General features: G+C 67.4%; 52 protein-coding genes (2 of these 52 running past the window's edge). 34 read left to right on the top strand and 18 right to left on the bottom strand.

The genetic code is table 11. From position 1 onward, the window contains the following. Positions 1-856: the 5' portion of a glutamate--tRNA ligase gene (gene gltX, locus OLX02_RS02495; protein ID WP_264419938.1), read on the bottom strand. Its footprint begins 623 nt before the window's first position; the window shows 856 of its 1,479 coding nt (coding positions 1-856); its start codon is at positions 854-856; its stop codon lies beyond the left edge, outside the window. Between the two features lie 21 nt (positions 857-877). On the opposite strand from gltX, the gene OLX02_RS02500 reads away from it, so the two are divergent. Continuing rightward, on the top strand, positions 878-3,115 hold the full coding sequence (locus OLX02_RS02500; protein ID WP_413630038.1) for a ComEC/Rec2 family competence protein: 2,238 nt from the start codon (positions 878-880) through the stop codon (positions 3,113-3,115). Between the two features lie 54 nt (positions 3,116-3,169). Here OLX02_RS02500 and lexA read toward each other — a convergent pair whose 3' ends face one another. From lexA to moaC, 3 genes are all read right to left on the bottom strand, one after another. Further along, positions 3,170-3,886 carry a transcriptional repressor LexA gene (lexA, locus tag OLX02_RS02505; RefSeq protein WP_264419940.1) on the bottom strand — a complete coding sequence of 239 codons (717 nt, stop codon included), beginning with the start codon at positions 3,884-3,886 and terminating at the stop codon, positions 3,170-3,172. Positions 3,887-3,979: 93 nt separating this feature from the next. Further along, positions 3,980-5,200, bottom strand: coding sequence for a molybdopterin molybdotransferase MoeA (locus tag OLX02_RS02510; protein WP_264419942.1), 1,221 nt, complete (start codon positions 5,198-5,200; stop codon positions 3,980-3,982). Further along, complete coding sequence (moaC, locus tag OLX02_RS02515; protein WP_264419943.1) at positions 5,197-5,670, bottom strand: cyclic pyranopterin monophosphate synthase MoaC; 474 nt, start codon at positions 5,668-5,670, stop codon at positions 5,197-5,199. Before moaC ends, OLX02_RS02510 begins: the two co-directional genes overlap by 4 nt. A 270-nt stretch (positions 5,671-5,940) precedes the next feature. Here moaC and OLX02_RS02520 point away from each other — a divergent pair, with 270 nt between their 5' ends. Beyond that, positions 5,941-6,501: an ADP-ribose pyrophosphatase gene (locus tag OLX02_RS02520; protein WP_264419944.1), complete on the top strand. Its 561-nt coding sequence runs from the start codon at positions 5,941-5,943 to the stop codon at positions 6,499-6,501. A 34-nt stretch (positions 6,502-6,535) separates the two neighbouring features. On the opposite strand, the gene OLX02_RS02525 is transcribed toward OLX02_RS02520, so the two are convergent. Further along, complete coding sequence (locus tag OLX02_RS02525; RefSeq protein WP_264419945.1) at positions 6,536-7,261, bottom strand: hypothetical protein; 726 nt, start codon at positions 7,259-7,261, stop codon at positions 6,536-6,538. Positions 7,262-7,432: 171 nt separating this feature from the next. On the opposite strand from OLX02_RS02525, the gene trxB reads away from it, so the two are divergent. Continuing rightward, positions 7,433-8,407, top strand: a complete 975-nt coding sequence (gene trxB / locus OLX02_RS02530) for a thioredoxin-disulfide reductase (protein WP_264419946.1) — start codon at positions 7,433-7,435, stop codon at positions 8,405-8,407. Positions 8,408-8,429: 22 nt separating this feature from the next. Here the strand turns inward: trxB and OLX02_RS02535 are convergent, their stop codons facing one another. The 4 genes from OLX02_RS02535 to OLX02_RS02550 all read right to left on the bottom strand — a co-directional run bounded on the left by OLX02_RS02535 (position 8,430) and on the right by OLX02_RS02550 (position 11,251). Continuing rightward, entirely contained in the window at positions 8,430-9,215 is a 786-nt protein-coding gene (locus OLX02_RS02535) for a hydrolase 1, exosortase A system-associated (RefSeq protein ID WP_264419948.1), read from the bottom strand. Beyond that, positions 9,212-9,724, bottom strand: coding sequence for a hypothetical protein (locus OLX02_RS02540; RefSeq protein WP_319641223.1), 513 nt, complete (start codon positions 9,722-9,724; stop codon positions 9,212-9,214). Before OLX02_RS02540 ends, OLX02_RS02535 begins: the two co-directional genes overlap by 4 nt. A gap of 201 nt (positions 9,725-9,925) precedes the next feature. Further along, the gene (locus OLX02_RS02545; protein WP_413630040.1) at positions 9,926-10,195 is read right to left on the bottom strand and encodes a phosphopantetheine-binding protein; all 270 of its coding nucleotides are present in this window, start codon (positions 10,193-10,195) and stop codon (positions 9,926-9,928) included. Between the two features lie 36 nt (positions 10,196-10,231). Next, positions 10,232-11,251 carry a GNAT family N-acetyltransferase gene (locus tag OLX02_RS02550; RefSeq protein ID WP_264419952.1) on the bottom strand — a complete coding sequence of 340 codons (1,020 nt, stop codon included), beginning with the start codon at positions 11,249-11,251 and terminating at the stop codon, positions 10,232-10,234. A gap of 34 nt (positions 11,252-11,285) precedes the next feature. Between OLX02_RS02550 and OLX02_RS02555 the strand changes: the two genes are divergently transcribed. From OLX02_RS02555 to OLX02_RS02615, 13 genes are all read left to right on the top strand, one after another. Continuing rightward, positions 11,286-12,818 (top strand): acyl-CoA ligase (AMP-forming), exosortase A system-associated, encoded by a 1,533-nt coding sequence (locus OLX02_RS02555; RefSeq protein WP_264419954.1) that lies wholly within the window; start codon positions 11,286-11,288, stop codon positions 12,816-12,818. After that, the gene (locus OLX02_RS02560) at positions 12,815-14,041 is read left to right on the top strand and encodes a pyridoxal-dependent decarboxylase, exosortase A system-associated (RefSeq protein WP_264419956.1); all 1,227 of its coding nucleotides are present in this window, start codon (positions 12,815-12,817) and stop codon (positions 14,039-14,041) included. Before OLX02_RS02555 ends, OLX02_RS02560 begins: the two co-directional genes overlap by 4 nt. Positions 14,042-14,218: 177 nt before the next feature. Further along, positions 14,219-14,866 (top strand): XrtA/PEP-CTERM system exopolysaccharide export protein, encoded by a 648-nt coding sequence (locus OLX02_RS02565; RefSeq protein ID WP_264419957.1) that lies wholly within the window; start codon positions 14,219-14,221, stop codon positions 14,864-14,866. An 18-nt stretch (positions 14,867-14,884) separates the two neighbouring features. Beyond that, entirely contained in the window at positions 14,885-16,402 is a 1,518-nt protein-coding gene (locus tag OLX02_RS02570) for an XrtA system polysaccharide chain length determinant (RefSeq protein ID WP_264419959.1), read from the top strand. 16 nt (positions 16,403-16,418) lie between these two features. Continuing rightward, a complete protein-coding gene (locus OLX02_RS02575; RefSeq protein WP_264419961.1) occupies positions 16,419-17,480 on the top strand; it encodes an AAA family ATPase in 1,062 nt (353 codons plus the stop codon). After that, on the top strand, positions 17,477-19,195 hold the full coding sequence (locus OLX02_RS02580; RefSeq protein WP_264419963.1) for a preprotein translocase subunit YajC: 1,719 nt from the start codon (positions 17,477-17,479) through the stop codon (positions 19,193-19,195). The genes OLX02_RS02575 and OLX02_RS02580 overlap by 4 nt, the downstream gene beginning before the upstream one ends. Before the next feature lie 18 nt (positions 19,196-19,213). Then, entirely contained in the window at positions 19,214-20,440 is a 1,227-nt protein-coding gene (locus OLX02_RS02585; RefSeq protein ID WP_264419965.1) for an XrtA/PEP-CTERM system-associated ATPase, read from the top strand. 41 nt (positions 20,441-20,481) lie between these two features. Continuing rightward, entirely contained in the window at positions 20,482-21,327 is an 846-nt protein-coding gene (locus OLX02_RS02590; protein ID WP_264420316.1) for an XrtA system polysaccharide deacetylase, read from the top strand. Continuing rightward, on the top strand, positions 21,327-22,385 hold the full coding sequence (locus OLX02_RS02595; protein ID WP_264419966.1) for a FemAB family XrtA/PEP-CTERM system-associated protein: 1,059 nt from the start codon (positions 21,327-21,329) through the stop codon (positions 22,383-22,385). The genes OLX02_RS02590 and OLX02_RS02595 overlap by 1 nt, the downstream gene beginning before the upstream one ends. Beyond that, positions 22,382-23,599 carry a TIGR03087 family PEP-CTERM/XrtA system glycosyltransferase gene (locus OLX02_RS02600; RefSeq protein ID WP_264419968.1) on the top strand — a complete coding sequence of 406 codons (1,218 nt, stop codon included), beginning with the start codon at positions 22,382-22,384 and terminating at the stop codon, positions 23,597-23,599. The genes OLX02_RS02595 and OLX02_RS02600 overlap by 4 nt, the downstream gene beginning before the upstream one ends. Then, positions 23,548-25,152, top strand: coding sequence for an exosortase A (xrtA, locus tag OLX02_RS02605; protein ID WP_319641224.1), 1,605 nt, complete (start codon positions 23,548-23,550; stop codon positions 25,150-25,152). Before OLX02_RS02600 ends, xrtA begins: the two co-directional genes overlap by 52 nt. A gap of 9 nt (positions 25,153-25,161) precedes the next feature. Next, entirely contained in the window at positions 25,162-27,051 is a 1,890-nt protein-coding gene (locus tag OLX02_RS02610; protein ID WP_264419970.1) for an XrtA/PEP-CTERM system amidotransferase, read from the top strand. A gap of 97 nt (positions 27,052-27,148) precedes the next feature. Next, positions 27,149-29,401, top strand: coding sequence for a GGDEF domain-containing phosphodiesterase (locus tag OLX02_RS02615; protein ID WP_264419971.1), 2,253 nt, complete (start codon positions 27,149-27,151; stop codon positions 29,399-29,401). A gap of 227 nt (positions 29,402-29,628) precedes the next feature. Here OLX02_RS02615 and zapE read toward each other — a convergent pair whose 3' ends face one another. From zapE to OLX02_RS02635, 4 genes are all read right to left on the bottom strand, one after another. Beyond that, positions 29,629-30,762, bottom strand: coding sequence for a cell division protein ZapE (gene zapE / locus OLX02_RS02620; protein ID WP_264419972.1), 1,134 nt, complete (start codon positions 30,760-30,762; stop codon positions 29,629-29,631). Continuing rightward, entirely contained in the window at positions 30,762-31,220 is a 459-nt protein-coding gene (locus OLX02_RS02625) for a PaaI family thioesterase (protein ID WP_264419974.1), read from the bottom strand. The genes zapE and OLX02_RS02625 overlap by 1 nt, the downstream gene beginning before the upstream one ends. Before the next feature lie 11 nt (positions 31,221-31,231). Next, complete coding sequence (locus tag OLX02_RS02630) at positions 31,232-32,014, bottom strand: succinate dehydrogenase iron-sulfur subunit (RefSeq protein ID WP_319641225.1); 783 nt, start codon at positions 32,012-32,014, stop codon at positions 31,232-31,234. A 139-nt stretch (positions 32,015-32,153) separates the two neighbouring features. Continuing rightward, complete coding sequence (locus tag OLX02_RS02635) at positions 32,154-32,360, bottom strand: Flp family type IVb pilin (RefSeq protein WP_264419976.1); 207 nt, start codon at positions 32,358-32,360, stop codon at positions 32,154-32,156. Positions 32,361-32,666: 306 nt separating this feature from the next. On the opposite strand from OLX02_RS02635, the gene OLX02_RS02640 reads away from it, so the two are divergent. After that, positions 32,667-33,224 (top strand): class I SAM-dependent methyltransferase, encoded by a 558-nt coding sequence (locus OLX02_RS02640; RefSeq protein ID WP_319641226.1) that lies wholly within the window; start codon positions 32,667-32,669, stop codon positions 33,222-33,224. A 70-nt stretch (positions 33,225-33,294) separates the two neighbouring features. Here the strand turns inward: OLX02_RS02640 and OLX02_RS02645 are convergent, their stop codons facing one another. After that, entirely contained in the window at positions 33,295-36,186 is a 2,892-nt protein-coding gene (locus tag OLX02_RS02645; RefSeq protein ID WP_264419980.1) for an Rne/Rng family ribonuclease, read from the bottom strand. A gap of 625 nt (positions 36,187-36,811) precedes the next feature. On the opposite strand from OLX02_RS02645, the gene OLX02_RS02650 reads away from it, so the two are divergent. The 6 genes from OLX02_RS02650 (at position 36,812) to OLX02_RS02675 (ending at position 44,364) form a co-directional block, all read left to right on the top strand. After that, positions 36,812-37,747, top strand: coding sequence for an N-acetylmuramoyl-L-alanine amidase family protein (locus OLX02_RS02650; protein ID WP_264419982.1), 936 nt, complete (start codon positions 36,812-36,814; stop codon positions 37,745-37,747). A gap of 61 nt (positions 37,748-37,808) precedes the next feature. After that, positions 37,809-40,340, top strand: a complete 2,532-nt coding sequence (locus tag OLX02_RS02655; RefSeq protein WP_264419984.1) for a penicillin-binding protein 1A — start codon at positions 37,809-37,811, stop codon at positions 40,338-40,340. A gap of 71 nt (positions 40,341-40,411) precedes the next feature. Further along, positions 40,412-40,957, top strand: a complete 546-nt coding sequence (locus OLX02_RS02660; protein ID WP_264419986.1) for a peroxiredoxin — start codon at positions 40,412-40,414, stop codon at positions 40,955-40,957. 82 nt (positions 40,958-41,039) lie between these two features. After that, positions 41,040-42,167, top strand: coding sequence for a peptide chain release factor 2 (gene prfB, locus OLX02_RS02665; protein WP_264419987.1), 1,128 nt, complete (start codon positions 41,040-41,042; stop codon positions 42,165-42,167). Next, positions 42,160-42,945, top strand: a complete 786-nt coding sequence (locus tag OLX02_RS02670; RefSeq protein WP_264419989.1) for a class I SAM-dependent methyltransferase — start codon at positions 42,160-42,162, stop codon at positions 42,943-42,945. The genes prfB and OLX02_RS02670 overlap by 8 nt, the downstream gene beginning before the upstream one ends. 9 nt (positions 42,946-42,954) lie before the next feature. After that, on the top strand, positions 42,955-44,364 hold the full coding sequence (locus OLX02_RS02675) for an NAD(P)H-dependent flavin oxidoreductase (protein WP_264419990.1): 1,410 nt from the start codon (positions 42,955-42,957) through the stop codon (positions 44,362-44,364). A 78-nt stretch (positions 44,365-44,442) separates the two neighbouring features. Here the strand turns inward: OLX02_RS02675 and OLX02_RS02680 are convergent, their stop codons facing one another. The 3 genes from OLX02_RS02680 to OLX02_RS02690 all read right to left on the bottom strand — a co-directional run bounded on the left by OLX02_RS02680 (position 44,443) and on the right by OLX02_RS02690 (position 47,354). Continuing rightward, the gene (locus OLX02_RS02680; protein WP_264420320.1) at positions 44,443-44,868 is read right to left on the bottom strand and encodes an ester cyclase; all 426 of its coding nucleotides are present in this window, start codon (positions 44,866-44,868) and stop codon (positions 44,443-44,445) included. A gap of 5 nt (positions 44,869-44,873) precedes the next feature. Further along, positions 44,874-46,184 carry an ammonium transporter gene (locus tag OLX02_RS02685; RefSeq protein WP_264419991.1) on the bottom strand — a complete coding sequence of 437 codons (1,311 nt, stop codon included), beginning with the start codon at positions 46,182-46,184 and terminating at the stop codon, positions 44,874-44,876. Between the two features lie 141 nt (positions 46,185-46,325). After that, positions 46,326-47,354 carry a 2-hydroxyacid dehydrogenase gene (locus OLX02_RS02690; RefSeq protein ID WP_264419992.1) on the bottom strand — a complete coding sequence of 343 codons (1,029 nt, stop codon included), beginning with the start codon at positions 47,352-47,354 and terminating at the stop codon, positions 46,326-46,328. 122 nt (positions 47,355-47,476) lie between these two features. Between OLX02_RS02690 and OLX02_RS02695 the strand changes: the two genes are divergently transcribed. Continuing rightward, the gene (locus tag OLX02_RS02695; RefSeq protein ID WP_264419994.1) at positions 47,477-47,956 is read left to right on the top strand and encodes an SH3 domain-containing protein; all 480 of its coding nucleotides are present in this window, start codon (positions 47,477-47,479) and stop codon (positions 47,954-47,956) included. A gap of 21 nt (positions 47,957-47,977) precedes the next feature. Here OLX02_RS02695 and OLX02_RS02700 read toward each other — a convergent pair whose 3' ends face one another. Then, positions 47,978-49,171: an acetyl-CoA C-acyltransferase gene (locus OLX02_RS02700; RefSeq protein WP_264419995.1), complete on the bottom strand. Its 1,194-nt coding sequence runs from the start codon at positions 49,169-49,171 to the stop codon at positions 47,978-47,980. A gap of 112 nt (positions 49,172-49,283) precedes the next feature. On the opposite strand from OLX02_RS02700, the gene OLX02_RS02705 reads away from it, so the two are divergent. The 10 genes from OLX02_RS02705 to nuoF all read left to right on the top strand — a co-directional run. Continuing rightward, on the top strand, positions 49,284-50,087 hold the full coding sequence (locus OLX02_RS02705; RefSeq protein WP_264419997.1) for a prepilin peptidase: 804 nt from the start codon (positions 49,284-49,286) through the stop codon (positions 50,085-50,087). Positions 50,088-50,127: 40 nt separating this feature from the next. Continuing rightward, complete coding sequence (locus OLX02_RS02710) at positions 50,128-51,558, top strand: coniferyl aldehyde dehydrogenase (protein WP_264419999.1); 1,431 nt, start codon at positions 50,128-50,130, stop codon at positions 51,556-51,558. 186 nt (positions 51,559-51,744) lie between these two features. After that, positions 51,745-52,119 carry an NADH-quinone oxidoreductase subunit A gene (locus OLX02_RS02715; protein ID WP_264420001.1) on the top strand — a complete coding sequence of 125 codons (375 nt, stop codon included), beginning with the start codon at positions 51,745-51,747 and terminating at the stop codon, positions 52,117-52,119. A 5-nt stretch (positions 52,120-52,124) separates the two neighbouring features. Beyond that, positions 52,125-52,682 carry a NuoB/complex I 20 kDa subunit family protein gene (locus OLX02_RS02720; protein WP_264420003.1) on the top strand — a complete coding sequence of 186 codons (558 nt, stop codon included), beginning with the start codon at positions 52,125-52,127 and terminating at the stop codon, positions 52,680-52,682. Positions 52,683-52,695: 13 nt separating this feature from the next. After that, positions 52,696-53,544, top strand: a complete 849-nt coding sequence (locus OLX02_RS02725) for an NADH-quinone oxidoreductase subunit C (protein ID WP_264420005.1) — start codon at positions 52,696-52,698, stop codon at positions 53,542-53,544. Continuing rightward, on the top strand, positions 53,541-54,752 hold the full coding sequence (locus OLX02_RS02730; RefSeq protein ID WP_264420007.1) for an NADH-quinone oxidoreductase subunit D: 1,212 nt from the start codon (positions 53,541-53,543) through the stop codon (positions 54,750-54,752). The genes OLX02_RS02725 and OLX02_RS02730 overlap by 4 nt, the downstream gene beginning before the upstream one ends. After that, positions 54,749-55,099 carry a nuclear transport factor 2 family protein gene (locus tag OLX02_RS02735; protein WP_264420009.1) on the top strand — a complete coding sequence of 117 codons (351 nt, stop codon included), beginning with the start codon at positions 54,749-54,751 and terminating at the stop codon, positions 55,097-55,099. Before OLX02_RS02730 ends, OLX02_RS02735 begins: the two co-directional genes overlap by 4 nt. Continuing rightward, entirely contained in the window at positions 55,096-55,302 is a 207-nt protein-coding gene (locus OLX02_RS02740; RefSeq protein ID WP_264420011.1) for a hypothetical protein, read from the top strand. The genes OLX02_RS02735 and OLX02_RS02740 overlap by 4 nt, the downstream gene beginning before the upstream one ends. 6 nt (positions 55,303-55,308) lie before the next feature. After that, entirely contained in the window at positions 55,309-55,977 is a 669-nt protein-coding gene (locus OLX02_RS02745) for a complex I 24 kDa subunit family protein (protein WP_264420013.1), read from the top strand. A 1-nt stretch (position 55,978) separates the two neighbouring features. Further along, a protein-coding gene (gene nuoF / locus OLX02_RS02750; RefSeq protein ID WP_264420015.1) for an NADH-quinone oxidoreductase subunit NuoF crosses the window boundary here: on the top strand, positions 55,979-56,047 show its start. It continues 1,224 nt past the right edge of the window; the window shows 69 of its 1,293 coding nt (coding positions 1-69); the start codon lies at positions 55,979-55,981; its stop codon lies beyond the right edge, outside the window.

The raw sequence follows: 56,047 nt of genomic DNA on the forward strand, positions 1-56,047 counted from the left end.
CTTCGGGCAGCAGCCCCATCTCGTCGCGATAGGCATCGACGCCCAGTGCGCCGTGGCGCTTGGACAGCTTGGCCCCGTCCGATCCGTGAATCAGCGGAATGTGGGCATAGGCCGGATCGGGCCAGTTGCCCTCAATCGTATGCATGGCGCGGATGAGAACGAGCTGGCGGAAGGCGTTGTTGATGTGATCGTCGCCGCGGATCACGTGGGTCACGCCCATGTCGTGATCGTCGACCACCACCGCCAGCATATAGGTTGGCGTGCCGTCGCTGCGCAGGACGACGTAGTCGTCGATCTCCACGTTCTGGACGGTGATCGTGCCCTGCACCAGATCGTCGATCACGGTTTCGCCGTCGCGCGGAGCCTTGATCCGGACCACATAGGGCTTGTCCGCCGGCCAGGTCGCCGGGTCGGCTTCGCGCCATTCGCTGTCGATGCGGAAGGGGCGGCGCTCGGCCTGCGCCTGTTCGCGGCGAGCGGCGAGTTCTTCCTGCGTCAGGTAGCAGCGATAGGCGTGGCCGGCCTCGACCAGCAGGCGCGCAACTTCGGCATGGCGGTCAGACCGCGCGAACTGGAACACCGCGGGTTCGTCGCCGTCCAGGCCCAGCCAGCGCAGGCCGTCGAAGATCGCGTCGATCGCCGCATCGGTGGAGCGGGCACGGTCGGTGTCTTCGATCCGCAGCAGGTAGGTGCCGCCGTGGTGGCGGGCGAAAAGCCAGTTGAACAGCGCGGTGCGCGCGCCGCCGATGTGAAGGAATCCGGTGGGGGATGGGGCGAAACGCGTAACTACGCGAGAGCGGTCCTGGGCATTCGCCGGGGCCGATCCTGCAATAACGGTGTCAGTGGCGCTTGCCATTTTTGAGAAGCGATCCTTCCAATGCGTCCCATGGCGACCCGAGCCGAAAACCCGTCCGCATTCGAACCGGAGGTGGCCCTGCCGGAACGAACGGCGCGGCCTTGGGCCAATCTTCGCCGCTTGTCCAGTGTGCACCGCACAACCGAACAATTCCTCGCCGACCGTCCGTTTGAACGCGGGCCGTGGCTCGCCGTGGCCTTCGGCCTTGGAATCGCGACATGGTTGGTCTTGCCCGGACCATGGGCGTGGAGCGCGGTTTTGGCGCTGTGCGCTGCGGTGTCGGCGGCTTCGCGGCTGCTCGCGGCGGACGGCGCGCTGGCACATCTGCGGCTGGCCGTGATGGCCGTTGCACTGATGATCGCCGCCGGTCTGGCGGTGGTCTGGACCAAATCGACTTTAGTCGGACAGCCGGGAATCGGCCGCCCCGTCATCGCGTGGGTGCAGGGCAAGGTGATCGACCGGCAGGAACAGGGCGCGCAGGACAAGGTCCGGCTGCTGTTGGCGGCGCGGATCGAGGGACTCGAAGGCGCCCGGCGCGTGCGCATCAACCTGCCGCTCAAGCTCGACCGGCCGGATCTGGTCGACGGCGCACGGGTGCGGCTGCGCGCGCGGCTGATGCCGCCCGCACCTCCGATGCTGCCTGGCGGCTACGACTTCGCGCGCGCTGCCTGGTTCCAGGGTCTTGCCGCCACGGGCAGCGTGCTCGGCCCGGTGCAGGTGCTGTCGCCCGCGCCGGGGGGCACCACGCTCGGCCGCGTGCGGCAATCGCTGGCGGATCATGTTCGCGCCCGCCTGTCGGGATCGCCGGGCGCGATCGCAGCCGCTTTCGCCAGCGGCGATCGGGGCGCCATTGCGCAGGCCGACGAGGACGCGATGCGCGATGCGGGGCTGTCGCACCTCCTGTCGATCAGCGGGCTGCATGTCAGCGCGGTGGTCGCGGCGGTCTATGTGCTGGCGATCCGGCTGCTGGCGCTGGTCCCGTTCATTGCGCTGCGGGTGCGGTTGCCGCTGGTGGCCGCGGGCGCCGGGGCGCTGGCGGGGATCGGCTATACCCTGCTCACCGGATCGGAAGTGCCGACGGTGCGCTCGTGCATCGGGGCCGTGCTGGTGCTGGCCGCGCTGGCGCTGGGGCGCGATCCGCTGTCGCTGCGGATGCTGGCCGTCGCTGCCTTCGTGGTCATGCTGTTCTGGCCAGAGGCGGTGTTCGGTCCCAGCTTTCAGATGAGCTTCGCCTCGGTCATCGCCATCATTGCATTCCACAATGCCGCGCCGGCCAAGCGTTTCCTGGCCCCGCGCGAAGAAGGTAGCGTCGCCCGGCTGGCGCGCCATCTCGCCATGCTGCTGGCGACAGGCGTGGTGATCGAACTGGCCCTGATGCCCATCGGCCTGTTCCACTTCCACCGCGCGGGGGTCTACGGCGCGGCGGCGAACGTTGTCGCGATCCCGCTGACGACGTTCGTGACGATGCCGTTGATCGCCGGAGCGCTGGTGCTGGACCTCGGCGGGTGGGGCGCGCCCGGGTGGTATCTCGCGGGCAAGTCGCTCGATCTCCTGCTGTGGCTGGCACACGTGACCGCCGCGCAGCCGGGGGCGGTCACGATGATGCCGGCGATGGCGGGCTGGACGTTTGGCCTGTTCATCGGCGGGCTGCTGTGGTTCGCGCTGTGGTCCGAGCGGGTGCGCCTGTGGGGTCTGTTGCCGGTGGCCCTCGCGACCGGGGTGGTTCTGCTTTCGCGTGCGCCGGATTTGCTTGTTTCAAGCGACGGGCGCCAGGTTGGCATCACGGGGGAAGGGCCGGGACTGCTGCTCTTGCGGGATGGCCGGAGCGACTTTTCGCGCGATGCGATGCTGGAAGGCGCGGGGATGGACGGGGCGGTGACGTCGCTTGACGCCTGGCCGGGCGCCGCCTGCAATCGCGATTTCTGCCGGATCACGCTGGACCGGGGCGGGCGGCGCTTCACGGTGCTGCTGGCGCGGGGCCGCGATCTGGTCGATCTCGGGGTGCTCGCCGCCGCTTGCGGGGCAAGCGACATCGTGATCGCCGACCGCCGTCTGCCCCGAACCTGCCTGCCCCGTCTGCTCAAGGCAGACCGCGCGCTGCTCGCCCGGACGGGCGGGCTGGCGATCGATCTCACATCAGGCCGGGTAAAGACCGTGGCCGAAACGCAGGGCCATCACGGCTGGTATCGCTGGCCGGAGGAGCGGCGGCGCTGGAGCGCGAAGCCCACGCCGCGCGGCCGCCCTTTGCCGATTGGGTGACCCGTCCGCTCAGTGCTCCACCGCTCGGTGCCCCACCGCTCCGTGCCCTACCATTCAGTGATAGCGCCGCAGAAGGCCGGCCAGCTTGCCCTGCACCTGGACTTCCTCGGGCGCATAATACTGCGGATCATAGGCGGCGTTGGCGGGGTCGAGCCGGACCATGCCCTTTTCGTGGCGCAGGTACTTGAGCGTCGCTTCCTCGCCTCGCACCAGTGCGACCACGATTTCACCGTCGCGCGCGGTTTCGGTCCGGCGCACGAGCGCGAAATCGCCGTCGAGAATGCCGGCGTCGACCATCGAATCGCCCGAGACTTCCAGCGCATAGTGCTCGCCCGCACCAAGCAGCGCGGCGGGAACGGGCAGCGTCGCGGTGCCTTCCAGCGCCTCGATCGGGGTGCCCGCGGCGATACGGCCGTGGAGCGGAAGCTCGATCACGTCGTTGGCCGGTGCGGGAGCCTTCGCCGCGGGACGCAGCGGGGCCAGCGGCGAATTGCTGTTGGCGGGGGGCGGGGTGCTCGCCGGTGCCGCGGCGGTGGTGGCGGGCTTGGCGCCAACGCCGTCCGCCTGGCGGATCACTTCAAGCGCACGGGCGCGGTTGGCCAGCCGGCGGATGAAGCCGCGCTCCTCCAGCGCCGAAATCAGGCGGTGGACGCCCGACTTCGACTTGAGGTCTAGCGCTTCCTTCATTTCCTCGAACGAGGGCGAGATACCGGATTCTTCAAGACGGTTCTGGATGAAGGTCAGCAACTCGTGCTGCTTGCGCGTCAACATGGGCGCTCACTCCCTTTGGCGTTCCGGGTTCGTTGACCCTTTGTCTCTTTGGTCGAACGAATGCGGAACGAATAAGAAACCGATTTCCCTTCGTCAAGCAATTCCGCCAGTTTCGAGCAGATAGACCGGAACATCCGTTCCGGCGGGAGCCGCCGGTGCGCCGGCATCGCGCAAGACCAGTGCATTGGCCCGGGCGAGCGGCGTGAGCGCGCCCGAATCCTGCAGCGGATCGAGCGTCACCGCCGCGCCGTCCCAGCGCGCGCGCAGGAATTCCATGCGGCTGCCCCCGGCCGGCATCGGTTCGGCAAGGCGCGCGGTGATCGGGCGCGGCAGCGGATCGGCCGCCCCGAGCGCGGCGCGCAGCAGCGGCAGCATGAACAGGAAGCCGGTGACGAAAGCCGAGGCCGGATTGCCCGGCAGCCCGAGGATGACCTGCGTGCCGCGCCGGCCCACCAGCAGTGGCTTGCCCGGCTTGATCGCCACGCGCCAGAAGTCGATCTTGGCCCCGGCGGCTTCCAGCGCGGGGCGAACAAGATCGTGATCGCCCACCGAAGCCCCGCCGCTGGTGACGATGATATCTGCCTTGCCGGCCTGGTCGAGTGCCGCGACCACATCCTCCAGCCGGTCGGGCACCGGCCCGATCCGGGTCACCCGCACCGGGCAGAGCGAGGCGAGCGCCGCCAGCATCGGGCCGTTGCTGGCCGGTATCTGGTGCGGTTTGAGCGGTTTGCCGGGGCCGGCCAGTTCGTCGCCGGAATCGATGATGGCCAGGTTCACCGGTCGGCGCACGCGCAGATATTGATGCCCGCCGGCAATCGCGAGCGCGATCTGGGCCGCACCCAGCCGGGTGCCGGGGGCGAGCAGGGGATCGTCCGCGGCAAAATCCATGGCGGCCGGGCGGATGTGTCGGCCGGTGGGCGATGGTGGCGTGCCGGTCAGGGTCAGCCGCTCGCCATCGCGCACGCAGTCTTCCTGGAGCAAAACCATGTCCGCACCATCGGGCACGATCGCGCCGGTGCTGATCCGCACCGCCTCGCCCGCGCCGACCGTGCCGGCGTGGGGGTGGCCCGCCGCGCTTTCCCCGATCACGCGCCACGGTCCCGGCAGGTCCGCCGCCCGCATGGCATAGCCGTCCATGGCCGAGGACGGCGCATCGGGCTGGGTGCGGTGCGCGGTGACCGGATTCGCGAGGAAATAGCCCATGCATTCGCCGGCGGCGCGGTGCTCCACGGGCAGCGCGGGGGCGAGCCACATCAGTCGTTCCTGGGCGGTGCGCAGCGGCAGCGGCGGAACTTTCACGGCGACGTCGTTCATGCGGGAGCCTTCCAGTCGCCCGACTTGCCGCCGCGCTTTTCGATGAGGCGGATGGCGTCGATCACCATCGCCTTGTCCACGGCCTTGGCCATGTCGTAGATCGTCAGCAGCGCGACCGAGACGGCGGTCATCGCTTCCATTTCCACCCCGGTCTTCGCGGTGAGCGATGCGGTTGCGGTCGCCTCCACGCCGGTTTCGGTAAGCGTGAATTCCACCGCCACCGCATCGAGCGCGAGGGGGTGGCACAGCGGGATCAGTTCGCCCGTCTTCTTCGCGGCCATGATCCCGGCGATGCGCGCGGCAGCCAGCACGTCGCCCTTGGGCGCGGTGCCGTCGCGGATCGCATCGCGCGCCTGCGCGGACATCCGGATATGGCCGCGCGCCACGGCCACGCGCTGCGTCGCGGGCTTGGCGCCGACATCGACCATGCGGGCATGGCCCTGCGCATCGAGGTGGGTAAGTGCAGTCATGCCGCGGCGCTCCGGCGGGGGCAGGTTGGCACAGTTCGCGGGAACAAGGGCGGAACCGGATTTCGGGCGCTGGTGCAGAGCGGAACCGGCGGATGGCGGCGCGTAGTCATGCGGCGGTCATGCCAGAGCCCCGCGCGGGAGGACAGGGGGCACGTGCGGCGGAGGAAAGCCTGGCCATCCGGTCCGCGCCATAGGTTCTCGTCATCCTGGCCGGTTTGGGGCATTCCCCGCGGGGGAGCGGATGCCGGGGCGCGGAAGCGGAGGAACGACATGGCCGAGATCGCGGCGCGGCATATGGTATACGATGGATGGTACAAGTTCTGGCGGCTCGACGTGCGGCTGCCCGACGGGATGGTGGTGGAGCGCCACCTGCTCGACAACGGATCGGCGGTGGCGGTGCTGCCCTATGACCCGGCGCGGCGCGTGGCGATGCTGGTCAGCCAGCCCCGCGCGGCGGTGCTGGCGGCGGGCGAGGCGCCGCTGCTGGAAGCCATCGCGGGCAATCTGGATTCCGTGCCGGCAGAGGAACGCATCCGCGAGGAAGCGATGGAGGAAGGCGGGCTGCGGCTGGGCGCGCTGGAACCGGTGGCGAACATCTGGCCGATCCCGCCGGTTTCGACCGAGCGCGTGATGCTGTTCCTCGCCGAATACCATGCAGACGACCGCGTGGCCGAGGGCGGCGGCGCGGACGGTGAGTTCGAGCATATCAGCGTTCACGAATTGCCGTTGGACGACTTGCGCGCGATGGTGCTGGCGGGCGAACTGGTCGATGCCAAGACGCTGGTGCTGGCACAGGCGCTGTTGCTGCGGAAGCCCGACTTGTGGCGGTAAGTCCGGCTTCCGAGCAGCAAAGTCTGCGTTCCCCTCAGAACTCCATTTCGACCATCAGGCGGAACTGGCCCTTGGTATCGTCGCGCGCCTTGTCCACCGCGAACAGATAACCCGCCTCGATGCCGATTTCGGGGCCAAGGCCTTCGATCTCGGTCTTCACGATCGGGCCGACGAAGTGTTCGGCGCTGGGCAGGAAGCGGTGGAACGAGCCGAGGTCGCCGAAGGCGGCCACGCCCACGCGCAGTTCGTCGCCGGCCACCGCATAGTCGGCCGATGCGGCATAGCCGACTTCCACTTTCTGCCCGGTGGCGAGATGCTTCTGGAAGATCAGGTTCAGCCGCGCATCGAGCGGGCCGGCCTTGCGCTGCAACAAGATCTTGCCCTCGACTGCGTCGGGCGTGTCGCGCAGCAGGCCCACCTCGTATTCACCGTAGAGCGCCACGTCGATCCCGGCGACGCGGCCCAGCGTGTAGATCGCCTCGAAGCTGGCTGCCTCGGCCTTGCGCGGGCCGGACGGCTCGCGCTCCAGTTCAAGCTGCGCGCCCAGGCGCAGGCGGTCGGTGGGGGAGTAGGCGGCTTCCAGCTTCAGCGCGTCCTCGCCGTCGTCGGCGCCGCCGGCCAGCGCGCCATAGCGCGCCTCCAGTTCGACCTCGCCCTTCTCGGTCGTCGCGCCATAAACTTCATCGCCCATCCCCGGTGCGGCATGGGCTGCGCACGGCAGGGTGCAGGCGGCCAGCGCGGCCAGAACAACTTTCTTCATCATGATACCCCTCGAGTCCGTGCGGCGTCGCTAATGCGACATACTCGCAATAGCAAGCTAGCAATATTGCGACACAAACATTGATCTCGCGCAAAGCGAGGGAAAAATGTGCCTGTGCGGACTCGCATTCCTCCGCCGCCGCTTCTATTTCCGCGCCGACTGGAGGACCTCATGGCAACGACCCACAAGACCCGAATGCTCATCATCGGATCCGGCCCCGCCGGGCTTTCCGCCGCGATCTATGGCGCGCGCGCGGGGATGCAGCCGATCGTGGTTCAGGGCCTTCAGCCGGGCGGCCAGCTGACGATCACTACCGACGTCGAGAACTATCCCGGCTTCCGCGACGTGATCCAGGGTCCGTGGCTGATGCAGGAAATGCAGGCCCAGGCCGAACACGTCGGCACCCGCATGATGTGGGACACGATCACCGAGGTTACCCTCGATGGCTCGCCGTTCCGCGCCACGGGCGACAGCGGCGACATCTACGAAGGCGACGTGCTGGTGATCGCCACCGGCGCGCAGGCCAAGTGGCTGGGCGTGCAGGGCGAGGTTGAATTCTCGGGCAAGGGCGTTTCCGCCTGCGCCACGTGCGACGGCTTCTTCTATCGCGGCAAGAAGGTGGTGGTGATCGGCGGCGGCAACACTGCGGTCGAGGAAGCGCTCTACCTCACCAACCATTCGCAGGACGTCACCCTGATCCATCGCCGCGATTCGCTGCGCTCGGAAAAGATCCTGCAGGACCGCCTCCTGGCGCACCCCAACGTGAAGGTGCTGTGGAACAAGGCGGTCGAAAGCTTCGCCGGCGATCTGGGGGGCGGCGGCCTCCAGTCGGTGGAACTGGTCGATACCGTGACCGGCGAGAAGTCGAGCATCGCCACCGACGGCGCGTTCGTCGCCATCGGCCACGCGCCCGCGACCGAGCTGTTCAAGGGCAAGCTGGAACTGGATGAAAGCGGCTACATCGTTGTCCAGCCAGGCACGCCCAAGACCGCGTTTCCCGGCGTGTTCGCCTGCGGTGACGTGATGGACCACACCTATCGCCAGGCGGTGACGGCGGCGGGCACCGGCTGCATGGCCGCGCTCGATGCCGAGCGTTTCCTCGCCGAACTCGATTTCGCCGCGGCGCAGGCGCAAGCGGCGGAATAAGGGCCGGCCGGCTGGGTAAGCCTCAGCCGGCAGCTTCGAGCAGGCGCGCGGCCAGCCAGTCGCGCGCCGCATCCCCGGAAAAGGCGTGGGCGGCGCTGTCATGGCGCTGCACCCGCGCATCGCCTCTGGGCCACGCCGCCTCGAACAGCTGGGCGGTGCGGTCGCCTTGCGCCAGCAGGATCGTGACCGGCCCGCCGAACCGGCCGAGGCCGGCCTGCATCTCGCTCGCCAGCGCCGACGCGCCCGGTGCCAGTGCGGCGCCCTGTACGTCGCGCGCCACGCCGCGCAGGTCCACGCCGCCGCTCAGCAGCCGTTTCCATTCGGCAGGGTCCGCCAGCTTCGCAGCATAGCGCCGCCACAGCGCGGCGGCGGGCAGGGGCGCGGCCTGCGGCTCATCGCTGTCCAGCGTCCAAGGGTTGGCCAGCACCAGTGCGTCGAGGGGAAGGTCGGCGCCGAACAGCGCCAGCGCGCTCGCCGCGTCGCAATTGCCGAAGGCGGAGATCCGGCGCAGGTGCGGGGCCGCCGAGCGGAACGCGGCGAGCGCGGCCGCGATGTCGTCCCGGCTTTCGCGAAATCCGCCGTTCGCGCCGTCGCTGTCTCCCACGCCGCGCCGGTCGAAGCGGAAGCAGGGCACGCCCGCGCGCGCCAGATGCGCGGAGAGCCGGGCTTGCCCGGCGAAGGCGCCGCTCCGGATCTCGTTGCCGCCCGACACGATCAGCAAGCCGCTGGTGCCGGTCGCCGCCGCGGTGTCGAGCGTGCCCGCCAGCCGCGCGCCCTCGCAGGCGAATTCGATATGGCGCCGCATCATCCGGCGACGATCCGGGCGAGGGCGGCGGCCTGCGCCGGGTCTTCGCCCGGTTCGGCGCGCAGCCACAGCGCGCCGCCGCCGAGATCGGCCTGGCGGATGTCGCGCTGTCCCTCGATGGCGGGCACCGCCCCTTCCAGCCCGGCGATCAGCGCCGCGCCGCAGCGGTAGCCGGCCAGTTCCAGCCCTTCGACGCGCCCGCGTTCCAGCAGGGCGTCCATCGTCTCACGCTGCCCCATCTCGCGCGCGGCGATGGTGCGGGCGCGCAGCAGCTGGCGCAGGATCGCCATGCCCTTGGCCGGTTCAAGCACGTGGCCGGGCAGGTGCGGCGGGAACACCAGTGCGCCGCCTCGCACCGCCAGCACTTCGGTCGCGGCAAAGTGCGCCGCCACCCGCGCGGTCGCCTGCCGCCAGGAATGGAGGCTCTGCGCGGCGAAGTCCTGCGTGCTTTCGTTGCAGCCGGGAAGATCGGGCAGGATCGAATCGATGCCCGCCGCATCCAGTGCGCGCATGGCGCCCAGCAGCAGGCGGCGGGCGCGGTTGAGTTCGTCGAACAGCGGGGGAACGACCAGAAGGCGGCGGGCGCGGCCACGGTCGAAGGCGACGGCAAGCTCGTCGACGGGGCCTTCGGGTCCGGGGCAGGGCCAGGTCGTGTTCAGAAGCCCCTCGTGGTCCGCCGGGTCGGGTTCATGTGCGGTTAGGTGCCGTTCGGGTCATCCCAGCTTGGCACGGACAAAGTTCAGAAGATTTCCATAGGATTCAAGGATTTCTCCGTCGATTTCATCATCGTCGATGACGATGTCGAACCGGTCCTCGATTTCGGTCAGCAGTCCTGCGACCGCCATCGAATCCAGTTCGGGCAGCGCGCCGAACAGGCCGGTGTCCGCCTCCAGCCCGGCGACGGTTTCGTCGCTCAGGCCCAGCACGTCGCGCAGAATGCCGCGCAGCCGGTCGTCGGTATCGTCGTTCGCCACAGCGCTCACCATGAACCTTCCCGTAAATTCGTGTTTTTTCGGCCTCTAGCCATCGGTGCGGGTGGAAACAAGAGGGCGGCGCAGCAGGCGGCGGGCGGCGAGCCGGGCGAGGCGGGGCCATTGGCGTGGCGCGCCCGGCCTATGAAATTCAAGCTGGTAGCGCGGCCGCGTGGTCCCCATCCAGTCGCGCTTGTAGGCATCGGCTCCCGTCCCGAAATCGATCGTACCCACGCGGTCGCGCTCGATCGCATGGCGGAACATCGCCGCCGACAACAGTGTGCCGGGGGACATTGCCCGTGCCCGCTCGTCGTGGGCAAGCTTGTGAATCCAGGCGGTGTTTCCCTCGACGGTCCAGAACTGCGCGGCCACCGGCACGCCCTCGTGTTCGGCGATCCCCAGCCGCAGCGCTCCGGCTGCGCTTTCGGCCATGGCGAAGCGGCGGAGGAAATCGGGGCTGCCTTCGCCGGGCTTCCAGCTCAGCCGGTAGACGGCTTCGTAGGCCGCCCAGTCGGCGTCGGAGAAGGTAGCGGCGATGCGCAGCGCGATCTGCTCGCGTCGGCCCTTGCGTCGCACGGTTTCGCGCAGAACGCCCGGCCGCGCCGCCCACCATTCCTCGAATCCGTTCTTCGGAAAGTGCATGAAGTGATTGATATCGCTTTCTTCGGTCGTCCCAATCCAGCCGGAAGAGCGCAGCGCGCGGACGAGCGGCCCGGCGTCCTCGCTCGGCACCGGAGCCAGCCGCAGCGCGTCCATCGGCGCGAGGCTGCGGGCGATGGCGGCGAGCAGATCCGCGTCATGGCCGCGCGGGCGGACGAAGAAGCTGTACCAGTTCGCCAGGCCTTCCAGCCCCCACGCGGTCTGTCGCAGCGGAAGCGCGGCGATGCGCGCCCCATCCTGCGCCACGGCAAGGAAGCAGCGCTCGCCGGGGAAACATTCGCGGGCGAGCAGCGCCAGCCAGTCCAGCCGGTCGAACGGCGCGCTGGTGTCCGACCTGCCGAGCAGCGCGGCAAGTGCCGGGTCGGCTTGCGCTTCGGCGAGTTCGGCGTGATAGACCCGCGTACCCAATGCCCCGTTTCGTCCCCATCATCGCGAGAAACGCGTGACCGCAGTCCCCGACCCCACCGTATTCCCGCTCGACCATCTTGCCCTGCGCGGAGCAGCGGAGGCGCCTGCGCTCGTGCTCAAGGATCGCACCCTGAGCTTTGGCGAGCTGGACCGCCGCGTCGGCCAGCTGGCCGCATGGCTGGCGGGCAAGGTATCAGCGAAGGGTGAACGCATTGCAACCTGGCTGCCCAAGGGCGAGACCACCTGCCTGATGCCGCTGGCCGCGGTGCGCGCGGGGTTGGTCCACGTGCCGGTCAACCCGCTGCTCAAGCGCGCGCAAGTGGCGCACATCCTGGCAGATAGCGGAGCGCTGCTGCTGATCGCCAACAAGGCGCGGCTGGATACGCTGGAACCCGGCGATGCGGACGACGCCGCCTTGTTCGATGAAGCCGGCCTGTGGGCGGAAGCCGGGCAGATGGAGCCGCTGCCGCCGTCGCAGGCGCAGCCGGACGCCCTTGCCGCGATCCTTTACACGAGCGGGTCGACCGGGCGGCCCAAAGGCGTGGTGCTGAGCATCGCGAACCTGTGGCTGGGCGCGGCCAGTGTGGCCCATTACCTGAAGCTGACGCCGCAGGACCGCGTGCTGGCCGTGCTGCCATTTGCGTTCGATTATGGGCAGAACCAGTTGCTTTCGACATGGTTCGCCGGCGGCGCGGTGGTGCCGCTCGATTACCTGATGGCGCGCGACGTGGTGAAGGCGGTGGGCCGCCACGCGATCACCACCATCGCCGCCGTGCCGCCGCTGTGGCTGCAACTGGTCGAGCTGGACTGGCCGGCAGAAACGGCCGCGCATTTGCGCCGCCTGACCAACAGCGGCGGGGCACTGACGCCTTCGCTGGTCACCGCGCTGCGGACGACTTTCCCGGAGGCGGATCTGTATCCGATGTACGGCCTGACCGAGGCGTTCCGTTCGACGTATCTCGATCCGGCGCTGGTCGATACGCACCCGACCTCGATCGGCAAGGCGATCCCCTTTGCCGAGATCATGGTGGTGGCCGACGATGGCCGGGCTGCCGGACCGGACGAGGAAGGCGAACTGGTCCACGCCGGACCGCTGGTGGCCCAAGGCTATTGGCGCGATGCCGAGCGGACCGCCGAACGATTCCGCCCGGCGCCCCCCTTTTCGGAAATGGGCGGCATGGCGGTGTGGTCTGGAGACAGGGTGCGGCGGGATGTCGAAGGGCTGCTCCACTTCGTCGGCCGGCGCGATGCAATGATCAAGACCAGCGGCAACCGCGTCAGCCCGCAGGAAGTGGAAGAAGCGGCCGTGGCGACAGGCCTTGTGGCCGAAGCTGTCGCGCTGGGCCTGCCTGATCCGCAACTGGGGCAGGCGATCCATCTGGTGGCGCGCGCGGCCGGAGATCCGGCCAGGGCGGCAGCGGAGCTGATCCCGGCGCTGACCCGCAGCGTGCCCAATTTCATGGTGCCGCGCCATGTTCATTGGCGCGAGGCGATGCCGGTCAGCCCGAACGCCAAGCTCGACCGCGTTGCACTGGCGGCCGAGTTGCGCGAAGCGATGACGCCATGAAACCACTTGGTCCGATTCCTCCCGGCTTTACCGCCATCGACGGCGAACTCGCCATTGCCGGCCGCAAGGCCAGCGCGATCGTGGCCGAGGCGGGCAGGACGCCGCTGTTCGTCTATGATCGGGCCTTGCTCGATGCGCGGGTGGTGCAGCTGCGCGCGGCGATGCCGCAGCGGCTGGCGATCCATTTCGCGGTGAAGGCCAATCCTTTCGGCCCGTTGCTGTCGCACATGAACGGGCTGGTCGACGGGTTCGACATCGCCTCGGGCGGGGAACTTGCGCTGGTCGAGGCGGTGGGGATCGATCCGGCGGCGGTCAGCTTTGCCGGACCGGGCAAGCGCGATGACGAGCTGGAACTGGCCATTGCCAAGGGCGTGACGCTCAATCTTGAGTCGGCACGTGAAGCCGAGCGGGCGCTCGCCATCGCGAACCGGCTCGGCGTCGTCCCGCGACTGGCGATCCGGGTAAATCCCGATTTCGACCTCAAGGGGTCGGGGATGAAGATGGGCGGCGGGGCCAAGCCGTTCGGCGTGGATGCCGACAAGGTGCCCGCGCTGGCGCGGCGCCTTGTCGATGCCGGCGCGGACTGGCGCGGCTTCCACATCTTCGCAGGCAGCCAGGCGCTCGACGCGGCGGCGATCATCGAGACGCAGGCGCAGACGCTGGAACTGGCCGCGCGGCTGGCGGAGCAGGCGGGCGTGGCGCTGCCCAAGTGCAACCTGGGCGGCGGGTTCGGCATCCCCTATTTTCCCGGCGACAAGCCGGTGGACATCGCGGCAGTGGGCGCGGCCCTGGCCGAGCGGTTCGCCCAGCTCCCGGCGGTGTTGCAGGACACGCGATTCTGCATTGAACTTGGCCGCTATCTCGTTGGAGAAGCAGGCGTTTACCTGACCCGCGTGATCGACCGCAAGGAAAGCCACGGCGATGTCTACCTCGTCACCGACGGTGGGCTGCATCACCAACTGGCGGCGAGCGGCAACTTTGGCACAGTGGTGCGGCGCAATTATCCCAGCGCCATCGCGACCCGGTTCGACGCGCCGGTCGAGGAGGAAGCGAGCGTGGTGGGGTGCCTGTGCACGCCGCTGGATCGACTGGCGGACAAGGGCGGATTCCCCCGCGCCGTGGAAGGCGATCTCGTCGCGATTTTCTGTGCGGGTGCCTATGGCGCGAGCGCCAGCCCGATGATGTTCCTGGGGCAAGGGCCGGCGGCGGAAATCCTGATCTAGGTCAAGCGTTTAACGTTTCGGGTCAGGCCCGTCCCGATTCGGGACCGGGTCGCGGAATCGCTTGTAACTTCGCAGACTGCGAACAAGGCTAACGCTATCTTCACCAATGCGGCCATATTGCCCGTGAGGAATGCGGCCGTTTCTCGCTGTGCTGTACGGTTTTTCGAAGGACGTTTCATGTCGACCCTTGCCCGTTTCAGCCGCTTTCTTGCCGGTGTCGCCATTGCGACGCTTGCGTTGTCGGGCTGCGCCGGCGCGGGGGCAGGGCCGCAGTTGCCGGCGGCGTCCTTCGTGGCGTTGCAGGAAGGGCCGGGCGAGGAATACGTGATCGGGCCGCTCGACGAGCTGACGATTTTCGTGTGGCGCAACCCGGAGCTGGGCGCCTCGGTGCAGGTGCGGCCCGACGGGCGCATCACCACGCCGCTGATCACCGACATGCCGGCGGTGGGCAAGACGCCCTCGATGCTGGCCGAGGACATCAAGCTCCAGCTGTCGCAGTATATCCAGGAACCGATCGTCTCGGTCATCGTCAACAAGTTTGCCGGCACGTTCAGCCAGCAGGTGCGCATCGTGGGCGCGACGGAAAAGCCTTCGTCGATTCCCTACCGCGCCAACATGACGCTGCTCGACGCGATGATCGCGGTGGGGGGCCTTTCGGAATATGCGGCTGGCAACCGCGCGCGGCTCGTGCGGTTCGACAAGCAGACCGGCAAGCAGAAGGAATATGCGCTGCGCATCGGCGACCTGCTCAAGAAGGGCGAGAGCAAGGCCAACGTCATGTTGATGCCGGGTGACGTCATCATCATCCCCGAGAGCAATTTCTGAGGCGGGGCTGACGCGCGCATGACCAACATCTACGAGGAAGTGCGCATCGCGCTCTACGGGATCTGGCACCGGCGTTGGCTGGCGCTGGGAATCGCGTGGGTGGTGTGCCTGCTCGGCTGGCTGGTGGTGGCGATGGTGCCCAACAGCTACGAATCGAAAGCGCGCATCTTCGTCCAGATCGACGACGTGCTGTCAGACCAGATCGGCATCGGCGGCGACCGGAAGCGCGACATCGAGCGCGTGCGCCAGACGCTGACCAGCTCGGTCAACCTGGAGAAGGTGGTCCGCGCGACGCGGCTGGGCGACAAGGTGACCAGCGACAAGCAGATGGAAGGCACCGTGGCGGGGCTGGGCAAGACGATCAAGGTCGTCAGCCAGCAGGACAACCTGTTCGAGATCTCGGCCACGTCCGGCTCGCGCGGCTATTCCGACGTGGACAACGCCAAGCTGGCGCAGGACATCGTTCAGAAGATGATCGACATCTTCCGCGAGGAGAACCTGGCGGGCGGACGCGGCGAGATGACCGACACGCTCGCCTTCATGGACCAGCAGTTGCAGGACCGGCAGAAGGACCTGGAAGCGGCGGAGCAGAAGCGCCAGGAATTCGAATCCAAGAACGCCGCGCTGATGCCCGGCACCGGCGGGCTGACAGGCAAGATCGAAGGCGCGCGGGCCGAACTGCGCGGCGTCGAATCCGATCTGCTCGCGGCGCAGAGCGCGCTGGCGGCGATCAATGGCCAGCTTTCCGGCACGCCGCCCACGCTGATGATCCCCGGCGCGGCCGGCGGCGCAAGGGGCGCGCTGGCGCAGGCGCAGGCGGACCTTTCCGCGATGCGGGCGCGGGGCCTGACCGACAGCCATCCCGACGTGCAGGCGATCAAGAGCCAGATGGCCGGGCTTTCCCGGCAGGCGGCGGGCGAGGGCGGGCCGGTGGGCACGCCGAACCCGGCCTACATCTCGCTGCAATCGATCAAGGCGGACCGCGATGCGAGCCTGATCGCGCTGCAATCGCGCAAGGGCTCGCTCCAGCAGGAAATCGCCCAGCTTTCGGCCCAGCAGTACAGCGAACCGGGGGTGGCGGCGGAAGCGTCGCGGATCAACCGCGACTACGACGTGCTCAAGGAACAATACGACAAGCTGCTGCGGGACCGCGAGCAGCTGCGCCTGCGCGGGCAGGTGGAGAGCGAGCGCAACGCGGTGAAGTTCGAGGTGATCGACCCGCCGACGACGCCGCGCAGCCCTTCCGCGCCCGACCGGCCGATGCTTCTGGCGCTGGTGCTGGTGGCGGGGCTTGTTGCCGGCTGCGGCACCGCTTTTGCCGTGGGCCAGCTGCGGTCGAGCTATTCGACCACGGGGCAACTGGAACGCGCCACCGGCCTGCCCGTGATCGGTTCGGTCTCCCTCACCATGACGCGCGGGGAACGCAGCGAATACTGGAGGCATCTCAAGTGGTTCGCCGGAGCCACGGCGGCGCTGGCCGTGGTGCTGGCGCTGTTGATGGCGCTCGAGTTCATGAAACGCGGCATGGTGGCGTGAACGGATGGCGACGATCATGACAGAGCACCGCAAGGGCATTCCCGCTGCCGGAACCGAACCTGCCGCCGAAGCCGGCCGTCCGCGCTCGCTGATCGAGCGCGCCGCGGGCACGTTCCGGCTGGACAGTCTTGCCCCGCCGCCGATGCCGAAGGTGGTGGTTCCGGCTGCGAAGCCAGTGCAGGCACCGCAGGTCCTGCCGTCCGAGCCGGCGGTGGAGCCCGAAGCCGAGCGCGCCGCGCCGGATTTCTCCGCGCCCGAAGTGGCCGAGCCTGCACCGTTCGCTGCGCCCGGCTGGGCATCGCCCGATCTGCCCGAAGGCATTCCGGCAATGCAGACGTTCCGCCGGCCGATCCACCCGATCGATCGCAAGCGGCTGCGCGACCTGTGTCTGATCGAGCCGGACGGCCCGGTCACGTCGCTGTTGGAAGAATTCCGCATCGTGAAGCGGCAACTGCTGCTGTCCGCCGCCGAATCGCGCAAGGGACGGGGAGCGCCGCACGGCGAGCGCATCCTCGTCTGCTCGGCCCATCCGGGCGAGGGCAAGACGTTCTGCGCGGTCAACCTGGCGCTGTCGATCGCGGCGGAGAAGGACAACGAAGTCCTGCTGGTCGATGCCGATTTCGCCAAGCCGAGCGTGCTGTCGACGCTGGGCCTGCCGGGCGGGGCCGGGCTGATGGACGCGCTGGTCGATCCTTCGATCGCGGTCGAGGATTGCATCCTGGCCACCGATATTCCCGGCCTGTTCGTGCTTCCTGCGGGCAATCCCAGCGGGTCGGACACCGAATATCTGGCCTCTGCGCGGACCCAGCGCGTATTGGACCGGCTGACCGCACAGGCACCGAGCCGCATCGTCATCTTCGACAGCCCGCCCACGCTGGCCGCGTCGCCGGCATCCGAACTGGCGATGCACGTGGGGCAGGCGGTGATGGTGGTGCGTGCGGATCGCACCGGCGAAGCGGCGCTGCGCGATGCGGTGAACATTCTGGCCGGGTGCGAGGACATCAAGCTGCTGCTGAACGGCACGCGCTTTTCCCCCACCGGGCGGCGCTTCGGCACCTATTACGGATACAAGGAATGACGACGGCGGCGCGCTCCGGAATGGTCATCCTGCGGTCCGGCCTTGCGCTGGGCACGGCGCTGCTGTGCCTTCAGGCGCCGGCGGCGCACGCGCAGTTGATGCCTTACGACAAGCCGGACAGCGCGGGCAGCGATGCCCCGTCCGATGGCGGGGACCGGCCGGCGCCGCGGCGCGGGTCGGGCGTCCGCACCAAGATTCAGCCCTATATCGAGGTGACGCAGAACCTGCTCGCCGAGCTGAGGCCGGGCGACGAGGTGGTGACCTATACCGCCGTGGCTGCGGGGGCGGACGTGCAACTGAACGGCCGGCGCACGCAGGGCGCGCTTTCGGTGCGTTACGAGCGCCGCTTCGTGGAAAAGGGCAATTACCGCGACGGCGACACGATTTCGGGCCTTGCGCGCGTGGGCCATGACCTGATCCCGCGCACGCTGCGGATCGAGGCAGGGGCAATGGCGGCGCGATCGCGCGTGGATGGCGGCGGCGGGGCCTCGCTTTCCGGAACGCGGTTCAGCGATTCGGTCAGCCAGGTCTATTCGCTTTATGCCGGGCCGAGCCTGTCGACCCACGTGGGCGACGTGGCGGTGAACGGCGGCTACACCATCGGCTATACCAAGGTGGAAAACCCCAAGGCGGTGCAACTGGTGCCGGGCGGCCCGCGCACCGACCTGTTCGACCATTCGCTGTCGCAGTCGGCGCAGCTTTCTGCCGGGGTGAAGCCCGGCGATGTGCTGCCCGTGGGCATCGTCGCCAGCGGCAGCTACGCGCAGGAAGACATTTCCAATCTGGACCAGCGGTTCCGCGAACTGCGCGCCGGGGTGCAGGTGACGGTGCCGGTCTCGCTCGACGTGGCGCTGGTGGGCGACGTGGGCTGGAACGACGTGGAGGTATCGTCACGCGATGCGCTGCGCGATTCCGCCGGACGGCCGGTGCTGGGCAGCGACGGACGCTACAAGACCGACAAGTCCCAGCCGCGGCGGATGGCCTATGACAGCAGCGGGCTGACGTGGGATGTGGGCGTGATCTGGCGACCGAGCCGGCGTACCTCGCTTTCCGCGTTCGTGGGCCGGCGATATGACAGCACGACCTACTACGGCTCGTTCTCCTACAATCCGAATGCCCGCCATTCGCTGTCGGTATCGGTGTTCGACGGGATTTCCGGCTTCGGGTCGAGCCTCAACAATTCGATCCAGGCGCTGCCGACCGATTTCGAAACGGTTCGCGATCCCTTCGGTGGGGACATTTCGGGCTGCGGCTTCGGCGAATCGGGCGGAGGCTGCGTCAACGGCGCGTTCGGTTCGCTGTCGTCCTCGGTGTTCCGGGGGCGCGGTATCAATGCGACGTACGGTCTTTCTTTGCGCCGGCTGCGCGCCACGCTCGGCGCGGGCTACACGCATCGCAAGTTCTTCGGTGCGCCGGGGACCGTGCTGGCGGGTGTGAACGGCCGGGTTTCCGAGAATTTCTACGTCAGCGGCGGCCTTGGCGGCCCGATCGACGCGCAATCCGGCTTCGGTGTGAACGTGTATGAGGCGTGGTTCCACAACCGTGCCAACCGGCTGGGCGATACGTCCGCATGGGGCGGTTCAGCGTCGTATTATCGCAAGTTGACCGATCGGCTCGTAGCGACAGCGGCGGTCGGTTTGGACTCTGTTAATTATAAAGTGGTTGATGACCAGTTGATCCTCACTGGCCAGCTTGGCCTGCGCTACAATTTCTGACGGAGCCGGAGGCGCCCGATGTACGATGAATTCTATCAACTGACCGGCAGGCCGTTCCAGCTCACGCCCGATCCGCAGTTCTATTTCGAGAGCGGAACGCACCGCAAGGCGCTGTCCTATCTGGGATATGGGCTGGCGCAGGGCGAAGGCTTCATTGTCATCACCGGCGAGGTCGGCGCGGGCAAATCGACGCTGGCGGCGCATCTGATGGCCACGGTGGACCGCGAGCGGCTGACCGCTGCGCAGATCGTCACCAGCAAGCTGGATGGCGAGGAGCTGGTGCATCTGGCCGCGCGCGCGTTCGGGCTGGACGTGCAGGGCCACGACAAGGCGACCGCGCTTTCGCGCATCGAGGCATTCCTCCACGACGAGGCACGCGCCGGGCGGCGCTGCCTGCTGGTGGTGGACGAATCGCAGAACCTTTCGGTGTCCGCGCTCGAAGAGCTGCGGATGCTGTCGAACTTCCAGCTGGGCGCGCATCCGCTGCTGCAGATCCTGTTGCTGGGCCAGCCGGAATTCCGCACGCTGCTTCAGACGACGCCGGGGCTGGAGCAATTGCGCCAGCGGGTGATCGCCTCGCACCACCTTGATGCGATGGAGCCGAGCGAGGTTGGCGCCTATGTCGAGCATCGCCTCGCCTGTGTCGGCTGGTCCGGCAATCCGGCCTTCGACCAGCGCGTCTATGCCGAACTGGCCACCGCCAGCGGCGGCGTGCCGCGCCGGATCAACCAGATCGTCAATCGCCTGCTGCTGATGGGTGCGGTGGAGCAGCGCACCCGGATCGACGGCGCGATGCTGCGCGACGTGCTGGCCGATCTGGAGCAGGACGGCGGATTTGCCACGGCGGTTGCGCCCGTGGTCGAAGCGGCCCCGGTCCCTGTGGCATCCGCCGAGCCGGCGCCGCGCGTTTCCGCTCCGGTGGAGATCGACGTGCAGCCCGTTGCCGCTCCGGACTTCGCCGCCTTCGAAGAGGCTCTGGCCATCCGCGACGAGCAGATCGCCGAATTGCAGCAGGCGGTCATCGAACTGTCCGAGCAGCGCGATACGGCGGTGCAGGCGGCAGCCCCAGCAAGCGCGCGCGATGACAGCGAACTGGCCGAAGTGAGCACCGCGCTGGCCGCGATCGCGCGCCGGGTCGCGGCACTGGAAGACCGCACGCAGGAGCAGGAGCAGGCGATCCGCCACGTCCTGGCCATGCTGATCGAATGGATCGAGAGCGAAGGCCCGCAGCGCGCGGCTGCCTGAGCGAAAGGTTGACCTCTTCCGTGTCTGCCGCCCCGGCGCCCTTGCTGAATGGCCTGTCGGTCGACGTCGAGGACTGGTTTCAGGTCGGCGCGTTCGAGAAAGTGATCGACCGCGCCGACTGGGACGGGATCGATCGCCGGGTCGAGCGCAATTGCGACGCGATCCTGCAGATGTTCGGCGATGCCGGGGTGAAGGCCACGTTCTTCACGCTGGGCTGGGTGGCCGAGCGCCATCCCGCGATGATGCGCCGGATCGCGGGGGCAGGGCACGAGATCGCCAGCCACGGCTGGGACCACGCCCGCGTGTTCACGCTGGGCGAGGCTGCCTTTGCGCAGGACATCGACCGCGCGCGCAAGGTGCTGGAAGACACCAGCGGCAGCGCGGTGACCGGATATCGCGCGCCCAGCTTCTCGATCGATGTGCGCACGCCCTGGGCGCACCGGGTTCTGGCCGAGCAGGGCTATGCCTATTCCTCCAGCGTCGCGCCGATCGTGCACGATCACTATGGCTGGCGCGAGGCGCCGCGCTTCGCGTTCCGGCCGGTTGCGGGGGCGGACCTCATCGAAATCCCGGTGACGACGGCCGAGGTCGCCGGACGGCGCATGGCGGCGGGCGGGGGCGGGTTTTTCCGGCTGCTGCCCTATGGCGTGTCGCGCTGGGCGATCCGGCAGGTGAATGCGCGCGAGGGGCGGCCCGCGGCGTTCTATTTCCATCCGTGGGAAATCGACCCGGCCCAGCCCCGCATGGCCCACGCGCCGCTGCGCTCGCGCTTGCGGCACTATACCAATCTTTCGGTGATGGCGGGGAAACTGCGCCGGCTGCTGGGCGACTTCCAGTGGGGCCGGATGGACGATGTAGCGGCGCGCGAAGCAGCGCGGACAGCGTGATGCTGGCGCGAACAACCCCTGCAGCGCAGGTCCGGCTGGCCGGGCCGGGCGATGCTGCCGCACTGGCGCGGCTGGTCGACGGCGCGGCGGAGGCTACCCCCTTTCACCGCGCCGAATGGATCGAGGCGGTGGAAGCCGCGACCGGGCACCGGGCGGTGACGCTGCTGGCCGAGCGCGACGGCGTGCCGACCGCAGCGCTGCCGCTGCATGCGGTGCATTCGCCGTTGTTCGGCCGCGCGCTCGTTTCGACCGGGTTCTCCGTGGGCGGCGGGCTGTTGGGCGATGCGGCCGATGCGGGGGCGCTCTACCGTGCCGCGACAGAACTGGCGGTGCGGCTCAATTGCCCGTCTATCGAACTGCGCGGCGGGCCGATGCCCACAGGCGAGGGGTGGCACGTAAAGCGCGACAGCCATGCCGGTTTCGTCGCGCCGCTGGCCGGCGATGACGAGGCGCAGCTTCTCGCCGTGCCGCGCAAGCAGCGCGCCGAAGTGCGCAAGGGGCTGGCCCACGGCATGGAGGTGCGCGTGGGGCGCGGTGCCGGCGACCGGGCGATGCATCATGCGGTCTATGCCGAATCGGTGCGCAACCTGGGCACGCCGGTATTCCCGCGCGCGCTGTTCGAGGCGGTGATGGACCGCTTCGGCGAGGATGCGGACATCCTGACCGTGCTGCACGAGGGCCAGCCGGTCGCCAGCGTGCTGAGCCTGTATCATCGCGGCGCGGTGATGCCCTATTGGGGCGGCGGCGTGCTCGCGGCCCGCGCGCTGCGCGCCAACGACGTGATGTATTACGCGCTGATGTGTCACGCGCGCCGGCGCGGCTGCGACCGCTTCGATTTCGGACGCTCCAAGGTCGATACCGGGGCCTACCACTTCAAGCGCAACTGGGGCTTCACGCCGGAGCCGCTGGGCTATGCGCAGTGGACCGCCGACGGCGCCGCGCCGCGCGACGTGAACCCGCTCAGCCCGCGTTACCGCGCGCGGATCGCATTGTGGCAGAAGCTGCCGCTGCGGGTCGCCAATGTGCTGGGGCCGTGGATCGCGCGGGGGCTGGCATGAGCGAGGTTCTGTTCCTGGCCCACCGCGTGCCGTTCCCGCCGGACCGGGGCGACAAGATCCGGTCCAACCACTTGCTGCGCCGGATAGCCGAACTCGCGCCCGTCCACGTCGGCTGCCTGGCCGATGACGACGACGACCGCGCGGAGGAAGGCGCATTGGCGCAGCTTGCCGCCAGCCACTGCATCGCGCCGCGTCCGCCGCTGGCGCGCGCGGGCCTCTGCGCGCTGGCGCGGCGTCAGCCGGTGAGCGTCGCGGCTTTCCGGTCCCCGCACTTGCGCCGCTGGACCGCGCGCCTGCTGCGCGAGCGGCCGATCTCTGCGATCTACGTCTTTTCGGGGCAGATGGCAGACTATGTGCCGGCGGGCTTTGGCGGGCGCTTCTTGATGGACTTCGTCGATGTCGATTCGGCCAAGTTCGAGGCCTATGCCCGCGAAAGCGGCCCCGCGCGTCGTTGGCTCTACACGCGCGAGGCACGGCTGCTGCGCGCGCACGAGGAACGCGCGGCGCGCCGGGCGAGCGTGAGCCTGCTTGTGACGCCCGAGGAAAAGGCGCTGTTCGAACAGCGCCTGTTTGGGCAAGGGCAGGCCGCGCGCGGCGGGATCGACGTGCAGGCTCTGGGCAACGGGATCGACGCCGCCGCGTTTGATCCGATCGCGGTGCACCCCGCGGCGGAGATGGGGCAGGCTGGGCCGCAGATCGTCTTCACCGGGCAGATGGATTATCAGCCCAATGTGGAGGCCGTGACGGTGTTCGCGCACCAGGTGATGCCGCGCATCCGTGCGCTGTTTCCGGAGGCCACCTTCAACGTGGTCGGCCGCGCGCCGACCGGAGCGGTGCGGTCGCTGCAGGGCGTGCATGGCACCCACGTAACTGGCGCCGTGCCCGATGTGCGGCCCTGGTTGGCGGGCGCCGACCTTGTCGCCGCGCCTTTGCAGATCGCACGGGGCGTGCAGAACAAGGTGCTGGAGGCGATGGCCATGGCCCGCCCCGTTCTGCTGACCCCGGCCGCAGCGACGGGAATTGCCGCGCGCGACGGTGAACATTTCGCGGTGGCGGATGGTGCCCACGCGCTGGGCAGCCGTGCGTTGGCCTTGCTGAGCGACCTGACGGGGGCGCAGGAAATGGGGCAGGCGGCGCGCCGCTTCGTGCTGGAAAACTGCGCGTGGGACCGCGTGCTGGCGCCGCTGCCGGCCCTGCTGGGGCTGGCGCGATGATGCCGGAGGCGGTGCCCGCCGCGCGCCCGCCGATGCTGGCGCGTGTGCCGCAGGCGTGGCGCGGGCCGCTGCTGGCGTTGGGGTTCGCCTGGGCGGCGGTGTTTGCGGTGTTCTTCGGCGACTGGGCCGACATGGCGCGCCAGTGGTGGGACAGTTCGACCTACAACCACATCCTGCTGGTGCCGCCCATCCTGGGCTGGCTGGTGGCGCAGCGTTGGCCGCAACTGCGCAGCCTTGCCCCGCAGGGGTGGTGGCCCGGGCTGGTGGTGTTCGCCGGGGCCGGCCTGTTGTGGACGCTGGGCGATTTCGCCGGACTTTCGCTGGCGCGCCAGCTGGGCGTGGTGGTCATGCTCCAGGGCGCGGCGCTGGCCCTGCTGGGACCGCGCGTGGCCACGGGGCTGCTGTTCCCGCTGGGTTACATGCTGTTCCTCGTGCCCTTCGGCGACGAGATGATCCCCACGCTCCAGACCGTGACCGCACGGATCACCATGGCTCTGCTGGGGATCGCGGGCGGCCCGGCGACCATCGACGGCGTGTTCATCACCACGCCGGCGGGCTACTTCGAGGTTGCCGAGGCCTGTTCCGGGGTCAAGTTCCTGATCGCGATGATCGCCTATGGCACGCTCGTCGCCAATGTCTGCTTCCGCAGCTGGCCGCGCCGCGCCGGGTTCATGGCGCTGTCGCTGGTGGTGCCGGTGCTGGCCAACGGGGTGCGCGCGTGGGGGACGATCTTCCTTGCCGGCATTTTCGGCATCGAGTTTGCCGCCGGCTTCGACCACGTGTTCTACGGATGGGTGTTCTTCGCCATCGTGATGGCGCTGACGATGGCCGCGGGCTGGAAGTTCTTCGACCGTGCGGTGGACGATCCGTTCATCGATGCAGACGCCATTGCCGCCTCGCCGCTGCTGGCGCGGGTGGCCGGACTGCGGATCGCGGCCTTTCCCGCGCTGGCCGGTATCGCCGCGCTGATTGCGCTGTTCGTTGGCTGGGCGGCCGCTGCCGAGCGGCTTGAGGCGGCGCTTCCCGCGCAGATCGAACTGCCCGAAGTGGCTGGGTGGCACCGCGTGGCCGATGGCCCGGCGTTTCCATGGGCACCGCTGCATGGCGGCGCAGATCACCGCCTGCTGGGCCGCTATGCCGACGATCGCGGCCATGTCGTCGACGTGTCGTTCGCGCTCTATTCCTCGCAGGTCGAGGGGCGCGAGGCCGGCGGGTTCGGGCAGGGCGCGCTGCCGCTGGGGAGCCGCTGGGCGTGGGAAGCGGCGGGACCCCCGTTCGCCGGCGCCAAGGTGGACGTGGTGCAGGCCCCCGGTCCGGTTCACCGGCTGGCGGTGACGCGCTATCGCACGGGCGCGCTGCTGACGGGCAGCAATGCGCGGCTCAAGCTGGCCAACATCGCCGACCGCCTGCTGCTGCGCGCGCGGCCCACCTCGGCGCTGATCCTGTCCGCCGAGCAGGGCGAGGGGGCCGACGCCGTCGCCGCCGTCCATGCGTTCGAGACCGCCATCGGCGATCCCGGCAGGTGGATGGACCGCATCGCGCAGGTCCGCTAGCGTCTTCGCATGTGCGGAATAGCGGGTATCTTTCATACCGAGGGGCTGAAGCCCGTCGATCCGGCGCGCGTGGCCCGGATGTGCGATGCCATCGCGCACCGGGGGCCTGACGGCGAGGGCGTGTGGACCGCGCCCGGCGTCGGGCTGGGCCACCGGCGACTGGCGATCATCGACCTAGCCGGCTCGCCCCAGCCAATGGCGTCGAGCGACGGCATGGCGATGCTGGTGTTCAACGGCGAGATCTACAATTTCCGCGAATTGCGCCGGGAATTGCAGGCCGGCGGCGCGATGTTCCACACCGATGGCGACAGTGAGGTGATCCTTGCCGCGTGGCAGCGCTGGGACGTGGACTGCCTGCCCCGCCTGCACGGGATGTTCGCCTTCGCGCTCTATGACCTGCGGCAAAGGACGCTGCTGCTGGCGCGTGACCGGCTGGGAGTGAAGCCGCTGCACATGGCGACGCTTGCCGATGGCAGCGTGATCTTCGGATCGGAACTGAAGGCGCTTCTGGCCCACCCCATGCTGCGGCGCGAGATCGATCCGCTGGCGGTGGAGGACTATCTCGCCTGGGGATACGTTCCCGATCAGGCGGCGATCCTGAAAGGCACCGAGAAGCTCCCGGCGGGCACCTATCGCCTGCTGAGCCACGACCGGCCGCCACCGCCGCCGGTGCAGTGGTGGGACGTTTCCTTCGCCGAGCGCGAGGCCGGATCGGAGGCGGACCTCGGCGTCCACCTGCTGCACCGCCTGCGCGAAGCAGTCACCTCGCGCATGGCGGCGGACGTGCCTCTGGGCGCGTTCCTGTCGGGCGGGGTGGACAGCTCCTCGGTGGTGGCGCTGATGGCGGAGGCGAGCCGGGAGCCGGTGACGACCTGCTCGATCGGCTTCGACGTGGGCGCGCTGGACGAGACGTCCTATGCCGATGCGGTGGCGCGCCGGTTCGGTACCGATCACCATGCGCGCACGATCGGATCGGACGATTTCACGTTGGTCGACCGGCTGGCGGGGATGTTCGACGAGCCTTTCGCCGATGCGTCCGCGCTGCCCACCTTCCGCGTGTGCGAACTGGCCCGCCGCCACGTGACGGTGGCGCTTTCGGGCGACGGGGCGGATGAGATCTTTGCCGGGTATCGGCGGCAGGCGTTCCAGCACCGCGAGGAGCAGGCGCGGGCGCTGCTGCCGCAAGGGCTGCGGCGCGGCCTGTTCGGGGCGCTGGGCGGGCTATATCCCAAGCTCGACTGGGCGCCCCGGCCGCTGCGTGCCAAGGCAACGTTGCTCAGCCTCGCCCGCGATGGTGAGGAAGGATATGCGCGCGCGCTGGCGGTGACGGGGGAGGAACAGCGGCAGGCGCTTTATTCCCCGGATTTCCTCCGTTTGCGCGGTGACTACCGTGCCGAACAGCCGTTCGTGGACCTGATGCGCCGCGCCCCGGCGCGCAGCGGGCTGGACCGGGCGCAATACGCCGACCTCAAGTTCTACCTGCCAGGCGACATCCTCACCAAGGTTGACCGCACCAGCATGGCGGTGAGCCTGGAGGCGCGCGAGCCGCTGCTCGATCACCGTCTGGTCGAATTCGGCGCGCGGCTGCCGGAACGGCTGCGCGTGCGCGGCATGACCGGCAAATGGCTGATGAAGCAGGCAATGCGGCGCTATCTGCCGGATGACATCCTGTTCCGGCCGAAGATGGGCTTCGTCACCCCCATTGCGGCATGGCTGCGCGGGCCGCTGGCGTCACAGGCGCGCGCGGTTGCCGATGGCGAGGGACTTGCGCGCACCGGATGGTTCGACACGGCCCAGTTGCGCCGGCTGGCGGAGGCGCATATCAGCGGCCGCGCGGACCACAGTCGGCTGCTGTGGCAGCTGGTCATGCTCGACCGGAGCTTTGGAAACCTGCTGTGATCCAGCGATTCTTGGTTGACGGACGGTAACCAAGGTAAGGGGATATAAACCAATTCGGACTAGATCCGATCGTAGGAACCACTTCTTGCGACGGTCCATGCGCCACTTTCTTCGATCCACGATCGGGATTTCCCTGCTGATCAGCCTGACCCTCTGGGCCGCCGGGCTGAGCGATGCGGTGGGGCATATGTATTGGAATGTGGTCGCAAAGTGGACGCGGCGTCCCGCGCCGGAATCGGTCATTCTCGTTTCCGTCGACGACTTCGCCGATCTCCAGACGCGCGACGAAGCCAATCTCCTCACGCAGATTCGCAAGCAGATGCCGCGCAACGTCTTTTTCGATGCGCGTATTCCTGTTGGCATCAACGGGACGGGTGACGCCGAACTGGCCCGTGCTGTCAGTTCCTTCGGCAAGGACATCGCTTTTGTCGTCCGGGCTCAAAAGCCTGATCGCTTCGATGCCAGTATGTTCAAGTTTCCGTCCAAGACGATTGTCGGAAATGCGCCGATCGTTCTGTCGGCATGGAACAGCAATTTTCTCTATACGGTCGAATCTGCGCCCTATTTCATTGAGTTGAATGGGCGAAAATATCCTACGTTCAGCACGGCTCTCGCCGGTCAGTATGCTGGCGCGCAATCGGTCTACTATCCCGATATTTCGGTCGGGTCCGATTCTATCATCAAGATCTCTGGCCGCAGTTTGCTTGAACGTGGCGCGGCGCTTGGCATTCTTACTGGACGGACTGTTGTCGTGACCTCGTCAGGACAGGCTCCGCTGGTCGGCTATTTCGGCACGGAGATGGTGCAGCCGATTGCTGCTGATATCGCTGGCGCTGAAGCCCTCCGCAAACCGATCTCGATGAACCTGACGTTCCTGCCGCTTCTTGCCCTGGTGGTCGGCGCGATTTCCGCCGTGAGCCGGATTGGGCGCCAGCGGGTCAAATTGCCGCTCTATGCGGCCATCGTTGTGGCGACGTGGTGTGTGCCGGCGATTTTGCGCAAGTTCGGCTTCGTTGCCTATCCCGACGTCCCGCTGCTGATGTTGGCGATCTATGGATCCATCCGTCTCTGGCAGAAGCGCACGCGCCGTATTCAGCACACTTCTCTGTCGGGACTCCCCAACCTTGTCGCACTCTCGTCGCAGCCACTGCCGGTCGGGCGCGACGTGATCGTTGCGGTCGTGGCGCGCTACGAGGAAATGCTGGCGACGCTGCCGCGCGACCTGCACGGCGAATGCGCGCGCCAGATCGCGCGAAGACTTTCGGTGGGGTCCGGCGCCAACGATATCTACCACGGTGAGGGCGGGCACTTCGCGTGGACCGAGGAAGCGCGTCCGCTGGAAATGCAACTCAACCATCTCGAAGGGCTGCGCGCGCTCTTTTCCGCGCCGCTACAGATCGGCACGCACACGTTCGACACCAATATCCACTTCGGACTGGATCGGAACGAAGGTCTGGATGCGGTTACCCGCGTCAATTCCGCGCTGGCCAGCGCCAACGAGGCGCTGGGCAATGGCCGCTCGATCGAGCTGTTCGAATCGCATCGCCTTGCCGAAGCGCCCTGGGAACTTTCGCTCCACGCCCGCATTGAAGAAGGCCTACGAAATGGCGAGATCTGGCTGGCCTTCCAACTGCAGTTCGATTTTGCCGAAAACCGCGTGAGCGGTGCCGAGGCGCTCATCCGCTGGAACCATCCGACGCGAGGGCCCATCGCGCCCGATGCCTTCATCCTCCAGGCCGAGCGCGCTGGCCGCATCGATACGCTGACGTACTGGGTGCTGGAAGAAGCGATCACTGCGGCGCTTGCGCTCAACGCCACCGGACCGCGGTTCCAGATGAGCATCAATCTGTCTGCCCAGATGGTCGATAAAGCCGATCTGGTTACAAACTTCGCCGAGATCGTGCGCCGACGCGGTATCGACCCGTCGCTGCTGACAGTCGAGGTGACCGAGACGTCGAGCGTGCGCAATCGTCCGGCAGCGTGCCATAACCTGACCCAGTTGCGTGCCATGGGCTTCCGCCTCTCCATCGACGATTTCGGCACGGGCGAAGCCAGCCTCGCCTATCTCGCCGATCTGCCCAGTGACGAACTCAAGCTCGACCGCCGTTTTGTGTCACGGTTGCTGACCAGCGACCGCGACCGGGCAATCATCACCAACACCATCGCACTCGCGCACGACCTGGGGCAGTCGGTGGTGGCCGAGGGCATCGAGGACGCGGCGACCTTCAGCATGCTGCGTGAACTCGGCTGCGACCATGCGCAGGGCTACTACCTCGGGCGGCCGCAACCCTTTGCTGTATTCGTGCAAGAATACGAAGAGTCGCGGCGACGGGGAATGATGGCTGTTTAGGAGTTGTTAACCATAACGGGCAATGTTAAACGCGAGCCTCCACCGTGGATGGAGGAATTCGCATGCTTTGGTATCTTTTCCGTGGGGGCAGCAACAACGCCTGAGGCGTTGTTGTTCTCCGTTGAACGGACAACAATGAAAGCCCGGAGCATGCTCCGGGCTTTTTTCTTTTTCCTAAGATATCAGGGGTTTGCGTGGCCGATTTTGGCCAAATCGGCGTGCGGCGATCAGATCTCGCCGTGGCCCAGCGCGAGGTATTCCTGGCTCTGCATTTCCATGAGCCGGCTGACCGTGCGGTCGAATGCGAATCGGCCTTCGTCGTCGCCCTTGCCGCGCGAATCGTAAAGGTTAACGGGATCCGCATCTGCCGTTGCGATCAGTTTGACCTTGTGTTCGTAAAGTGCGTCGATCAGCGTAATAAAACGCATGGTCTCGTTGCGAACCTCGGCGCCGAGGCGCGGGATCGCGACGACGATGACCGTGTGATAGTGGCGCGCGATGGCGAGGTAGTCGGCGGCGCCGCGTGCCTCGCTGCACAGTCGCTTGAAGCTGAACACGCCCACGCCCTTCAGGCTCTTGGGCACGTGGATCGTGCGGCCGGTGCCGACGTCGAGTTCGGCGCTGGGGACATGGGCGCTGTCTTCCGGCGGATAATCGGTCAGGCGGAAGAAGGCTTCGCGCACTGCCTCGGTGGAGGCCGGTCCGATCGGCACGTGCCATGTGCCAACGCCGCGCATACGCTCCATCCGGTAATCGGTCGGCCCGTTCAGCGTCACCACGTCCAGCCGTTGTTCGACCAGCGCGATGAATGGCAGGAAGTGCTCGCGGTTCAGCCCATCCTTGTAGAGCTGTGACGGCGCGCGGTTAGATGTGGTGACCACGGTGACGCCGTGCTCGACGATGAGGGCAGTGAACAGCCGGCTCATGATCATGGCATCGGCGCTGTTGTTGACGACCATCTCGTCGAAGCACAGCACGCGCGTTTCGCTGGCGAGGTCTGCCGCGACCGGGAGGATCGGGTCGCCGCTTTCCTTCTTTCGCTCCTCGCGCAGGCGTGCGTGGACGTCGATCATGAACTCGTGGAAGTGTGCGCGTCGCTTGGCGGCGAGATCTAGATTGTCGTGGAACAGGTCCATGAGCATGGACTTGCCGCGCCCGACGTCGCCCCACATGTACACGCCGCGCGGCGGCTCGGGCGCTTTCCGGCCCAGCAACCGGCCGAGCAGGCCACCGGCAGGGGCGGGGCGCTCCAGCTCCTGCTGCAGGCGGTCCAGCCGCTGGGCTGCTGCTGCCTGTTCCGGGTCCGGCTTGAGCTCGCCCGCCGCGACGAGTTCGGCGTAGCGCTGGGCAACGCTGGGCATCAGCGCGAGGGTTTGCGGATCGTGCCGCCGAACGCGGCGATGGTCTGGTCGCCCTGTTCGACAAGGCCGCGCAGGAACACGAGGCGGCCGGTTTCGCGCAGCACTTCGACGACGGCGTCGAGCGGTTCGCCAAGGCGGCCCGCGCCGATGAATTGCGTGGAAAGATCGAGGGTCACCGATCCGGCGGCGTTCCCGTCCAGGATCAGGCGCATTCCGGTAAACAGGGCGATATCGATCAGCGAGAGCGTGGCGCCGCCGTGGACCGCATCGAGCAGGTTGGAATGCTGGCGCTCGGGAAACATCCGCAGCCGGGCGCGTCGGCCGCCACCGGGCGCATCTTCAAGCCGCGCGATCAGCTTGCCGATCGCGCAGGCATTGAAGCGTGTATCGTCGATAAGGTCCCAGGTGAGCCAGCCCGGAAACTCCGTGCTCGGCTCCACCCGAAACCCCGTCGTCATCGTGCGCTCGCTCAGAGCGCCCGCTCCGCCTGCATCTTCTTGATCTCGGCGATCGCGCGCGCTGGCGACAGACCCTTCGGGCAGACGTTGGCGCAGTTCATGATCGTGTGGCAGCGATAGAGGCGGAAGGGATCTTCCAGCTCGTCGAGCCGCTCGCCGGTCATCTCGTCGCGGCTGTCAGCCAGCCAGCGGTACGCCTGGAGCAGGATCGCCGGGCCGAGGAACTTGTCGGAGTTCCACCAGTAGCTCGGGCACGAGGTCGAGCAGCAGGCGCACAGGATGCACTCGTAGAGGCCGTCGAGCTTTTCGCGCTGCTCGGGCGACTGGAGGCGTTCCTTGCCCGAAGGCGTGGGCGAGACCGTCTGCAGCCAGGGCCGGATCGAGGCATACTGCGCGTAGAAGTGGGTGAAATCAGGGACGAGGTCCTTGATCACTTCCATGTGCGGCAGCGGGGTGATGCGGACTTCACCGCTGAGATCCTCGATCGCGGTGGTGCACGCCAGGCCGTTGCGGCCGTTCATGTTCATCGCACACGAACCGCAGATGCCTTCGCGGCAGGAGCGGCGGAAGGTGAGAGTCGGATCCTGCTCGCCCTTCATCTTGATCAGGGCGTCGAGCACCATCGGGCCGCACTGCTCAAGATCGATCTCGAACGTGTCGTAACGGGGGTTCTCGCCGCTGTCCGGATCATAGCGGTAAACTTTGAACTTCCGGATCCGACCATTGGTCGCCGCGGCATGATGGCGCGACTTGCCGGTGATCTTGGAATTTTTCGGAAGCGTGAAGGTCGCCATGAATGTTTCCCCAATGCGCAAATCGAGTCGTCCTTAGCGGATGCGCGGGACGGAGCAAGTGGCCAAGAAGTCTGCAATCGTCGGTAGTGCGGAAATGTGGGCGGAGCCGGGGGTGCGGCCCCGCCCGGGGGAGACAAGATCAGACGGTCGTGTCGCCAGCCGTGGTGTCGGCGCCGCCGGAGCTGCTCATGTCGGCGGAAACTTGATCGAAGGTGACCGAAAGTGCCGTGCCGATCGCGCTCATCGCGCTCACGGCGGCGATCCCGATCAGTGCGGCGATCAGGGCGTATTCGATGGCCGTGGCGCCGGTGGAATCGGTAGCCAAGGCTTTGATACGCTGAAACATTCGATCTCCTCGTTCTCTTTTCCGCGACGAGCGAGATCCCGACTAAGCCGGAAGGGTGAAAAATATATAACCAAGGTTATATTAATGGATGTTCATTGGGTTGATACCTGCCTTCCAACGGGGATGGCGGCGTGGCGCCGACGGCAGGATTTCCGTCATGCGCTTGCTCCCCGCCCGATTCGCGGCATGGTGTTGCGCACAACACGAAAACAAAACGCGAGAGGGGATGTGATGGGAGCGGGGCAATGGTGGGACGCCCATGTCGTGCCAAGGCTGATCCGGTGCGCTTGCGCGGCGCCGGCAATCATGGACTTGCGCGCCGAGGTGGTGCCGGGCGCGCGCGGGGCTGTGTTCGAACTGGGCTGTGGCGGCGGAATCAATCAGCGGTTTTATGATGCGGAGGCGGTCACTTCGTTCGCGGGGCTGGACCCCTCGGGCAAGCTGCTTGACTACGCCCGCGATGAAGCGGTGCGGAAGGGCTGGGCGGCCGACATTCGGGAAGGTGTGGGCGAGGCGATCCCGTTCGCCGACGCGAGCTTCGACACGGCGGTGTGCACTTACACGCTCTGTTCGGTCAGTGATCCGGCGCGTGTCCTCGGCGAATTGCGCCGCGTGCTGAAGCCGGGAGGACGGTTGCTGTTCCTTGAGCACGGGCTTGCACCCGATGCCGGGGTGGAGCGCTGGCAGCACCGTATCGAGCCTTTGTGGAAGCGCCTGATGGGTGGGTGCCACCTTTCGCGGCCGGTGACCGCGAGCATCGCTGCGGCGGGCTTTGCCATCGACGGGCAGCACGGCCGCTATGCGCCCAAGGTGCCGCGCCTGGCGGGCTGGATGGAATGGGGCAGCGCGCGCCGCGCCGATTGAGAGGGAGCCGGTAAAGAAAAACCCCGCCGGTTGCCCGGCGGGGTTTTCTGTTTGTTGGCCTTGAGCGGGCTTATTCGCCGAACGTGCGCTGCCACCAGCCGCGACGGGGGGCAGAGGACGCCACCTGTTCCGCACCAGCTTCGCTTTCGGCGGCGGCCTGTTCGGCCACCGGCGCTGCCGCTGCGGGAGCTTCAGCAACGGGTTCGCTCACCGTTTCCGCCGGAGCGGCTTCGGCAGCGACCGTATCGGCCTTCTTGCGGCGGGTGCGCTTGGGCTTGGCCGGTGCTTCCTCGGCAGCCGGGGCTTCGACAGGCGCTTCCGCCACCGGGGCGGCTTCGGCAGCGACCGTATCGGCCTTCTTGCGGCGGGTGCGCTTGGGCTTGGCCGGCGCTTCTTCCGCAGCCGAGGCTTCGGCAGGCACTTCGGCGGCTGCTTCGGCCACCGGAGCGGCGTCGGCATCGGCCTTCTTGCGGCGGGTACGCTTGGGCTTGGCCGGCGCTTCCTCGGCCACCGGGGCTTCCGCGACCGGGGCGGTCGCTTCGGCTTCGGCGACAGGAGCTTCTTCCGCCGTCACGGCTGCGTCGGCAGGCTGGGCATCGCCTTCCGGCGATTCGTCCTGACCTTCTTCGCCATCGGCAGAGCCTTCGCCGTTCACGCCGCCTTCGCGGCTGCCACGCCGGCGACGACCACGGCGGCGACGGCGACGCGGACCGCGCTCGTCGTCGGCGCGTTCATCGTCCTGGCGGCCGTCTTCACGTTCGCCTTCGCCTTCACCTTCGCTCGCTTCGATGCCGTCGGTCTCGACCTGGCCGGCTTCGAGCTCACCAGCTTCGATGTCACCGGCGTCCTCGCCGGCCTCATCGTCGCCCTGTTCGCCTTCACCCGTTTCGTTGCCGTCCTCGTCGCGGCGATCACGGCCACGGCCACGGCGGCGCTTGCGACGCTTGCGGCGACCGTCACCGCCTTCGGCGTCCTCGCCGCGCGCTTCGCGCTGGCCGCCGTCACGCGGGGCGCGTTCCTCGCGGACTTCTTCCTCTTCTTCCTCTTCCTCGTACTCGTCCTCGATCAGGTCGTCCTCTTCAGGCTCGACGATCGGTTCGAAGCGGGGCACGAAATCGGGCTTCGGCCCGCGCGAGGCGACGCGCATCTTGGCGCCCTCGTTCTCGCCCTCGGGGATCACTTCGACGGTGACACCGTAGCGCTCCTCGATTTCGGCGAGATCGGCGCGCTTGGCGTTGAGTACGTAGATCGCGGCTTCCTGCGAAGCATAGAGCGTGACGACGTTGCCCTTGCCCTTGGCGGCTTCGTCCTCGATCATGCGCAGTGCCGAAAGACCGGCCGACGACGCGGTGCGGACAAGGCCCGATCCATCGCAGTGCGGGCAGGCGCGGGTGGTCGCTTCGAGCACGCCGGTGCGCAGGCGCTGGCGGCTCATTTCCATCAGGCCGAAGCCCGAGATGCGGCCCACCTGGATGCGCGCGCGGTCGTTCTTGAGCGCGTCCTTCATCGCCTTTTCGACCTTACGGATGTTCGATCCGTATTCCATGTCGATGAAGTCGATGACGACGAGCCCGGCCATGTCGCGCAGGCGCAGCTGGCGGGCGATCTCGCGCGCGGCTTCGAGGTTGGTCGAGAGCGCGGTCGCTTCGATGCCGTGCTCCTTGGTGGAGCGGCCCGAGTTGATGTCGATCGAGACGAGCGCCTCGGTCGGGTTGATCACCAGGTAGCCGCCGCTCTTGAGCTGGACGACCGGGTCATACATCGCGGTGAGCTGGTCTTCCGCGCCGTAGCGCTGGAACAGCGGCACCGGATCCGCATATTGGCGCACCCGCTTGCCGTGGCTGGGCATCAGCAGCTTCATGAAGTCCTTGGCGGCACGGTAGCCATGCTCGCCCTCGACGACGACTTCCTCGATCTCGCGGTTGTAGATGTCGCGGATCGCGCGCTTGATCAGGTCGCTGTCCGAATGGATCAGCGCCGGGGCGGCGGAACCCAGCGTACGCTCGCGGATCTCGTCCCACAGGCGGGCGAGATAGTCGAAGTCGCGCTTGATCTCGGGCTTGGTGCGCTGGAGACCGGCGGTGCGGACAATGCACGACATCGAGCGGGGCAGGTCCAGCTCGGTGATGATCGACTTCAGGCGCTTGCGGTCCGATGCCGAGTTGATCTTGCGGCTGATGCCGCCGCCGTGGCTCGAATTGGGCATGAGCACGCAGTAGCGGCCCGCGAGGCTGAGATAGGTGGTGAGCGCGGCCCCCTTGTTGCCGCGTTCTTCCTTCACGACCTGCACCAGCAGCACCTGGCGGCGCTGGATGACGTCCTGGATCTTGTAGCGGCGGCGCAGCGCCATGCGCTTGGCGCGCAGTTCGTCGGCTTCCTTGCCCTGCGCGCGGCCACCCTGGCGGCGGCCACGGCGCGGACGGCGCTGATTGCCTTCGCCTTCACCGTTGGCGGCTTCGCTGCCTTCTTCGGCTTCTTCGCTTTCGTGGTCGAAGCCGTTTTCGACGATGCCGCCTTCGATCGTGGAGACCTGGTCCTTTTCGGACGTATCGACCTCGGTCACGCCATCGGCGTCATAGCCTTCACCGTCGAAGTCGCCGTTTTCGTATTCACCGCCATCGAAGTCATCGTCCTCGGCATCTTCAGCAGCGCGCAGCGCGGCCTCTTCCTCGGCATGAGCGGCTTCTTCCGCAAGGAGCGCCTCACGGTCTTCCTTGGGGATCTGGTAGTAATCGGGGTGAATTTCGCTGAAGGCGAGGAAGCCGTGGCGATTACCGCCGAAGTCGACGAAAGCGGCCTGAAGCGACGGCTCTACGCGGGTGACCTTGGCGAGGTAGATGTTGCCCTTGATCTGCTTGTGATCAGCAGATTCAAAGTCGAATTCTTCAATACGGTTGCCCTTGAGCACCGCCACCCGGGTTTCTTCCTGGTGGCGCGCATCGATCAGCATACGCGTGGTCATTGTGGATTCTCCAGCCGCGCGGCCGCGGGACGTATCCCGGGAACTGGGCGCGGATTATTGCTGTGGCGCGAAACGCAGAAACGCCGGCCTTGGGCCGGCGGCTTCGGTTCGCGAATGCGGGTGTGCCGGTGGCAAGCGCGGGCTTGATGCCCATGCGCGCGCCGTCCGACGGCGGTAGGTTCGTGTCTGCGGCGAGGACGATCGGCAGGAAAGCGCGCGTGCCGCGATGCGACCAACCGGCAAGGACCCGCTTGGGGCACCTTTGCTGGACGGAAACGCGGCTCATCATCACGGCATCAACCTCTGGCGCGGGTGAGCGAGCAGACGTGCTTCTTCTTTCCCGCGTTCTTTTACGCAAAGCACTTGCCAGCGGCCCTCTTGTTCCTTGCGATACGCTGCGTTTTTCACGCATCCTGCGGTATCGCCAAGGCTGGCGCCGATGCTGGCATGCTCCGGTAAAGTGGGTGCTAGCACCGCAATTGCAAAGCGGCAATTAAAACAATGACGGATGTGCTGCGATCGGTTGACGCTCGATGGACGGACACGGTGGCGGCTGCAACTCGCTCCGCTCCGAACGAATTGGCGGTGGACCGGGGTGTGGCGGACGTTGCATAGCCCCGACAGGATGAATGGACGGGAAACCATCGGGCGGGCGATACTGGCGGCGGGGTTTGCTGTCCCGCTGGCCGTGCTGGCGGGCTGGGGCTGGTGGACCCTGCACCGGGCTGCCGACAATCCCGCTTATGTGCGCCGTGTGGCGCTGCCGTCTGCCGAAGCCCGGATCGACTTGCCACGCATCGAAGGTCCCGCCGACGCGAGCCGGCCGCTGGTGGTGATCGACGCAGGGCACGGCGGGCACGATCCCGGCGCAAGCGGTGCGGGCGGCCAGCGCGAGAAGGACGTGACGCTGGCGCTGGCGCGCGCGGTGCGCGACGCGCTGCTGCGCCAGGGCAGGGTGCGCGTGGCAATGACCCGCGATGCCGACCGCTTCCTGGTGCTGGAGGAACGTGCCGACGTGGCGCGGCGGCTGGGTGCAGACCTGTTCGTGTCGATCCACGCCGATGCGGCCGACAATCCCGATGCAAGCGGCGCGACGGTCTATACGCTGTCCGAGCGTGGTTCAGACGCGGTGGCGGACGCCGTGGCCCAGCGCGAGAACCGCGCCGACATGGCCGGCGGCGTGCAACTGGGCGGCGCCTCGAACACGGTGTCCTCGATCCTCGTCGACCTGTCGCAGCGCGAGATGCGTGCGCGCAGCGTCGCCTTCGGCGGCCTGGTGCGACGCGAGGGCGAGGGGCGGCTGACGTTCCATGCCAACCCGCAGCGCGAGGCCGCGTTCGTGGTGCTGAAGTCGCTCGATCTGCCCTCGGCGCTGGTGGAGGCGGGGTACATCAGCAATGCCGGGGATGCGGCGGCGATGGCAGACCCGGCATGGCGCGGGCGCTTCGCAGGGGTGCTCGCGAGCGCGATCGGCATCACGCTGGCGCGTCAGGAGGCGGGCGCTGCGCCAACGGCGGCGGCGCGGGACGCCGCAGAGGTGGCAGCGGCCCTTGTGCCCTGATCGCGCCGATCGCATGGGCCCACTGGCCTAGCGGCGAGACACCGTGCTAGAGGGCCAGGCGATGGCCGAAGAAACGTCCCCGCCGCAAGGTAGCCCGTCCCGCATCAGCTACCGCATCCGCCGCAATGCCTCGGGGCTGGCCGAACGCTTCGGCGCGCTGTGGCGCGGCAATGTGTGGGTGCGTCGGGCCGGCTATGTCGCGGGGGCACTGGTGCTGCTCTATGCCGTGGTCTGGCTGACGCTGGGCCGGGGGCTGCCTTCGGCCGACAAGCTGCTGACCTACCAGCCACCGCTTCCCACGATGGTGCGCGGCAACGACGGCGAGATCGTGTCGAGCTATGCCCGCGAGCGACGCGTGCAACTGCGCTTCGTCGATTTTCCCGAGCCGATGATCAACGCGTTCCTCTCGGCCGAGGACAAGACGTTCTGGAGCCATGGCGGCATCGACTATCTCGGTTTTGCCGGGGCGGTGGTGGATTATGCCACCAAGTATGGTTCGGGCCAGCGCGCGCGCGGCGGTTCCACCATCACGCAGCAGGTGGCGAAGAACATCCTGGTGGGTGACGAATATTCGATCACGCGCAAGCTCAAGGAAATGATCCTCGCGCGCCGCATCGAAGGCGTGCTGACCAAGCAGCAGATCCTGGAGCTCTATCTCAACGAGATCCCGCTCGGCCGGCAGAGCTTCGGCGTACAGGCGGCATCGCGTGCCTATTTCGACAAGGACGTGGGCGACCTGAAGCTGCACGAGGCGGCGTTCCTGGCGATCCTGCCGAAGGCGCCCGAGCGCTATGGCCGTGCCAAGTACCACGACCAGGCGATCACCCGGCGCAACTGGGTGCTCGACCAGATGGTCAAGAACGGCTGGGCGACGGCGGCGCAGGCGGCCGAGGCCAAGGCGCAGCCGCTGGGCCTGGTGCAGCGCCGGGCCGAGAACTACACCGCCGACGCGGGCTATTTCCTGGAGGAAGTGCGCCGCCAGCTGATCGACAAGTTCGGCGAGAAGGCCGAGGACGGGCCAAACAGCGTCTATGCCGGCGGTCTGTGGGTGCGCACCTCGCTCGACACCGAATTGCAGAAGGCGGCGCAGGATTCGCTGCGCGCCGGGCTGCTCCGCTATTCCGCCGGGCGCGCATGGCACGGGCCGATCGCGACGATCGATCCGGGCGACAGGTGGCAGACCGAGCTGATCACCAGCAACATCTCGATCAGTTACCAGGACTGGCGCGTGGGCGTGGTGCTGCGGCGCAGTGGTTCGTCGGGCACGATCGGCTTTGCCGACGGTTCGACCGCGCCGCTCTACGGCCTGCCCGATGCGATGAAGGCGGGTGACGTGATCGCCGCCGCCCCCAATGGCAGCGGCTGGGCAGTGCGCACGGTGCCCGAAGTTTCGGGCGGCATGGTGGTGGAAGACCCGCAGAACGGCCGCGTGCTGGCGATGCAGGGCGGCTTCGACGCGCGGCTGGGATCGTTCAACCGCGCCACGCAGGCCAACCGGCAGCCTGGCTCGACGATCAAGCCGTTCGTCTATGCGACCGCGCTCGACAACGGGATGACTCCCGCCTCCATGGTGCTCGACGGGACGTTCTGCGTCTATCAGGGCGCGGCGCTGGGGCAGAAGTGCTTCCGCAACTTCGACATGCGCGGCGCAGGCGGTGTCCACACGATGCGCTGGGGGCTGGAGCAGTCGCGCAACCTGATGACCATTCGCGTCGCCAACGACACCGGCATGGACAAGGTCGTTCGCACGATCAAGGCGGTGGGCATCGGCGATTACCAGCCGTTCCTGTCGATGGCGCTGGGCGCTGGCGACACCACGGTGGCGCGCATGGTCAACGGCTATGCTGCGCTGGCCAACCATGGCCGCCAGCACGAACAGACGCTGGTCGACTATGTGCAGGACCGCAACGGCAAGGTGGTGTGGAAGGCGGACAACCGCGAGTGCACCGGCTGCAGCATGGCCCGGTGGGACGGGCGGCCGATGCCGCGCCTGAAGCCGCTGGGCAAGCAGGTGATGGACCCCCGCACCGCGTACCAGGTGGTGCATATGCTCGAAGGCGTGGTCGTGCGCGGCACTGCCGAAGTTCTGGCCGACCTCAAGCTGCCGCTGTTCGGCAAGACCGGCACGACCAGCGGCCCGACTAACGTGTGGTTCGTGGGCGGATCGCCCGACATCATCGCGGGCGTCTACATGGGATACGATGCGCCGCGCAGCCTTGGCGGCTATGCCCAGGGCGGGCGCATGGCGGCGCCGATCTTCAAGCAACTGGTGTTGCAGACGCGCAAGCGCTGGTCGGACACGCCGTTCACGGTGCCCGAAGGCATCCGCATGGTGAAGATCGACCGCGTTTCCGGCAAGCGCGTGTTCGCCGGCGTGCCGCAGGACGACGAGCGCAAGGCCAGCGTGATCTGGGAAGCGTTCAAGCCCGATACCGAACCGCGCCGCACCGTGCGTGCCGAGGAAATGACCGCCAAGGAAGCCGTGCTGGATGCCCTGCGCAAGGCACGTTCGGCCCGCGGCGCACCGGTCGCGGTCGATGAAGGCAGCGGCGAGGAAGGCGACTTCGTGGAAGAGCAGGGCGGGATCTACTGAGGTCGCGGACTTGGCGAAGTTGCCCATTTGGGCTTTCGCAAAAGCGTTGACCGTGTGGTAAGTGGCGCAGCATGAACCGTTCGATGCTGGCCGTTGTCTCGGCGCTCGCCCTGATCGTCCCCTCCGCCGCCCGCGCCCAGCTGGCGCAGGGCGCCAGGGCGCCCGACTTTACCGCGCAAGGTGCGCTCGCGGGCAAGCCTTTCGGCTTTCACCTGAAGCAGGCGCTGAAGCGCGGGCCGGTGGTGCTCTATTTCTATCCCAAGGCGTTCACGCAGGGCTGCACGCTGGAGGCTCACGCCTTCGCCGAGGCAAGCGGCGATTTCCGCAAGGCGGGCGCGACGGTGGTGGGGATGTCGAACGACGACGTCGCCACGCTCACCAAGTTTTCGACCGAGGCGTGCCGTGACAAGTTCGCGGTGGCCGCCGCCACGCCGCAGGTCATTTCGGCTTATGACGTGGACCTGAAGCGCGACGGCGTCTCGACCGGGCTGACGATGCGCACGAGCTATGTCATCGGGCGCGACGGGCGCGTGGTGCTGGTCCATTCCGACATGGATTACCGTGACCACGTGAAGCTGACGCTGGCCGCCGTGCAGAAGCTGCGCGCGCGGCGTTAGGCGCCGCTTCCCGTTCGACCGGACTTTACTTGACGCGCCGCTTCGCTAAGCGGCGTGCTTCCTGTTTTTGGAGATTGTGACCATGCGTGCCGAAGGGCAGGCCCATATCGACCGCATCGAGGCAGCACTGGCGCTTGTGCGCAAGTTCCTCGACTGGGACCGCGCCGTGCGCCGGCTGGACGAGCTGAACGCGCGCGTCGAGGATCCCAAGCTGTGGGACGATCCGAAGAAGGCCGAGGAAGTCATGCGCGAACGGCGCCGGCTCGAGGCGTCGATCGGCACCGTGAACGAGATCGGCCAGGAAATGGCCGACGCGATCGAGTTCGTCGAACTGGGCGAGATGGAAGGCGATGACGCCACCATCAACGAAGGCCTCGCGACGCTCGCCGCGCTGGCCGCCCGTGCCGACAACGACAAGGTGCAGGCACTGCTGGCCGGCGAAGCCGACGCCAACAACGCTTTCCTTGAAGTCCATGCCGGCGCCGGTGGTACCGAGAGCCAGGACTGGGCGGAAATGCTCCAGCGGATGTACACGCGCTGGGCCGAACGGCATGGCTACAAGGTCGAGCTGCTGGACTATCACGCCGGCGAAGCTGCCGGGATCAAGAGCGCCACGCTGCTGATCAAGGGCGAGAACGCCTATGGCTATGCCAAGACCGAGACCGGCGTCCACCGGCTCGTCCGCATCAGCCCCTATGACAGCTCTGCGCGGCGCCACACCTCGTTCAGCTCGGTCTGGGTCTATCCGGAAATCGACGACAACATCGAGGTCGAGATCAATCCGTCCGATCTCAAGATCGACACCTACCGCGCTTCCGGCGCGGGCGGACAGCACGTGAACACCACCGACTCGGCAGTGCGCATCACCCACGTGCCGACCGGTATCGTGGTCGCCAGCCAGAGCGATCGTTCGCAGCACAAGAACCGCGCGACAGCGATGGGGATGCTGAAGGCGCGCATCTACGAGGCGGAGCTGGCCAAGCGCGAAGCGGCGGCGAGCGGCGAATATGCGGCCAAGACCGAGATCGGCTGGGGCCACCAGATCCGTTCCTATGTGCTTCAGCCGTACCAGCAGGTGAAGGACCTGCGCACCGGGGTGGTTTCCACCAATCCGACCGAAGTGCTCGACGGCGCGCTCGATCCGTTCATGGCGGCTGCGCTGTCGCAGCGGGTCACGGGCGAGAAGGTGACTGTGGAGGACGATGACTGAGGCGGTGCGTCGGCGGGCGCGCGGGGCGAGATGGCTTGCCCCGGCGCTTTGTCTTGCGCTGGTGGCAAGCGGGCTAGGGGGCTGCGGACCAGCCCGGCAGCCCGATGACACCTCGACGGCCGATGCGGGCTTTCCCCGTGCCGACCGCCCGGTGTCGCCGGCCGGGGCGACCCAGTTTTCCACAGAGGCCCAGCGCGACAACCAGGACGAAGCGCAGGAGGTGATGGACCTTGCCGGGGTGCGCCCGGGCATGACGGTTGCCGATGTGGGCGCGGGCGAGGGCTACTACACGGTGCGGCTGGCCGCGCGCGTGGGCCGCAAGGGGCGTGTGCTGGCGCAGGACATCGACGACGGCGCGCTGCACCGGCTGGGTGCGCGGGTTGAGCGCGAGCGGATGACCAATGTCTCGGTCCAGCGCGGCGCGCCGGGCGACCCGCGATTGCCGGCGCGAAGCTTCGACCGTGTGCTGATGGTGCATATGTATCACGAGGTAAGCGAGCCTTACGCATTCCTCTGGCATCTCTGGCCGGCGCTGCGCAAAGGGGGGCAAGTGGCGGTGGTCGATCGCGACCTTCCGACCGACCGGCATGGCATTCCACCGACTTTGCTTTTTTGTGAATTCGAGGCTGCGGGCTTTCGCTTGATCGCGTTTCACCGTAAGCCCGAAATCTCGGGTTACCACGCCCAGTTCGAGGCCGCGGGGAACCGGCCAGAGCCGGGAGAGATGAGATCATGCCGGATCGAATCCGGCAAGGTCGCGCGCACGAAAGGGCGCTGAAAGGAAATTATGTCTGCGTTCAAGGGTTTGAAGCCGATCCTCTATGGTGGCCGGGAAGTCTGGCCGCTGGTCGAGGGCGGCAAGGGGGTGGCCGCGACCAACCACATGAGTTCGGGCGCGTGGGCGGCGGCAGGCGGGATCGGAACGGTCAGCGCGGTCAATGCGGACAGTTACGACGCCGAAGGCAAGATCGTCCCGCAAGTCTACGAACAGCTGACCCGCAAGGAACGTCACGAACAGCTGATCCGCTATGCCATCGACGGCGCCGTCGAGCAGGTGCGCCGGGCGCATGACATTTCCGGCGGCAAGGGCGCGATCAACATCAACGTCCTGTGGGAAATGGGCGGCGCGCAGCCCGTGCTGGAAGGCGTGCTGGAACAGACCCGCGGGCTTGTTACCGGCGTGACCTGCGGCGCGGGGATGCCCTACAAGCTGTCGGAAATCGCGGCGAAGTACGACGTCTACTACCTGCCGATCGTTTCGTCCGGCCGCGCATTCCGTGCGCTGTGGAAGCGTGCCTATCACAAGGTGGCGCACCTGCTGGGGGCGGTCGTTTACGAAGACCCGTGGCTGGCCGGCGGGCATAACGGCCTGTCCAACGCCGAAGACCCGCGCAAGCCGGAAGATCCCTATCCCCGCGTGAAGGCGCTGCGCGACACGATGCGCGCCGAAGGCGTGCCGGACAACGTGCCGATCGTGATGGCGGGCGGCGTGTGGTTCCTGCGCGAATGGAACGACTGGATCGACAATCCGGAGCTGGGCGCGATCGCTTTCCAGTTCGGCACGCGGCCCTTGCTGACGCAGGAAAGCCCCATCCCGCAGGCGTGGAAGGATCACCTGCGCACGCTGGAGCCGGGCGACGTGCTGCTCCACCGTTTCTCGCCCACGGGTTTCTATTCGTCGGCTGTCCGCAACCCGTTCCTGCGCAGCCTGGAAGCGCGCAGCGAGCGGCAGATCCCTTATTCCAAGGTTTCGGCGGGCGAGCACACGGTGCAGCTCGACGTCGGGGTGCGGGGCAAGAATTTCTGGGTGACGCCGGGCGATCTCGACCGCGCGCGCACCTGGCACGGCGCCGGCTTTACCGAGGCGCTGCGCACACCGGACGACACGGTGGTGTTCGTCTCCCCGGCCGAGCGCGAGGTCATCCGCAAGGACCAGGCCGACTGCATGGGGTGCCTGTCGCACTGCGGTTTCTCATCGTGGAAGGACCACGACGATTACACCACGGGGCGTCTCGCCGATCCGCGCAGCTTCTGCATCCAGAAGACCTTGCAGGACATCGCGCATGGCGGCCCGATCGACGAGAACCTGATGTTCGCGGGCCACGCGGCCTATCGCTTCAAGCAGGACCCGTTCTATTCCAACAACTTCACCCCCACGGTGAAGGAACTGGTCGATCGCATCCTGACGGGCGACTGAGCGGCGCGTCAACGCACCAGAAACACGAAAGGGCCGGCGTCACCACGCCGGCCCTTTTTTGCGTCAGGCGCCATTGTTTCAGGAGGGGGCGTTTTCCTGCAACTGGCGATAGACGCCGAGCCGGTCCGCGATCTGCCAGTGCCCTGTCAGGAGGTCGTTCTCATCAAAGGTGTAGACGGTGGCGCCGGTCATGCGGATGGTCTTGCCTGAAGCCGGGAAGGGGCCGAAATCGGCGAGATGCGTGGCTTTCCAGCGCCATGTCATCACCACGGCATCGCCGTCTTCGGCCATGTGCTCGATGGTGAAGCGCTGGTCGGGAAACGGCGCGCGCGACAGCCGCAGCCGTTCCACGAAACCGGCGGGATCGAGAGTCTGCCCCTCCCACGGGTCGCCGGGATCGTGGCGGACGACGTAGGCTGGGCCGAGGAACGAGGACGCCGCCTCGGCATCGCCCTCGTTCCAGATGCGTTCGATGAACGCGGCAAGGCGTTCGCGCCGGGTCATCGCGGTCAATCGAACTCCCATGCGCGTTCGCCGTGGCTGGTGATGTCCAGCCCCTCGCGCTCCTCGTCCTCGGTGACGCGCATCGGCACGACCATCGAGACCATCAGCGCGCAGATCACCGTTGCGACAGCGCTCCAGGCGCCGACCACGCCCACGCCGGCAAGCTGGGCGACCAGCTGGCGCGCCATGCCCATGCCCGCCGCATAGCCCGTCCCGCCAAGCGACGGCGAGATCAGGAAGGCCAGCAGGATCGAGCCGGTGATGCCGCCCATGCCATGAACCGCGAAGACGTCGAGCGAATCGTCGATTTCCAGCCGGTGCTTGATCACGAGGATCATCGGATAGCACACAGCCGTGGCGGCGAGGCCGAGCAGCACGGCGGAGCCGGGCGCGATAAAGCCCGCTGCCGGCGTGACCGTGGCAAGACCCGCAACGGCGCCGGTGGCGAAACCGATCGAGGTCGACTTGCCGACGGCGAAGCGCTCCACAAGAATCCACGCCAGCGCTGCGGTGCAGGCGGCGACGTGGGTGTTGATGATCGCGGCGGCGGCATCGTCGTTCGCGGCAAGCGCCGAACCGCCGTTGAATCCGAACCAGCCGACCCACAGCAGCGCAGCACCGGCCATCGTCAGAGCGGGCGAGTGAGGTAGCATGAGAGTTTTGGGATAACCCGCCCGCTTGCCGAGCAGCAGCGCGACCACGAGCGCCGAAACGCCCGCAGTGGTGTGGACGACGATGCCGCCCGCGAAATCGAGCGTGCCGAGCCGGCTCGACAACCAACCACCGCCCCAGACCCAGTGCGCGGCGGGGGCATAGACGATGAGGCTCCACAGCGCACAGAAGCCGACCACCCAGCCGAAGCGGGCGCGGTCGACCCAGGCGCCCACCATCAGCGCGGGCGTGATGAGCGCAAACGCCATCTGGAACAGCACGAATGCGCTTTCCGGGATCTGGGTGTTGGCGCGGACATTGCCGAGGTGCAGTAGCATCCAGGCATTGCCGCCACCGAGCCAGCCGTTGGTCACCTCACCAAAGGCCAGCGTGTAGCCGACCAGCACCCACAGCAGCGATGCCACGGCCGCGATCGCGCCCGTCTGGACCATCACTGCGAGGAAGCCCTTGGTGCGGACGAGGCCGCCGTAGAACAGCGTCAGCCCTGGCGCGGCCATCATCAGCACGAAAGCCGAGGAGACCAGAATCCACGCGGTATCGCCCGTGTCGGCGACATCGACGGTGCTGGTGGGAACTTGCGCATGGGCCAGCATCGGCACGGCCAGCGATGCGGCCATGGCGGCGACCGCCAGGAACTTGCGCATCTTGTTGTATTCTCCCTCTCGCCGCGATGCCTGGGCGTTGCGGCCACCCGGTTCCCTTCGCGCGCGTCTAGGCAACGATGTGACGCGGCACAAGCAAAACGCGAACGATTGTTCCGTTCGGCAGAGCCGAGGGGCGGCCGGTCAGGCCCAGCCTTCCAGCACCTGATCGGGCGGGCGGTGGCCATCGGCCCAGAAGCGGATGTTGGCGATCACCTTGTCGCCCGAGGCGATCCGGCCCTCGAACGTGGCGCTGCCCATGTGCGGCAGGATCGCCACGTTGTCGTGCGAGAGTAGCCGCGGATCGACCGAGGGTTCGTGCTCGAACACGTCCAGCCCGGCGCCGCCGATGCGCCCTTCGACCAGCGCCGCGATCAGCGCTTCTTCCTCGATCAGGTTGCCGCGCGCGGTGTTCACCACATAGGCGCCCGGCTTCATCAGCGCGATGCGGCGCGCATCGATGATGTGGCGGGTTTCGGGTGTGGCCGGGCAGTGCAGGCTGAGCACGTCGGCTTCCCCGATCAGCCGGTCGAGATCGGCTTCGTAGCGCGCGGCGAACATCGTCTCCAGCGCTTCGGGCAGGCGGTGGCGGTTGTGGTAGGCGATGGACAGCCCGAAGGCGCGCGCGCGCCACGCCACGGCCTGGCCGATGCGGCCCATGCCGACGATGCCCAGCGTCTTGCCGCTGATGCGGTGGCCGAGGAGCGTGGACGGCGACCAGCCGTCCCACTTGCCCGCACGCACGGTGCGGCCACCGTGGTTGAGGCGGCGCATGACCGAGATGATCAGCGCCAGCGTCATGTCGGCGGTATCGTCGGTGAACACGCCGGGGGTGTTGGTGACGGGGATCTTGCGGGCGCGGGCGGCGGTGAGATCGATATGTTCGGTGCCCGCGCCGAAATTGGCGATCAGGCCGAATTGCGGTCCGGCGGCGGCGATCAGGTCGGCGTCGATCCGATCGGTGACAGTGGGGACGAGGACGTGCGCATGCTGGAGCGCTGCGACCAGTTCGTCCTGCGTCAGCGCGCGGTCGGCGTGGTTCAGGGACACGTCGAACAGTTCGGCCATCCGGGCCTCGGTTTCGGGCAGGAGGCGGCGCGTGACGACGACGCGGGGCTTGCCCTCTACGCGCCGGGGCGATTTCAGATCGGCGGGGGTGGCGTGCGTGTTCATCGTGCCGTCTTCGCTAAGCCGGGCGGGGACTTGTGGTCAAGCGGGCTTGCATAGGCCCACCCGCCATTGCCATATCGGCGGCGGGGTGTATCGGACGGGTTTGCAAGGGAGAACGAAGCGCCGTGCCGAAAGGGAAGTCCGTGCTGTCGCTGGTTCTGGCCGCCGCGCTTGCGGCGACGGGGGCACCGGTCCGCGCAGCCGATGATGCCGGGGTGCCTTACTGGGTTTCGCTGCGCAAGGAGCAGTCGAACATGCGCGTCGGGCCGGGGCGCGAATACCGGATCAGCTGGGTCTATGTCCGGCAGGGACTGCCGATGAAGGTCCTGCGCGTGATGGGCGGCTGGCGGTTGGTCGAAGACCCGGCCGGGGTGCGCGGCTGGATGCTCGCGCAGTTCCTGACCCGCACGCACACCGGCATGGTCAAGGGCGGCGAGGCGCCGATTCGCGAGAACAAGGACGGTTCGGGCCGGCTGCTGTGGCGTGCCGCACCCGGCGTGGTGGCGAAGCTCGACGATTGCGACGAAGGCTGGTGCAAGGCCGACATCGACGGCCGCAAGGGCTATATCGAGGCGGCGAAAGTGTGGGGCGCCGGGACGCCCTGAAGCGCCCCGGCCGCGTTTTCCTCAGACCAGTTCGACCGCGATGGCGGTGGCTTCGCCGCCGCCGATGCACAGGCTGGCAACGCCTTTCGTCAGGCCCTTGTGCTTCAGCGCGCCGATCAGCGTGGTGACGATGCGCGCGCCCGATGCGCCGAGCGGGTGGCCGAGCGCGGTGGCGCCCCCGTGGACGTTGATCTTCTCGTGGCCGATGCCAAGATCCTGCATCGCGAACATCGCCACGCAGGCGAAGGCCTCGTTGACTTCGAACAGGTCGACGTCGCCCACGCTCCAGCCGGCCTGCGCCAGCACCTTCTGGATCGCGCCGACGGGGGCGGTGGTGAACTTGGCAGGCTCTTGCGCGTGCGCTGCGATGGCGACGATCTTGGCGACCGGGGCAAGGCCCTTGTCCTTGGCAAGGCTTTCGCGCGTGAGCACAAGCGCGGCTGCGCCGTCCGAGATCGACGAGGAACTGGCGGCGGTGATCGTGCCGTCCTTGCCAAAGGCCGGCTTCAGGCCGGGGATCTTGTCCGGACGGCCCTTGCCGGGCTGTTCGTCGGTATCGACCACGTGTTCGCCGGCGCGGGTCTTGACCGTGACCGGCACGACTTCGCTGGCGAAGCCGCCGTTGGCGATGGCATCCTGGGCGCGGCGCAGCGATTCGATCGCGTAATCGTCCTGCTGGGTGCGGGTGAGCTGGTATTCGTCGGCCGTGGCCTGCGCGAACGTGCCCATCGCGCCGCCCTGGTAGGCATCTTCCAGCCCATCGAGGAACATATGGTCATAGGCGGTATCATGGCCGATGCGCGCGCCCGAGCGGTGCTTCTTGAGCAGGTAAGGTGCGTTGGTCATCGATTCCATGCCGCCCGCGACGATGACGTCGGCGCTGCCCGAGGCGATGGCTTCGGCGGCCATCATCACGGTCATCATGCCCGATCCGCAGACCTTGTTGACGGTGGTCGCCTCTACCGACTTGGGCAGGCCGGCCTTGATCGCGGCCTGACGGGCAGGGGCCTGGCCAAGCCCGGCGGGCAGCACGCAGCCCATGTAGATACGCTCGATGTCGTCACCGGCAACGCCAGCGCGCTCGACCGCAGCCTTGACCGCGACCGCGCCCAGATCGGTCGCGGCGACATCGGCGAGCGCACCCTGCATTCCGCCCATCGGCGTACGTGCGTAGGAGAGGATGACGACGGGATCGGCGGCGGAGAACTGGGCCATGGCTTGGGTTCCTTGCTGTGCTAGGAATGCGGCCGGGTCGGCCGATTAATCGGGGACTTAATGGTGCGACGCAACAATTGCAAATGACAGGTTTTCGTCAGGGGACGGGGGAATGCGCGTGATCGGGGGGCAGGCGGTTTTCGTGGGAAGCGGGATGCCAGCCGCGCCATTGCTGCTGGGCGCCGGCGTGCTGGGCGCGATCGTTGGCAGCTTTCTGGGCGCCGCGCTGGAACGGATGCCGGACGGCCGCTCGGTCCTGACCGGGCGTTCGGCCTGCGACGGCTGCTGCAAGGCGCTGACCGTGGGCGAACTGGTTCCGGTGCTGTCGTGGCTGGCGCAGCGTGGGCGGTGCCGCGCCTGCGGATCGGCCATCGGCGGCTGGCAACTTGGCGCGGAGCTGGGCGCGGCGGGCATCGCCATGCTGTCGGTCGCGCTGGCGCCGCCCGGGCAGGTGCTGGCGGCAATGCTGCTCGGCTGGCAACTGCTGCTGCTGGCCCTGCTGGACGCGCGCCACTTGTGGCTGCCGCGCGTGCTCACAGGCGTGCTGGCGTTCAGCGGCCTGGTGCTCGCCGGCGCGAGAAGCTGGGTCTTGGGCGACATCCTGCCGCTGGCGCTGTCGGGCGCGGGCGGGGCGCTCGGCTTCCTCATGCTCTGGCTGGTGGCGACGGGATACCGCAGGGCGCGCGGACGCGATGGCATGGGGGGAGGCGATCCGCCGCTGCTGGGGGCGATCGGCGTGTGGATCGGACCGCTGGGCGTCATTCACGTGGTGCTGGGGGCCAGCCTGCTGGGGATCGCCGCGGCCGTTGCACTTTTTCTGGCTGGGCGTAAACTATCTGGTGATAGCGTGCTTCCGCTCGGAACCTGCCTCGCCGCCGCGGCTTGGCCGGTGTTCCTCTGGCAGGGGTTCGCCTGACACCGCATCACGATAAACGACCATAAGGGGGAGCGAGGACATGGATACGACCGGCAAGGAAGCGATGCTGGGGCTGCTGGCGCGCCAGCGCGATGCGTTCACCGCGGCCCGGCCCGAGCCGCTGGCCGTGCGCCACGACCGGCTGGAGCGCTGCGCGGCGCTGCTCAAGGCGCACGGCGAGGACTTTGCCCGCGCGATGAGCGCCGATTTCGGTCACCGCAGCCACGAACAGTCGATGATGACCGACGTGATGCCCTCGATCAGCCTGATCCGCTATTCACAGAAGAAGATGAAGGCGTGGTCGAAGCCGGACAAGCGGCAGGTCAATTTTCCGCTGAACCTGCTCGGCGCCAAGGCGGAGGTCCGCTATGAGCCGAAAGGCGTGATCGGCATCGTCTCGCCGTGGAACTTCCCGGTGGGGCTGTGCATGGGGCCGCTGGCGCAGGCCTTTGCCGCGGGCAACCGCGCCATGATCAAGCCGTCCGAATTCACCGAGCGCACATCCGACCTGATGGCCGAGCTGTTTCCCAAGTTCTTCGCGGAAGAGGAAGTGGCGGTGGTGACCGGCGGGGCGGACGTGGGGCAGGCGTTCTGCGGCCTGCCGTTCGACCACCTGCTGTTCACGGGCGCGACCTCGATCGGCCGCCACGTGCTGCACGCGGCGGCGGACAACCTGGTTCCGGTGACGCTGGAACTGGGCGGCAAGTCGCCCACGATTCTGGGCCGCAGCGCCGACGTGAAGCGCAGCGCCGAACGTATCGCGCTGGGCAAGATGATGAACGCCGGGCAGATCTGCCTCGCGCCCGACTACATGCTCGTGCCCGAGGAACTCGAAGGCAAGGCGATCGACGCGGTGAAGGGTGCGGTCGCCGCCATGTATCCCACGCTGCTGGCGAACGACGACTACACCTCGGTGATCAACGCCCGCCACCGCGACCGGCTCAAGGGGCTGGTCGCCGACGCGCTGGACAAGGGGGCCGAAGCGATCGTGGTCAATCCCGGCGACGAGGCCTTCGACACGACCAACGGCAACAAGCTGCCGCTGACGATCCTGCGCAATGTGAACGACCAGATGAAAGTCATGCAGGAGGAAATCTTCGGCCCGGTGCTGCCGGTCATGACCTACCGCGGCATCGACGAGGCGGTCGACTACGTCAACGCGCATGACCGTCCCCTGGGACTCTACTACTTTGGCGAGGACGCGGGCGAACGCGAGCGGGTGCTGACCCGCACGATTTCGGGCGGGGTGACGGTGAACGACGTGATCTTCCACGTTTCCGCCGATGACCTGCCGTTCGGCGGCGTCGGGCCTTCGGGCATGGGCAGCTATCACGGCGTCGAGGGTTTCCGCACCTTCAGCCACGGACGCGCAGTCTATCGCCAGCCAAAGGTCGATCTTGCCAAGCTGGCCGGACTCAAGCCGCCCTATGGTGCGGCGACGCAGCGCACGCTCAAGATGCAGCTCAAGTAGGCTGGTTTTCCGGGCTTTGCGCAGGGCGCCGCTGCCGAGGGGCGCGGCGCCTTGTGATGAGCGGAACTGGCTAAAAGGAGTGGGGTTTGCCCGCATATTGCGGCCCACCCCACTTGCGCCGTAACCGGAGCGGGACTAGGGCGCGGTCCAAACACTGCCCAAACACCTGCAACGCGAGTCAGGCCCTTGGTAGATCTGTCACAATACCTTCCGATCCTGATCTTCCTCGGGATCGCCCTCGCGCTTTCGGCGGCCTTCGTGTTCCTGCCGATGGGCGTGGCCCGTCTGACCGGCGCGCACAATCCGACTGCGGAAAAGCTCTCGGAGTACGAATGCGGCTTTCCCGCGTTCGAAGACCCGCGCAGCCAGTTCGACGTGCGCTTCTACCTCGTGGCGATCCTCTTCATCGTCTTCGACCTTGAAGCCGCGTTCCTGTTTCCTTGGGCGGTGAGCCTGAAGGAAACCGGCTGGACCGGTTGGGCAACGATGATGGTCTTCCTGGGCGAACTGGTGATTGGCTTTGCCTATGCCTGGAAGAAGGGGGCTCTGGACTGGGAATGAGCAACATGACCACTTCTCCTCTCGTGACCACCCCCGGGGCGCTTGCCGTGCCCGGCACGGTCCAGCCCGATCAGGCATTTTTCGACAGCCTCAACGCAGAGGTCAACGACAAGGGCTTCCTTGTCACCTCGACCGAGGACCTGTTCCAGTGGGCTCGTACCGGTTCGCTGTGGTGGATGACCTTCGGCCTTGCCTGCTGCGCGGTCGAGATGATCCACGTCAACATGCCGCGCTATGACATGGAGCGCTTCGGCGCCGCCCCGCGCGCGTCCCCGCGCCAGTCGGACGTGATGATCGTGGCCGGCACGCTGTGCAACAAGATGGCCCCGGCGCTGCGCAAGGTCTACGACCAGATGTCGGAGCCGAAGTACGTCATCTCGATGGGCAGCTGCGCCAATGGCGGCGGCTATTATCACTACAGCTACTCGGTGGTGCGCGGCTGCGACCGCATCGTGCCCGTGGACATCTACGTTCCGGGGTGCCCGCCGACGGCCGAGGCGCTGCTTTATGGCGTGATGCAGCTGCAGCGGAAGATCCGCCGCGCCGGCACGCTTGAGCGCTGAGGGAAGGGAAGCGATGACGGTTCTCCATTCCGCCCCGCGTTATTCCTCGTTCGAGGGCGTGAAGGACTCGCTGGTTTCGGCGCTCGGCGACCTCGTGGTGTCCTCGAAGGAGGAGCATGGCGAGATCGTGCTGACGGTCGTGCGCGGCCGCGTCGAAGACGCGCTGCGCGCGCTTCGCGACCGGCACGAGTTCCAGCAGCTGATGGACATCGCGGGTGTCGACTATCCGGACCGCGCCGAGCGGTTCGAAGTGGTCTATTGCCTGCTGTCCGTGACGCGCAACCTGCGTCTGATCGTCAAGGTTTCGACCGACGAGGCGACTCCGGTGCCGACCGTGACCACGCTGTGGCCCAACGCCGGCTGGTACGAGCGCGAAGTCTACGACATGTACGGCGTTCTCTTCGCCGGCAATACCGATCTGCGCCGCATCCTCACCGACTATGGCTTCCAGGGGCACCCGTTCCGCAAGGACTTCCCGCTGACCGGCTATGTCGAGCTGCGTTACTCCGAGGAAGACAAGCGCGTGGTCTACGAGCCGGTCGAGCTTGCGCAGGATCTGCGCCAGTTCGACTTCATGAGCCCGTGGGAAGGTGCGGACTACGTGCTGCCGGGCGATGAGAAGGCCGTTCCGCCGCCGCCCGCGCCGGCTCCGGTCGCCACCGCGCCCGTCACCGGCGGCGCGCCCAAGGTCGATACGCCCAAGACCACCGACAAGCCGGCTGATACCGGCGCTGGCGAGAAGGCCAACGCCGATGCGGCCGCAAAGGCCCCGTCCTCGGACGGCGGTGCAGCCCCTGCCGCACCGGCCCCGACCGAAAGCCGTCCCGCCACGGATGCGCCCAGCAAGGGAGACAAGGCATGAGCTTCTCGCTCGAACAGTCGCCCACCACCGGCGACGAGGTCATCACCAACTACACGATCAACTTCGGGCCGCAGCATCCTGCCGCGCACGGCGTTCTTCGCATGGTCATGGAGCTTGATGGCGAGATCATCGAGCGCATCGATCCGCACGTCGGCCTGCTGCATCGCGGCACCGAGAAGCTGATCGAGCACAAGACCTATCTTCAGGCGCTGCCGTACTTCGACCGCCTCGATTATTGCTCGCCGCTGGCGATGGAGCATTCCTACGTGCTCGCGGTCGAGAAGCTGCTGAACGTCGAAGTGCCGCTGCGCGCACAATACCTGCGCGTGCTGTTCGCCGAGCTGACCCGTATCTGCAACCACATGCTGAACATGGGGTCGCACGTGATGGACGTCGGCGCGATGACGCCGAACCTGTGGCTGTTCGAGATCCGCGAGGACTGCCTCAACTTCTTCGAGCGCGCTTCGGGCGCGCGCATGCACTCCGCCTGGTTCCGCCCCGGCGGCGTCCACCAGGACGTGCCGCTCAAGCTGCTGACCGACATCGCCGACTGGCTCGACGACCGGCTTCCGCGCCTGTTCGAGGACGCGATGAGCCTTGTCATCGACAACCGCATCTTCAAGCAGCGCAATGTCGATATCGCCATTGTCAGCAAGGAAGACGCGCTGGCCTGGGGCTTCTCCGGTCCGATGATCCGCGCCGCGGGCATTCCGTGGGACCTGCGCAAGAGCCAGCCCTACGACGTCTATGACCGCATGGAGTTCGACATTCCCGTCGGCACCAATTCGGACTGCTACGACCGGTTCATGGTGCGCGTGGAAGAAGTGCGCCAATCGGCCCGGATCATGAAGCAGTGCCTTGCCGAAATGCCCGAAGGTCCGATTGCCAGCACCGACCGCAAGGTGGTGCCGCCCAAGCGCGCCGAGATGAAGAGCTCGATGGAATCGCTGATCCATCACTTCAAGCTCTACACCGAAGGCTTCCACGTGCCGGCGGGCGAAGTCTATGTCGCCACCGAAAGCCCCAAGGGCGAATTCGGCGTCTATCTGGTCAGCGACGGCACCAACAAGCCGTACCGCTGCAAGATCCGCCCGACCGCGTTCAGCCACCTTCAGGCGATGGATTTCATGAGCAAGGGCCACATGCTGCCCGACGCGACCGCCATTCTCGGCGCGATCGACGTGGTGTTCGGGGAGTGCGACCGTTGAGCAAGCTGGCAATCGCGGAGGCGATGATCGCCGCCTACAACGCGCAGGACGTGGATACCTACGTTTCCTACATGACCGACGATGCCTGCGAAGCGGGTTATCGCGGCGCGGTGGTGCGCGAAGGCAAGGAAGGCACGCGTTCGGGCCTCGCCGCCGCGTTCAAGGTCTGGCCCCAGAACAAGGCCGAGATCGTCCATGCGCAGGAAAACGGCAACTATGTCGTGTTCCGTGAACACGTGACGCGCGGTCCTTCCACGGACGGATCGCCGCTGGTCGAACCTTTCGACGTGATCGCTGTCTATACTTTCGAGGGCGACAAGTGCGCCCGGGTGGAGTTTATCCGGTGAAGCAAGACCCGACCCGCCAGCTTTCGATCCTCGCCTGCGCGACCGGGCTGCTGCTCGCCGCGGTGTGGTTCCTCGCACTCGCCAACGGGGCGGATACGCCCGACTGGATGCCGATGATGATTTCCGCCATCGGTGGTTTCGAGCTTTTCCTGTTCGGCCAGAGCCTGTGGCTCAAGCGCGCCGACCGGCAGGGTGGACGCTGAAGACATATGGCCGACCGTCATCCCGAACCCGATAGCCCCGAACTGCGCGCGCGCTGGGGCAATTTCTCCTGGACCGAGGCCAACGCGGCCAAGGCGAAGGAGATCGTTGCGCGTTATCCCGAAGGGCGTCAGCGCTCGGCGGTGATGCCGCTGCTCGACCTTGCCCAGCGGCAGGTCGGTGCGGAAGAGAACACGCAGGGCTGGCTGCCGCTGCCGGTGATGGAATACATCGCCGCGCAGCTCGACATGCCGATTATCCGCGTGCTCGAAGTCGCCACGTTCTACACCATGTACAACATTGCGCCGGTCGGCCGGTTCCACGTGCAGGTCTGCGGCACCACGCCGTGCATGTTGCGCGGATCGGACGAGATCATGGCCGCGTGCAAGGCAAAGGGCATGAAGAAGGGCCACACCACGCCCGACGGCCTGTTCACGCTGACCGAGGTCGAGTGCATGGGCAACTGCTCGTCGGCACCGATGGTCCAGATCAACGACGACAACTACGAGGACCTGACCGCCGAGCGTGTCACCCACATCCTCGACGAACTGGCCGCCGGTCGCAGCCCCAAGGCGGGCACGCAGGAGCCGGGCCGTCACACGGTGGAGCCGGTCGGCGCGCTTTCGAGCCTGACCGCGATGGCGACCGAAAACCACGACTATCGAGGGGAGTGGTAAGATGGCCCTTCAGGACAAGGACCGCATCTTCACCAATCTCTACGGCTACCAGCCGTGGAACCTCGCCGCC

It is taken from the genome of Novosphingobium sp. KCTC 2891 (assembly GCF_025938155.1).
Taxonomy (GTDB): Bacteria; Pseudomonadota; Alphaproteobacteria; order Sphingomonadales; family Sphingomonadaceae; genus Novosphingobium.

What these genes read in the sequence shown, in the direction of transcription:
- OLX02_RS02500 (WP_413630038.1), top strand. Translation starts at nt 878, where the DNA reads ATGCGTCCCATGGCGACCCGAGCCGAAAACCCGTCCGCATTCGAACCG.
- lexA (WP_264419940.1), bottom strand. Translation starts at nt 3,886, where the DNA reads ATGTTGACGCGCAAGCAGCACGAGTTGCTGACCTTCATCCAGAACCGT.
- OLX02_RS02510 (WP_264419942.1), bottom strand. Translation starts at nt 5,200, where the DNA reads ATGAACGACGTCGCCGTGAAAGTTCCGCCGCTGCCGCTGCGCACCGCC.
- moaC (WP_264419943.1), bottom strand. Translation starts at nt 5,670, where the DNA reads ATGACTGCACTTACCCACCTCGATGCGCAGGGCCATGCCCGCATGGTC.
- OLX02_RS02520 (WP_264419944.1), top strand. Translation starts at nt 5,941, where the DNA reads ATGGCCGAGATCGCGGCGCGGCATATGGTATACGATGGATGGTACAAG.
- OLX02_RS02525 (WP_264419945.1), bottom strand. Translation starts at nt 7,261, where the DNA reads ATGAAGAAAGTTGTTCTGGCCGCGCTGGCCGCCTGCACCCTGCCGTGC.
- trxB (WP_264419946.1), top strand. Translation starts at nt 7,433, where the DNA reads ATGGCAACGACCCACAAGACCCGAATGCTCATCATCGGATCCGGCCCC.
- OLX02_RS02535 (WP_264419948.1), bottom strand. Translation starts at nt 9,215, where the DNA reads ATGATGCGGCGCCATATCGAATTCGCCTGCGAGGGCGCGCGGCTGGCG.
- OLX02_RS02540 (WP_319641223.1), bottom strand. Translation starts at nt 9,724, where the DNA reads ATGCGCGCACTGGATGCGGCGGGCATCGATTCGATCCTGCCCGATCTT.
- OLX02_RS02560 (WP_264419956.1), top strand. Translation starts at nt 12,815, where the DNA reads ATGAAACCACTTGGTCCGATTCCTCCCGGCTTTACCGCCATCGACGGC.
- OLX02_RS02565 (WP_264419957.1), top strand. Translation starts at nt 14,219, where the DNA reads ATGTCGACCCTTGCCCGTTTCAGCCGCTTTCTTGCCGGTGTCGCCATT.
- OLX02_RS02570 (WP_264419959.1), top strand. Translation starts at nt 14,885, where the DNA reads ATGACCAACATCTACGAGGAAGTGCGCATCGCGCTCTACGGGATCTGG.
- OLX02_RS02575 (WP_264419961.1), top strand. Translation starts at nt 16,419, where the DNA reads ATGACAGAGCACCGCAAGGGCATTCCCGCTGCCGGAACCGAACCTGCC.
- OLX02_RS02580 (WP_264419963.1), top strand. Translation starts at nt 17,477, where the DNA reads ATGACGACGGCGGCGCGCTCCGGAATGGTCATCCTGCGGTCCGGCCTT.
- OLX02_RS02585 (WP_264419965.1), top strand. Translation starts at nt 19,214, where the DNA reads ATGTACGATGAATTCTATCAACTGACCGGCAGGCCGTTCCAGCTCACG.
- OLX02_RS02595 (WP_264419966.1), top strand. Translation starts at nt 21,327, where the DNA reads ATGCTGGCGCGAACAACCCCTGCAGCGCAGGTCCGGCTGGCCGGGCCG.
- OLX02_RS02600 (WP_264419968.1), top strand. Translation starts at nt 22,382, where the DNA reads ATGAGCGAGGTTCTGTTCCTGGCCCACCGCGTGCCGTTCCCGCCGGAC.
- OLX02_RS02610 (WP_264419970.1), top strand. Translation starts at nt 25,162, where the DNA reads ATGTGCGGAATAGCGGGTATCTTTCATACCGAGGGGCTGAAGCCCGTC.
- OLX02_RS02615 (WP_264419971.1), top strand. Translation starts at nt 27,149, where the DNA reads ATGCGCCACTTTCTTCGATCCACGATCGGGATTTCCCTGCTGATCAGC.
- zapE (WP_264419972.1), bottom strand. Translation starts at nt 30,762, where the DNA reads ATGCCCAGCGTTGCCCAGCGCTACGCCGAACTCGTCGCGGCGGGCGAG.
- OLX02_RS02625 (WP_264419974.1), bottom strand. Translation starts at nt 31,220, where the DNA reads ATGACGACGGGGTTTCGGGTGGAGCCGAGCACGGAGTTTCCGGGCTGG.
- OLX02_RS02630 (WP_319641225.1), bottom strand. Translation starts at nt 32,014, where the DNA reads ATGGCGACCTTCACGCTTCCGAAAAATTCCAAGATCACCGGCAAGTCG.
- OLX02_RS02635 (WP_264419976.1), bottom strand. Translation starts at nt 32,360, where the DNA reads ATGTTTCAGCGTATCAAAGCCTTGGCTACCGATTCCACCGGCGCCACG.
- OLX02_RS02640 (WP_319641226.1), top strand. Translation starts at nt 32,667, where the DNA reads ATGGACTTGCGCGCCGAGGTGGTGCCGGGCGCGCGCGGGGCTGTGTTC.
- OLX02_RS02645 (WP_264419980.1), bottom strand. Translation starts at nt 36,186, where the DNA reads ATGACCACGCGTATGCTGATCGATGCGCGCCACCAGGAAGAAACCCGG.
- OLX02_RS02650 (WP_264419982.1), top strand. Translation starts at nt 36,812, where the DNA reads ATGAATGGACGGGAAACCATCGGGCGGGCGATACTGGCGGCGGGGTTT.
- OLX02_RS02655 (WP_264419984.1), top strand. Translation starts at nt 37,809, where the DNA reads ATGGCCGAAGAAACGTCCCCGCCGCAAGGTAGCCCGTCCCGCATCAGC.
- OLX02_RS02660 (WP_264419986.1), top strand. Translation starts at nt 40,412, where the DNA reads ATGAACCGTTCGATGCTGGCCGTTGTCTCGGCGCTCGCCCTGATCGTC.
- prfB (WP_264419987.1), top strand. Translation starts at nt 41,040, where the DNA reads ATGCGTGCCGAAGGGCAGGCCCATATCGACCGCATCGAGGCAGCACTG.
- OLX02_RS02670 (WP_264419989.1), top strand. Translation starts at nt 42,160, where the DNA reads ATGACTGAGGCGGTGCGTCGGCGGGCGCGCGGGGCGAGATGGCTTGCC.
- OLX02_RS02675 (WP_264419990.1), top strand. Translation starts at nt 42,955, where the DNA reads ATGTCTGCGTTCAAGGGTTTGAAGCCGATCCTCTATGGTGGCCGGGAA.
- OLX02_RS02680 (WP_264420320.1), bottom strand. Translation starts at nt 44,868, where the DNA reads ATGACCCGGCGCGAACGCCTTGCCGCGTTCATCGAACGCATCTGGAAC.
- OLX02_RS02685 (WP_264419991.1), bottom strand. Translation starts at nt 46,184, where the DNA reads ATGCGCAAGTTCCTGGCGGTCGCCGCCATGGCCGCATCGCTGGCCGTG.
- OLX02_RS02690 (WP_264419992.1), bottom strand. Translation starts at nt 47,354, where the DNA reads ATGAACACGCACGCCACCCCCGCCGATCTGAAATCGCCCCGGCGCGTA.
- OLX02_RS02700 (WP_264419995.1), bottom strand. Translation starts at nt 49,171, where the DNA reads ATGGCCCAGTTCTCCGCCGCCGATCCCGTCGTCATCCTCTCCTACGCA.
- OLX02_RS02705 (WP_264419997.1), top strand. Translation starts at nt 49,284, where the DNA reads ATGCGCGTGATCGGGGGGCAGGCGGTTTTCGTGGGAAGCGGGATGCCA.
- OLX02_RS02710 (WP_264419999.1), top strand. Translation starts at nt 50,128, where the DNA reads ATGGATACGACCGGCAAGGAAGCGATGCTGGGGCTGCTGGCGCGCCAG.
- OLX02_RS02720 (WP_264420003.1), top strand. Translation starts at nt 52,125, where the DNA reads ATGACCACTTCTCCTCTCGTGACCACCCCCGGGGCGCTTGCCGTGCCC.
- OLX02_RS02725 (WP_264420005.1), top strand. Translation starts at nt 52,696, where the DNA reads ATGACGGTTCTCCATTCCGCCCCGCGTTATTCCTCGTTCGAGGGCGTG.
- OLX02_RS02730 (WP_264420007.1), top strand. Translation starts at nt 53,541, where the DNA reads ATGAGCTTCTCGCTCGAACAGTCGCCCACCACCGGCGACGAGGTCATC.
- OLX02_RS02745 (WP_264420013.1), top strand. Translation starts at nt 55,309, where the DNA reads ATGGCCGACCGTCATCCCGAACCCGATAGCCCCGAACTGCGCGCGCGC.